The organism is Sporosarcina jeotgali (genome assembly GCF_033304595.1).
GTDB classification, from domain to species: domain Bacteria; phylum Bacillota; class Bacilli; order Bacillales_A; family Planococcaceae; genus Sporosarcina; species Sporosarcina jeotgali.
Map to the genome: position 1 here is coordinate 1833564 of NZ_CP116341.1, position 57671 is coordinate 1891234.

At 41.0% G+C, this 57671-nt stretch carries 55 protein-coding genes and 1 tRNA gene (2 of these 56 cut by a window edge); 11 read left to right on the forward strand and 45 right to left on the reverse strand.

The window, feature by feature from the left end:
• From PGH26_RS09055 to PGH26_RS09065, 3 genes are all read right to left on the reverse strand, one after another.
• On the reverse strand, positions 1-1702 hold the 5' portion of the coding sequence (locus PGH26_RS09055; protein ID WP_323690759.1) for a sensor domain-containing diguanylate cyclase. It extends 110 nt beyond the left edge of the window; 1702 of the gene's 1812 nt are visible here — the first part of the coding sequence; its start codon is at positions 1700-1702; the stop codon falls past the left edge of the window.
• Between the two features lie 233 nt (positions 1703-1935).
• On the reverse strand, positions 1936-3108 hold the full coding sequence (locus tag PGH26_RS09060; RefSeq protein WP_323693497.1) for a CynX/NimT family MFS transporter: 1173 nt from the start codon (positions 3106-3108) through the stop codon (positions 1936-1938).
• 62 nt (positions 3109-3170) lie between these two features.
• Complete coding sequence (locus PGH26_RS09065) at positions 3171-3860, reverse strand: FadR/GntR family transcriptional regulator (protein WP_323690760.1); 690 nt, start codon at positions 3858-3860, stop codon at positions 3171-3173.
• Between the two features lie 399 nt (positions 3861-4259).
• On the opposite strand from PGH26_RS09065, the gene PGH26_RS09070 reads away from it, so the two are divergent.
• Positions 4260-4895, forward strand: coding sequence for a 2OG-Fe(II) oxygenase (locus PGH26_RS09070; RefSeq protein WP_323690761.1), 636 nt, complete (start codon positions 4260-4262; stop codon positions 4893-4895).
• Between the two features lie 266 nt (positions 4896-5161).
• Here PGH26_RS09070 and PGH26_RS09075 read toward each other — a convergent pair whose 3' ends face one another.
• From PGH26_RS09075 to PGH26_RS09105, 7 genes are all read right to left on the reverse strand, one after another.
• Positions 5162-6823 carry an ABC transporter ATP-binding protein gene (locus PGH26_RS09075; protein ID WP_323690762.1) on the reverse strand — a complete coding sequence of 554 codons (1662 nt, stop codon included), beginning with the start codon at positions 6821-6823 and terminating at the stop codon, positions 5162-5164.
• A complete protein-coding gene (locus PGH26_RS09080) occupies positions 6820-7587 on the reverse strand; it encodes an energy-coupling factor transporter transmembrane component T family protein (RefSeq protein ID WP_323690763.1) in 768 nt (255 codons plus the stop codon). The genes PGH26_RS09075 and PGH26_RS09080 overlap by 4 nt, the downstream gene beginning before the upstream one ends.
• A 15-nt stretch (positions 7588-7602) precedes the next feature.
• Entirely contained in the window at positions 7603-8205 is a 603-nt protein-coding gene (locus PGH26_RS09085; protein WP_323690764.1) for an ECF transporter S component, read from the reverse strand.
• 428 nt (positions 8206-8633) lie between these two features.
• Entirely contained in the window at positions 8634-9566 is a 933-nt protein-coding gene (locus PGH26_RS09090; protein ID WP_323690765.1) for an NADP-dependent oxidoreductase, read from the reverse strand.
• A gap of 209 nt (positions 9567-9775) precedes the next feature.
• Positions 9776-10114 carry a hypothetical protein gene (locus PGH26_RS09095; protein ID WP_323690766.1) on the reverse strand — a complete coding sequence of 113 codons (339 nt, stop codon included), beginning with the start codon at positions 10112-10114 and terminating at the stop codon, positions 9776-9778.
• 16 nt (positions 10115-10130) lie between these two features.
• Positions 10131-10892, reverse strand: coding sequence for an AAA family ATPase (locus tag PGH26_RS09100; RefSeq protein WP_431312488.1), 762 nt, complete (start codon positions 10890-10892; stop codon positions 10131-10133).
• A gap of 148 nt (positions 10893-11040) precedes the next feature.
• Positions 11041-11481, reverse strand: a complete 441-nt coding sequence (locus tag PGH26_RS09105) for an Lrp/AsnC family transcriptional regulator (protein WP_323690767.1) — start codon at positions 11479-11481, stop codon at positions 11041-11043.
• Positions 11482-11601: 120 nt separating this feature from the next.
• On the opposite strand from PGH26_RS09105, the gene PGH26_RS09110 reads away from it, so the two are divergent.
• Positions 11602-12147 (forward strand): cysteine hydrolase family protein, encoded by a 546-nt coding sequence (locus PGH26_RS09110; protein WP_323690768.1) that lies wholly within the window; start codon positions 11602-11604, stop codon positions 12145-12147.
• A gap of 163 nt (positions 12148-12310) precedes the next feature.
• Here PGH26_RS09110 and deoC read toward each other — a convergent pair whose 3' ends face one another.
• The 7 genes from deoC to PGH26_RS09145 all read right to left on the reverse strand — a co-directional run bounded on the left by deoC (position 12311) and on the right by PGH26_RS09145 (position 20257).
• Positions 12311-12973, reverse strand: coding sequence for a deoxyribose-phosphate aldolase (deoC, locus tag PGH26_RS09115; RefSeq protein ID WP_323690769.1), 663 nt, complete (start codon positions 12971-12973; stop codon positions 12311-12313).
• Positions 12974-12991: 18 nt separating this feature from the next.
• Positions 12992-14296 carry a pyrimidine-nucleoside phosphorylase gene (locus PGH26_RS09120; RefSeq protein WP_323690770.1) on the reverse strand — a complete coding sequence of 435 codons (1305 nt, stop codon included), beginning with the start codon at positions 14294-14296 and terminating at the stop codon, positions 12992-12994.
• A gap of 42 nt (positions 14297-14338) precedes the next feature.
• Complete coding sequence (locus PGH26_RS09125) at positions 14339-15520, reverse strand: NupC/NupG family nucleoside CNT transporter (protein ID WP_323690771.1); 1182 nt, start codon at positions 15518-15520, stop codon at positions 14339-14341.
• 204 nt (positions 15521-15724) lie between these two features.
• A complete protein-coding gene (gene deoR / locus PGH26_RS09130; RefSeq protein WP_323690772.1) occupies positions 15725-16666 on the reverse strand; it encodes a DNA-binding transcriptional repressor DeoR in 942 nt (313 codons plus the stop codon).
• Between the two features lie 188 nt (positions 16667-16854).
• Positions 16855-17472, reverse strand: a complete 618-nt coding sequence (locus tag PGH26_RS09135; protein ID WP_323690773.1) for a hypothetical protein — start codon at positions 17470-17472, stop codon at positions 16855-16857.
• Positions 17450-17965 (reverse strand): RNA polymerase sigma factor, encoded by a 516-nt coding sequence (locus PGH26_RS09140; RefSeq protein WP_323690774.1) that lies wholly within the window; start codon positions 17963-17965, stop codon positions 17450-17452. The genes PGH26_RS09135 and PGH26_RS09140 overlap by 23 nt, the downstream gene beginning before the upstream one ends.
• Positions 17966-18208: 243 nt before the next feature.
• Positions 18209-20257, reverse strand: a complete 2049-nt coding sequence (locus tag PGH26_RS09145; protein WP_323690775.1) for a transglycosylase domain-containing protein — start codon at positions 20255-20257, stop codon at positions 18209-18211.
• A 333-nt stretch (positions 20258-20590) separates the two neighbouring features.
• On the opposite strand from PGH26_RS09145, the gene PGH26_RS09150 reads away from it, so the two are divergent.
• On the forward strand, positions 20591-20941 hold the full coding sequence (locus PGH26_RS09150) for a transposase (RefSeq protein ID WP_323690776.1): 351 nt from the start codon (positions 20591-20593) through the stop codon (positions 20939-20941).
• Positions 20938-21795, forward strand: a complete 858-nt coding sequence (locus tag PGH26_RS09155) for an IS3 family transposase (RefSeq protein ID WP_323693499.1) — start codon at positions 20938-20940, stop codon at positions 21793-21795. The genes PGH26_RS09150 and PGH26_RS09155 overlap by 4 nt, the downstream gene beginning before the upstream one ends.
• Positions 21796-21943: 148 nt before the next feature.
• On the opposite strand, the gene PGH26_RS09160 is transcribed toward PGH26_RS09155, so the two are convergent.
• The 5 genes from PGH26_RS09160 to PGH26_RS09180 form a co-directional block, all read right to left on the reverse strand.
• Complete coding sequence (locus PGH26_RS09160) at positions 21944-22918, reverse strand: DNA/RNA non-specific endonuclease (protein WP_323690777.1); 975 nt, start codon at positions 22916-22918, stop codon at positions 21944-21946.
• A gap of 330 nt (positions 22919-23248) precedes the next feature.
• The gene (locus PGH26_RS09165) at positions 23249-23908 is read right to left on the reverse strand and encodes a hypothetical protein (RefSeq protein WP_323690778.1); all 660 of its coding nucleotides are present in this window, start codon (positions 23906-23908) and stop codon (positions 23249-23251) included.
• A gap of 156 nt (positions 23909-24064) precedes the next feature.
• Positions 24065-24466, reverse strand: coding sequence for a DUF4362 domain-containing protein (locus tag PGH26_RS09170; RefSeq protein ID WP_323690779.1), 402 nt, complete (start codon positions 24464-24466; stop codon positions 24065-24067).
• 64 nt (positions 24467-24530) lie between these two features.
• A complete protein-coding gene (locus PGH26_RS09175) occupies positions 24531-24812 on the reverse strand; it encodes an AIM24 family protein (protein ID WP_323693500.1) in 282 nt (93 codons plus the stop codon).
• Positions 24697-25077, reverse strand: a complete 381-nt coding sequence (locus PGH26_RS09180; RefSeq protein ID WP_488803653.1) for an AIM24 family protein — start codon at positions 25075-25077, stop codon at positions 24697-24699. The genes PGH26_RS09175 and PGH26_RS09180 overlap by 116 nt, the downstream gene beginning before the upstream one ends.
• 586 nt (positions 25078-25663) lie before the next feature.
• On the opposite strand from PGH26_RS09180, the gene PGH26_RS09185 reads away from it, so the two are divergent.
• Positions 25664-26515 (forward strand): DegV family protein, encoded by an 852-nt coding sequence (locus PGH26_RS09185; protein WP_323690781.1) that lies wholly within the window; start codon positions 25664-25666, stop codon positions 26513-26515.
• 192 nt (positions 26516-26707) lie between these two features.
• On the opposite strand, the gene PGH26_RS09190 is transcribed toward PGH26_RS09185, so the two are convergent.
• The 10 genes from PGH26_RS09190 to PGH26_RS09235 form a co-directional block, all read right to left on the reverse strand.
• On the reverse strand, positions 26708-27514 hold the full coding sequence (locus tag PGH26_RS09190; protein WP_323690782.1) for an aldo/keto reductase family protein: 807 nt from the start codon (positions 27512-27514) through the stop codon (positions 26708-26710).
• A 58-nt stretch (positions 27515-27572) separates the two neighbouring features.
• The gene (locus tag PGH26_RS09195; RefSeq protein WP_323690783.1) at positions 27573-27995 is read right to left on the reverse strand and encodes a hypothetical protein; all 423 of its coding nucleotides are present in this window, start codon (positions 27993-27995) and stop codon (positions 27573-27575) included.
• A 134-nt stretch (positions 27996-28129) separates the two neighbouring features.
• Positions 28130-28999 carry a hypothetical protein gene (locus tag PGH26_RS09200; protein ID WP_323690784.1) on the reverse strand — a complete coding sequence of 290 codons (870 nt, stop codon included), beginning with the start codon at positions 28997-28999 and terminating at the stop codon, positions 28130-28132.
• Positions 29000-29062: 63 nt separating this feature from the next.
• Positions 29063-30988: a DUF2075 domain-containing protein gene (locus tag PGH26_RS09205; protein WP_323690785.1), complete on the reverse strand. Its 1926-nt coding sequence runs from the start codon at positions 30986-30988 to the stop codon at positions 29063-29065.
• 324 nt (positions 30989-31312) lie between these two features.
• Positions 31313-32020 carry a Crp/Fnr family transcriptional regulator gene (locus tag PGH26_RS09210; protein WP_323690786.1) on the reverse strand — a complete coding sequence of 236 codons (708 nt, stop codon included), beginning with the start codon at positions 32018-32020 and terminating at the stop codon, positions 31313-31315.
• 13 nt (positions 32021-32033) lie between these two features.
• Positions 32034-33920, reverse strand: coding sequence for a heavy metal translocating P-type ATPase (locus PGH26_RS09215; RefSeq protein ID WP_323690787.1), 1887 nt, complete (start codon positions 33918-33920; stop codon positions 32034-32036).
• Positions 33921-33948: 28 nt separating this feature from the next.
• Positions 33949-34170: a heavy-metal-associated domain-containing protein gene (locus PGH26_RS09220; protein WP_323690788.1), complete on the reverse strand. Its 222-nt coding sequence runs from the start codon at positions 34168-34170 to the stop codon at positions 33949-33951.
• A gap of 185 nt (positions 34171-34355) precedes the next feature.
• On the reverse strand, positions 34356-35594 hold the full coding sequence (gene sstT / locus PGH26_RS09225) for a serine/threonine transporter SstT (RefSeq protein ID WP_323690789.1): 1239 nt from the start codon (positions 35592-35594) through the stop codon (positions 34356-34358).
• A gap of 325 nt (positions 35595-35919) precedes the next feature.
• Positions 35920-36840, reverse strand: a complete 921-nt coding sequence (locus PGH26_RS09230; RefSeq protein ID WP_323690790.1) for an HNH endonuclease — start codon at positions 36838-36840, stop codon at positions 35920-35922.
• A gap of 174 nt (positions 36841-37014) precedes the next feature.
• On the reverse strand, positions 37015-37623 hold the full coding sequence (locus PGH26_RS09235; RefSeq protein ID WP_323690791.1) for a protein kinase family protein: 609 nt from the start codon (positions 37621-37623) through the stop codon (positions 37015-37017).
• A 359-nt stretch (positions 37624-37982) separates the two neighbouring features.
• Between PGH26_RS09235 and PGH26_RS09240 the strand changes: the two genes are divergently transcribed.
• The gene (locus PGH26_RS09240) at positions 37983-38963 is read left to right on the forward strand and encodes a polysaccharide deacetylase family protein (RefSeq protein ID WP_323690792.1); all 981 of its coding nucleotides are present in this window, start codon (positions 37983-37985) and stop codon (positions 38961-38963) included.
• 51 nt (positions 38964-39014) lie between these two features.
• Here the strand turns inward: PGH26_RS09240 and PGH26_RS09245 are convergent, their stop codons facing one another.
• From PGH26_RS09245 to PGH26_RS09255, 3 genes are all read right to left on the reverse strand, one after another.
• Positions 39015-39461: a pyridoxamine 5'-phosphate oxidase family protein gene (locus PGH26_RS09245; protein ID WP_323690793.1), complete on the reverse strand. Its 447-nt coding sequence runs from the start codon at positions 39459-39461 to the stop codon at positions 39015-39017.
• Between the two features lie 111 nt (positions 39462-39572).
• Positions 39573-39746 carry a hypothetical protein gene (locus PGH26_RS09250; protein ID WP_323690795.1) on the reverse strand — a complete coding sequence of 58 codons (174 nt, stop codon included), beginning with the start codon at positions 39744-39746 and terminating at the stop codon, positions 39573-39575.
• Between the two features lie 65 nt (positions 39747-39811).
• Positions 39812-40744: an HD-GYP domain-containing protein gene (locus PGH26_RS09255; RefSeq protein ID WP_323690796.1), complete on the reverse strand. Its 933-nt coding sequence runs from the start codon at positions 40742-40744 to the stop codon at positions 39812-39814.
• A 586-nt stretch (positions 40745-41330) separates the two neighbouring features.
• Between PGH26_RS09255 and PGH26_RS09260 the strand changes: the two genes are divergently transcribed.
• From PGH26_RS09260 to PGH26_RS09270, 3 genes are all read left to right on the forward strand, one after another.
• Positions 41331-41465, forward strand: a complete 135-nt coding sequence (locus PGH26_RS09260; RefSeq protein WP_323693501.1) for an aspartyl-phosphate phosphatase Spo0E family protein — start codon at positions 41331-41333, stop codon at positions 41463-41465.
• A gap of 189 nt (positions 41466-41654) precedes the next feature.
• Positions 41655-42359, forward strand: a complete 705-nt coding sequence (locus PGH26_RS09265) for a pseudouridine synthase (protein ID WP_323690797.1) — start codon at positions 41655-41657, stop codon at positions 42357-42359.
• A gap of 424 nt (positions 42360-42783) precedes the next feature.
• Positions 42784-43989 carry an MFS transporter gene (locus PGH26_RS09270; protein WP_323690798.1) on the forward strand — a complete coding sequence of 402 codons (1206 nt, stop codon included), beginning with the start codon at positions 42784-42786 and terminating at the stop codon, positions 43987-43989.
• 63 nt (positions 43990-44052) lie between these two features.
• On the opposite strand, the gene PGH26_RS09275 is transcribed toward PGH26_RS09270, so the two are convergent.
• A complete protein-coding gene (locus tag PGH26_RS09275) occupies positions 44053-45675 on the reverse strand; it encodes an S-layer homology domain-containing protein (RefSeq protein ID WP_323690799.1) in 1623 nt (540 codons plus the stop codon).
• A gap of 274 nt (positions 45676-45949) precedes the next feature.
• Here PGH26_RS09275 and PGH26_RS09280 point away from each other — a divergent pair, with 274 nt between their 5' ends.
• The gene (locus PGH26_RS09280; protein ID WP_323690800.1) at positions 45950-47866 is read left to right on the forward strand and encodes a 3'-5' exonuclease; all 1917 of its coding nucleotides are present in this window, start codon (positions 45950-45952) and stop codon (positions 47864-47866) included.
• A gap of 109 nt (positions 47867-47975) precedes the next feature.
• On the opposite strand, the gene PGH26_RS09285 is transcribed toward PGH26_RS09280, so the two are convergent.
• Together PGH26_RS09285 and PGH26_RS09290 are read right to left on the reverse strand one after the other, a co-directional pair.
• Positions 47976-49406: an S-layer homology domain-containing protein gene (locus tag PGH26_RS09285; protein WP_323690801.1), complete on the reverse strand. Its 1431-nt coding sequence runs from the start codon at positions 49404-49406 to the stop codon at positions 47976-47978.
• Between the two features lie 697 nt (positions 49407-50103).
• Complete coding sequence (locus PGH26_RS09290) at positions 50104-50907, reverse strand: RDD family protein (RefSeq protein WP_323690802.1); 804 nt, start codon at positions 50905-50907, stop codon at positions 50104-50106.
• Between the two features lie 115 nt (positions 50908-51022).
• Here PGH26_RS09290 and PGH26_RS09295 point away from each other — a divergent pair, with 115 nt between their 5' ends.
• Positions 51023-52003 (forward strand): stage II sporulation protein M, encoded by a 981-nt coding sequence (locus tag PGH26_RS09295; protein WP_323690803.1) that lies wholly within the window; start codon positions 51023-51025, stop codon positions 52001-52003.
• Here PGH26_RS09295 and PGH26_RS09300 read toward each other — a convergent pair.
• From PGH26_RS09300 to PGH26_RS09330, 7 genes are all read right to left on the reverse strand, one after another.
• Positions 51981-53288 carry a DUF58 domain-containing protein gene (locus PGH26_RS09300; RefSeq protein WP_431312540.1) on the reverse strand — a complete coding sequence of 436 codons (1308 nt, stop codon included), beginning with the start codon at positions 53286-53288 and terminating at the stop codon, positions 51981-51983. The genes PGH26_RS09295 and PGH26_RS09300 overlap by 23 nt on opposite strands.
• A gap of 4 nt (positions 53289-53292) precedes the next feature.
• On the reverse strand, positions 53293-54222 hold the full coding sequence (locus PGH26_RS09305) for an AAA family ATPase (RefSeq protein WP_323690805.1): 930 nt from the start codon (positions 54220-54222) through the stop codon (positions 53293-53295).
• On the reverse strand, positions 54219-55346 hold the full coding sequence (locus tag PGH26_RS09310) for a DUF4350 domain-containing protein (RefSeq protein ID WP_323690806.1): 1128 nt from the start codon (positions 55344-55346) through the stop codon (positions 54219-54221). The genes PGH26_RS09305 and PGH26_RS09310 overlap by 4 nt, the downstream gene beginning before the upstream one ends.
• Positions 55347-55378: 32 nt before the next feature.
• On the reverse strand, positions 55379-56008 hold the full coding sequence (locus PGH26_RS09315; protein WP_323690807.1) for a DUF4129 domain-containing protein: 630 nt from the start codon (positions 56006-56008) through the stop codon (positions 55379-55381).
• A gap of 21 nt (positions 56009-56029) precedes the next feature.
• On the reverse strand, positions 56030-56938 hold the full coding sequence (locus tag PGH26_RS09320) for a hypothetical protein (protein WP_323690808.1): 909 nt from the start codon (positions 56936-56938) through the stop codon (positions 56030-56032).
• Between the two features lie 567 nt (positions 56939-57505).
• Positions 57506-57579, reverse strand: a tRNA-Arg gene (locus PGH26_RS09325).
• A gap of 76 nt (positions 57580-57655) precedes the next feature.
• A protein-coding gene (locus PGH26_RS09330; protein WP_323690809.1) for a metallophosphoesterase crosses the window boundary here: on the reverse strand, positions 57656-57671 show its 3' portion. The gene runs 488 nt beyond the window's last position; only the last 16 of its 504 coding nucleotides appear in the window; its start codon lies off the right edge, out of view — the gene reads right to left on this strand; its stop codon occupies positions 57656-57658.

Below are 57671 nucleotides of genomic sequence, written 5' to 3' on the forward strand. Positions count from 1 at the left end.
CTCCTGGCATCTGGAAAGCGACTCCAAAGCTGGCGGTTTTCTTACCTGCCGCATTGAAAGTGAAGTCAGCAAATACTGCCCGTATTTTTTCGCTTAGTTCCAATGCCTCTCCCAAAGTAGTCGAAGGGCTTATGATTAGAAATTCTTCGCCTCCCCAGCGTCCAACGGTGTCGGAATCGCGAACGGATGATTTAAAAAGCTGAGCAGCTTCCACTAATACATCATCGCCGACCTGATGACCGAATGTATCGTTGACATGTTTAAAATAATCGATATCGATTAATATAATCGACAGCGGAGTATGTTCAATTTGAGCGCGTGAGAATTCATTTTCTAATACATGATCGAGAAGAATGCGGTTTGGAATTTGAGTAAGACGATCTGTATTAGCCAAATGTTCAAGCTCCACTTGAATTTTTTCGAGTTCTTGAGTTCGCTCCACGACTTTCTTTTCAAGCGTTTCATTCAACTCTTCTTGAGTGCGCCGGTTGTCTTTCATAATTAAGGTAATCTTATCGGCTAAAGCCAGTGACAATATTAAAGCTTCAAACATTGCACTATATGCAGGAATCTCTTCGAAGACAGCCAATGAGAGCGGCACGAAGCCCAGCATAACCAATGCTTGAATAATCATGGAGCCTAACAGAAAGCTCCAACCTACTATATAGAATCGGGCTGATTTATGGCCTTTCAATAAGAGCCTTACGCCTGAAACCCAAAGGAAAATCAGGACAACAAGACCCATCGCTGTAATGAATAGATCGGTATAATATTGAGGAACACCTGCAATTACGGCGATTGTCGATAGTACAGCCAATCCAATTGCCACATTTAAAAGACGATTGCTATTAGGCAGATGTCGTTTAAGTTCCAGAAATTCTTTTCCGAATAAAACCATGAAAACAATCATCAAATTGCAGCTAAGGCCAAGTGTTTTTGTCAATAACCAAGGCGATGCAATATGTCCGAACAGCTCGACGTCAAAAGAATTCATAGTGCCCTGAAATAGCATAAAGCTGAACATGTAGAGGGTGTAGTATAAATAAGAACGTTCCCTGAACGAAAAATACAGGAAGAGATTATATAAAGCCAAAGCTAGTAAAAACCCATAAAAACTGCCCGAATAAAATTTATAGGCTGTGACCTTCTCCAAGAAGCTATTATTTGTATAAAACTTAGTGAAAATTGTCAAAGGCAGTTGACCGTTTAATTGCAGATAGATTTCTTGAACATCTGAAGTATCTATAGGGAAAAGCATGGACGGGTAAGCAAACGGCTGATTTTCCAAGTTGTATAGTCCACTTTTATACAATTCATAAGAACCATCTTTTCTCACAACATAAACATTTAAATTCTCGATTTTGTCATTGTACTCCAGCCAATGCAACTGTTCGCGATTTGGAATACTATCCGCTGCATTTAATTTCAGCCAAATCGTATCCTTAGTATGCAGGAATGATATGTATTTCTCCGTGCTGGGGGCAAAGGAAGAATTATACGACCCTTCGATCAGCTCGTCAATCGTAATAGAGTTTGTAGGATCCTGCAAAATTTCGTAATGCATGCCCAAATCTATTGTATCGTCCGCTGCATCTTGACTATCTGCGGCGGCTGCAGGTGCAGGATGAACGAAAAAAAATAGGATCCAAGGTAAAAGCATTAGAAACAAAGAATATCCAAATCGTTTCGAAAGCAAAGTCATATTTCACCAACTTTCAATGTTTTAGCATTTGTAGAATATATCATACCATAAAATTATTAAATCAGGACTATCAACTTAGTTATTTTATCCTACATATTCCTTTTTTTATCACACTAGTTTCAGCTATACATGCGTATAATTGAAAAAGCTAGATGGCAGCTGTACATAGCTGCCACCTAGCTTTTCTTATCCAATTTATACAGCAAAGTTCACTGCTTTTTAAAAAACGACATTCAGTTCTGTGACTCTTCTAAAACAGCATTGCTAATTACCCGATCTTTACCAGCTATTATACCGACGATTAAGATGACTGCAGCTAAAGCAATTAACATGATTAGAGGCACTGTCCAATTGCCTGTCAGATCGTGTAAACCACCAAATGCAATTGGACCAGCAGCTGCGAGTAAATAACCGAATGACTGTGCCATACCCGACATATCAGAAGCTTCCACAGCTGTACTTGTTCTCATGCTGAAAAACATCATTGCTAAGCTGAATGCGCTTCCTGCTCCAATACCAATTAGAATGACTGCTAGTGGCATCAAAGCCGCATTTCCAATTAAAACGCCTGTTATACCAAGTATAAACAGAACTGCAGTGGCTACACCTAGAAAGACTTGATTTTTCATGCGTTCAGCAAGTATAGGAATTATAAATGTAAATGGAATAATCGCAAATTGCATTAAAAACAACATCCATCCAGCTGCCCCCATACTATACCCCATGCCTTGCAGAATTTCTGGAAGCCATGTCACTAATGTATAAAAAATCAGAGACTGTAATCCCATAAATATCGTAATCGACCACGCAAGCGGAGAACGGGCTAACGATAACTTCTCTTTTGATGTGGCTTTGGAATATTCAGTCGGATCTTTCCCCTTTTTCATTTGCGGAGCCCAAACTGCTATCGCTATAAAAACAGGAATTGCCCAAAATGCGAGGGATCCTTCCCAGCCAATCTCACCAATCGTTGTTAACGGTACACTTAAGCCGGACCCAAGCGCTGCAAAGACGTTCATAAATACGCCGTACAACCCGGTCATAATCCCTACTTTCAATGGAAAGTTCATTTTAATAAATCCTGGCAGCAATACGTTGCCAAACGCGATCGCAACCCCGATTAGAATCGTTCCTGCGAATAATGCGCCTGTTCCAAATAGTGATCGCAAGACAATCCCAACTGCCAAGACGACTAATGAAAGGAAAATCGTTCTTTCCATGGTTATCTTATGTGCTATTTTAGGTGCAAATGGTGAGAGCAAAGCAAATGCGAGTAAGGGAAGCGTCGTAATCGTTCCCGCCAGCGCATGGCTGATGCCTAAGTCTGTTCGAATGGATGTAATTAACGAACCAATCGATGTGAGCGGTGCTCGTAAATTGGCGGCAATTAGAATGACGCCAATCATTAAGAGCCATTTTTTCTTCGAATCTGTTTTTGCGTTGTGTAATGATATTTCTTTTTGCAAGTTTAGTCCTCCTGAATACGTTTAATCTTCTCTCTGAAATCGTTTATGTATTGATTTACATAACTTATTGCTGCCTGAACATCTTGCTCCTTAATGGCTTCCAGCAATTCATAATGAATCTCTTCACTATAGTTAAAGCAGTCACCTGCTACCATCACTTCTTCGATCGAAGACTGCAGAGGCTCCGTTATATTTTCATAAAGCCGTTCTAACATCTTATTATGAGATGCTTTAACCATGGCTTTATGAAATACAATGTCTGCCTGTAAAAATTCTTGTACATTTCCTTTTTCAGATGCCGCTTTGCACAACTGAATAGACTCCGTCATCGCTTCTACATCAAGGTCATCCCGCCGAGCGGCTGCAAGCTGTGCTGCTTCTCTTTCTAAAGCGAGACGCACTTCTAAGGTTTCCATAACGCTCGACTTTTCCACTTGTCTATGAAGTGCTGCACCAAAAGCACTTATCGACTTCACAATCGTCCCGCTGCCTTGTTTGGTCTCAAGTAAACCTGCATGAACAAGAGCACGGATCGCTTCTCTTAATGTATTCCGACTCACGCCAAATTCTTGCATCAATTGCATCTCCGCAGGCAAATGATCGCCAATTTGCCAATGGCCGCTTTCGATTAGATGTTCAATTTGAATCACCACTTGCTCAACCAATGATAAACGTTCTGTCTTTTTCAGCATGAGTGCACCTCCAAAGGTTCTTTCTGAAAAGTTGTAGGATGATTGGACTTAGTCAATATATCACTTTATTAAATAGAAGTAAATATGAGTACTCGCTGCAGATGCCGGTGCAAGAAATCATCGATTTTGCTTGGAAGATGAAATATGTTTCACCATAACTATTGGTTAAGTCTAGTTAGATATGACTAAATGGCAAACACATTCCTAAAAACAGGAATATATAACTACCTTTTTGACTACATTCCTAATTTACGATAGCTATTCCCGCATGCTAAAATAAATTAACTTTACATCCAAAGAGGAAGTGTGAACCGTACAAGAAGTCCGAGATTAGCTGTACACTCATAGCCCCAGGGCATATTTGATTTGAAAATCAAACTATTGAAGAGGTGTTTGAAGTTGATAGCGGAGAATAGAGAGCAAACGATATTTAACCACGTCGGTAAGAAAATACTGACGGATAGAGAGATTGACATCGTCGCAAAAATTGAAGAACCAATGGTCGTCGTATTAGGCAATATGTTAAGTGATGAAGAGTGCGATGAACTCATCAGGTTATCAACAGACAAGATGAAACGTTCAAAAATCGGCACGACACGCGCTGAAAACGCGTTACGAACAAGCAGCAGTATGTTTATTGAAGAAACTGAAAACCTAATTGTTGCGAGAATCGAAAAACGGATTGAAGCAGTTATGAATATCCCCATTGAACATGGAGAAGGACTGCAAATTCTTCAGTATAAGCCAGGACAAGAATACAGAGCACATCATGATTTCTTCTCGTCAGCCAGCAAGGTGACAAATAACCGAATTAGTACGCTGGTCATGTACTTGAATGATGTAGAACAAGGTGGCGAGACATTCTTCCCCCACTTAAACTTCTCAGTTTCACCGAGAAAAGGGATGGCCGTCTACTTTGAGTATTTCTATAACGATCCAGCGTTAAATGATATAACGCTGCATGGCGGAGCACCTGTGGAAGTTGGAGAAAAATGGGTAGCGACGCAATGGATGAGGAAACAGCGGGTACGGTGAGTGTATGGTTTTGCTAAATTCATTTGCTCTTTAATTTATCTGAATAGCGTTAATTATTTTTTCATAAGATGACTGCGAAATGAATAAAAAACTGCTCCTTACAACTTGTAAAGGGCAGTTTTTGTCTTATTTCTTACTATCCGAAGGTACCTATGCATAAAACGATCGTAAATGTTTGTACAATTGTGGTTATACAGATAGTTTCCCTTCCAGGTAACTATCCCTAGTATCTATCTTATAGTCTGTACAGGCACCTTAGCAGCCGATTAATGCAATTCACTTTTCTTTAATAAAATCCCCGGGTATCCCATTCGACGGGCAAGTTGCGTAACATGTGGCTGCACAAGTCCGGCTTTCTTCAATAGTTCCTCCTGGCTGAACGCTGTGCGTGTTTCCCCATTGAACAGCACACGGCCATCCCCCAGAATGACGGTGTGTTCGAAAGTCTCCGCTACAAAATCCATATCGTGTAAAATACACACAACTAACTTTCCTTGTGCATATAACTCATTGATGATTAAAGACAATGTCATCTTTCCTTTGGCATCCTGACCGATAGTCGGTTCATCGAAAATGACGACTTTCGTGTCCATCGCTAGAATCGAAGCCACAGCCACCCGTTTCCGTTCAGCCAGACTCAAGTCATATGGATTTTCATCTTTTTTACACGCCAAGCCGACTCTTTTCAGCATTTTCAATGCATTGGCTTTCGCAGTTTCAGGGGATTGACCAATGTTTAACGGACCGAACATCACTTCATCCAGCACGTTGCTTTTAAAGATCTGATCGTTCGGATTTTGGAAGATAAGCCCGACGACAGCTGCCAGTTTTGCAGCGGTAGTGTCTGTCGTTTTCACCCCATCAACAGTGATCTTTCCTTTAAGAGGTTTTAATAACGCCTTCAGTAACTTTACGAACGTTGTTTTACCCGCACCGTTCTGTCCGATAATTGCAAGAGGTTTACCGCTCAGTTCCAAATCGATTCCTCTAATAATTTCTGCATCTTTTTCATAACCAAAACGAAGATCTGAAACAGCAATTTCGGCAGTTTTCACATCAACGGCTTCCACTTGCCGGATAGGCAAAGAGAAGTTTTCCAAACCAGATGTCGGCATTTCTTCTAACACAACAGGAAGAGTTGCTGCACTGTCTTGTCTAATTTTCAGTGACCTGGCTGCTGATGTATACACGGGAGGCTCTACTCCATAGTCATCCAAATCGTTTCGCGAAAAAATCTCTGCTGGTGTCCCTTCACAAATCAGTTTTCCTTTGTTCATCAATAAGATCCGATCTGAATACGCAGCCAATTTTTCGATTTTCTGTTCAGCCATTATAATAGTAACGCCTTGCGCAGAAAGTTGCTCTACTGCTTGAAAGACTTCTTCAGCGCCTTGAGGGTCAAGCTGCGACGTCGGTTCATCCAAAATAAGGATATCAGGCTTCATAGCCATCACACTCGCAATCGCGACACGCTGCAATTGACCGCCTGAAAGGGAAAATGGATTTACATCCCGTAACTCTTCAATCTTCAATTGCTGCATGCACTTTTGTATCCGACGATGCATTTCCTCACGCGGCACACCTAAGTTTTCAAGCCCGAATGCGATTTCGTCATAGACTGTAAATTTGGCTCCCGTCATTTGTGAAAACGGATTTTCAAACACGAGGCCCACCCTCGCTGTGATTTCGTTCATTGAATGGGTATACACTTCCAAGTCTCCGATAAAAACATTCCCGCCATAGCTTCCTTTAAAAAAATGAGGAACTAAGCCGCTGAGGGCATAGCAAAGCGTTGTTTTTCCTGCCCCATTCTCACCCGCAATCCCGATGAAGTCCCCTCTTTCGACTGTGAATGAGATATCATCCAATACGAAATGTTCACTCCCGGGGTATTTGTATTTCAGCTGCTCCACTCGGATGCTTTTCATAGGAAGATCCTCCAGGTAATTACTGCGGCCAAAGATGCCGCCAATAGAATTTTTATAACGAACCCATATTTAAAGTGATTGGTCTCATGAAGAAAGGTCCGTTCGCTTGTCGAGTTGAATCCTCTGATTTCAAGAGCTATTGAACGATCCCGGGTATCATTGATGGAATTCAAGACAACGGGAGTAAGTAATGGGATGAATGATTTTACACGTGTTATTAATCCTCCCTCAGTTTCCATTCCGCGAGAGCGCTGTGCATCGGTGATTTTGCCAGTCACAGCCAGCATCTGAGGAAGGATTTGCAGTACGGATAAAAGGACGTAACCTATTTTTGGAGACATTCCTTTTCGAATCAGCGATTGGACTAAATCATCCGGCTTCGTTGTCAGAATCAGAACGCCAAACGCACAGACCATATTCAGAACACGGAGTGTCAGTAAAAGTGCATAAGAAAAACCTTCCTTATAGATAGGGACGGAAACGATCGTAAACCAAAGAGTGGAGCGATCGGGATGAAAAAATCCTTGGACGATAATAATCGAAAAAATGAGAACGATACTAAGCCCGATAATCGGAAGGATATACCGCAGGACTTTTCCAAGCAGCAACAGCAACAGTGTGAAGGCAAAGACGCCAAGAACAAATGAATGATCAGATACTATATACGTAACCCCAACTGAAACAAAAACGAATAGCAATTTGGATAAAGGATCGACGTCATGGACAATCGAATCTTTTTCTAAATAGAACGTCCCATTCTTCATGGTACTCCTCCTAGATTACAGCCGGTCAATCTCTGAACGGCTATCATACATTCGAGTTAAGTTTTTAGGCAGATTTTTAAATATCAAGAATCCGACTAGGACTGTTGCAATTTTGTCAGGCACATCTACAACGAGACTGTCAGCAAACGAAGCCAGCCACTGAGGCATGTCATGTGCAATCATAGTTGCAAATAAAGCATCTCCCCAGATGTTACCCGTTTGTCCGCCCCAAAACAGGATATTCAGCGGTGTAGAAACTGTGGCCGCTATCACGCCAACTACGAGACCTAAAACAAGCGCCTTTCCAATGGAAGCTATCCATCCTTTATAAGCCATGATCCCAACAACCAGGCCGATAACTCCTGATGTAATTGCATAGACAAACGATACCGGACTAGCGGTAAAGCCATAGATGATATTATTGATGATTCCTGTGAGTGCGCCAATTATAGGACCTGCTAACATACTGGAGAGCACTGTTCCAATCGAGTCCAGCCATAACGGCAGTCTTAATAGTTCAGCGAATAACTTTCCAAGATAGTTAATGCCGATCGCAGCTGGAATTAGGACCAGTGCGGCTGTTGAAAACTTTAAAGACCACATACTTTGTTTCCTCATCAAGTAAATCCCCCATTCAATTTGTGAACCTTTTTTTCGTTGTGGAACAAATTATCTTTACCACTGTCATTACACAAGACATGACTATTATAGACTATTGAATTTCAAATACATAGCTTTTATTTCAGTAGGTTTCCAGGGCGGTCATAAAATATGTCTGATAGCTGCTGACAAAGGTGAAAGGGATTCTGCGCTTTACACATCAAATTTTTGCACACACCAAAAAGACCACCTCTATTGAGACATCAGAGGCAGCCTTGTCGATTCTATTATTTGTCACTGAGTATGGATGCAGTTTAAGGATTTGTTTAACCGCTTGCGATTGTACCTAAGACTAAATGTCTGCACGAAAAAAGCCTTCTTCAGATAGCAGTATCTAAAGAAGGCCGACAGCACAATTGACCGGTAAAAGACTCCAGCAGGGAATCTTATTGGATTTTAATCACAATCTTTCCCTTCGCATGATGCGTTGCACTTAAATCATGCGCATCCCGCAATCCTTTTTCTGTTAACGGAAATGTATGACCAATATGTGCTTTTACTTTTCCCTGTTCCATCAGTTCTCCAAGTTCAGCGAGTTGTTTCCCATTCGGATTCAGCCATAGGGATTCCGCAGTAATACCTTTGTCTTTCGCTTTTTCAGCATCGGGCTGTCCAGCGATAGAGACGAGACGGCCGCCTTTTTTCACAACGTCTAAACTTTTTTCTAAAATGTCACCGCCCATTGTGTCTACAACTAAATCGACGTCCTTTGCAACATCTGCAAAATCCGTTGTTTTATAATCAATGAACTCATCAACCCCGAGCTCTTTCAAGAAGGCTTCATTTTTACCGCTCGCTGTAGACAAAACGTATGCTCCGAAACTTTTAGCAATCTGAATAGCAAAGCTTCCCACACCGCCAGAACCTGCGTGAATCAGCACTCTATCTCCTTTTTTAACTTTCCCGAAGTCTACCAGGCACTGCCACGCCGTCAAACCTGCAAGCGGAACAGACGCTGCTTCTTCAAAACTCAAGTGATCAGGCTTTAACGCCACTAATTCTTCATCAACCGCGACATATTCACTGTATGTGCCATTTTCCATGGCAGGACGTGCAAATACCTGATCTCCTTTTTTGAATGTAGTCACCTTACTTCCCACTTCACTGATGACTCCTGCAGCATCCCAACCTAAAATTAACGGAAATTCAAACGGCATCCCGTCTTTCATATAGCCTTCTCTAACTTTCCAATCTATCGGATTAATAGACGTCGCATGCATTTCAATTAACACTTGGTCATCTTTTATATCCGGTTTTGGGAGGTCTTTCTCAACTAACTGATCCGAGCCGCCATACTGCTCAATTACAATTGCTTTCATATCAATACACACTCCTTCTAGTAATTACGCTCACACGATTCTTTCAATGTGCTTCCAGTTAGCTATACCCTGGATTGCACGCCGCTACACGAAATGAATCTAACAGTGGCAGAAATCTGTGGATATAAAAATCAAATGTCTACACAAAATACACAAATCACACAGGTGGCTTTGGTACTAGTCTCTTCCACAGCACTTATTTTAATACATCATCTTTCCAGCTCTTTGGCGTCCCGCTCTTTTAGATACCGTTCATACGCATCTTGGACTTTGTCCTGCACTTTCTCTTTGCTTCTCTTTGGCACAGTCTGGGTGTGGATTTCTTTTACTAAAAGACAGGCACGCAAAAGGATAGCAACAATAATTACGCCGGCTACAAAAGCACCGATCGGTCCCGAAGCCGCCAAGATGCCCAAAAGACAGGCTGCTGCTACAGATAAAAACAGTTTCATCGGCACTTCCCCCTTATCCTGTGTTACTTTCACAGAAACTGAACTCGTATGAATGTTTCGCGCTCTTCTTTTTTCTATATTTAAGATTTCATCCATACATACAATTCGCCTTTCATCTCTTGAAGAGATGATGCAGAAGCCGGTCCCGGTCGCTGAAAAACTGATTCATGATCGAATAGTGCGGGGTGTCCTCCAATTCGACTTCCCTCATCCCTTCGTCTTCCAACTGATAGATAAAAGATTTTGGATACGCCATCAGAATCGGCGAATGAGTGGAGATGATGAACTGTGAACCTTCTGCCACGAGTTCATGGATCCTTGAAAGCATCGCAAGCTGCCGAGTTGGCGAAAGTGCTGCTTCCGGCTCGTCCAGTATGTACAGACCATTTCCCTGAAACCGCTCGATAAACGCCGCGAAAAATGATTCTCCATGGGATTGCTCATGAAGAGACTTGCCACCGAAGGAATCAATGATTCTTCGTCCTCCCAAAGGTTCTGAATCCAGTTCCTCTATGTGGGTGGCGACATTGTAAAATGTTTCCGCACGAAAGAAAAACGAATCATTCGCCCGATGTACACCTTTAACGATTCGAAGATACTTATCCAGATCGGAATGTGAGTCATAGCTCGAAAAATTGAAATTCCGCGTGCCCCCTTCCGGATTAAACCCAAGGCTGATGGCAATCGCCTCCAGCAGCGTGGATTTCCCCATCCCATTCTCCCCGATGATATAGGTAACATTCGGATGGAATGCCAACTCCTCCAATCCATGGATGAAAGGAAGATTGAGCGGATAGCGTGCAAAGGACTGGATTTGGTCTCTCTTCAAATAAAGACTTCGTATGTATTGTGTTTCCTTTGTCAGCATGACCATTTGCAAAGCTGCCCCCTTTCTATATTCGCTGGCGGATGACTAATCGGTACCTGGACCGCATACAATTCAGACACTATTCAGAATTACATGTGGTCCAGGTACGTTGTTTAAAAGTTTATTACAGTGCAATCCGAGTTAAATGACCAACTTATATAGCATTAATTGGACACGTTTGCTTGATTTCATTAATTGAGAGATATAGCTTATAGTTCCCAAATTCTAAAATTTTATCTAAAAATGTATTTAACGTTTCTTGTAAATCTACTTTTACTTTTAAATGGTAACAGCCTTCTCCCGATACTCGATGAGCTTCAACCACCTCATTTTGATTATTAATGAAACGTATAAATGAATCATGGTTTGCTGTTTTCATAAAAATAATGATAAATCCTGTATAAGAAAACCCTAATTTCATTTCATCAACTATTAGAGAGTAAGCTTTAATTACACCACTTTCCTCAAGTTTTTTTATCCGATTCCCAACCGCTTGTCCTGTCATATGAATTTGTTCACCTAAGTCTTTCCATTGTATACGTGAATTTCCGGTTAGTAACCGGAGGATCTGAAAATCAATGTTATCAAGCTCCATCATAAACTCCTTTCACCATGAAATCATTTAATATAAAAGCGTTTCACCAAGTCATCGATAGAAATTTACATATGTCTTATGATTATAGTGTAACAAAATATTATAGATGAGGTGGATAAAATGAGCACAGCGTTAATTATTGTTGATATTCAAAATGACTATTTCGCGAATGGAAAGATGGAATTAGTCAATCCAGATAAAGCGGCTGCGAATGCGGCTAAAGTTCTTGAATCGTTTAGAAAGAACAATAAAGAAAATATTTTTCATGTCCAGCACATCGCAGCTGATCCAGCATTAGGATTCTTCCTTCCAGATACGGAGGGTGCAGAAATACACGAAACCGTTCAACCATTGGAAAACGAAAATATCATCATTAAACATTTCCCTAACAGCTTTTTAAAGACCGATTTGGAAAGCAAGTTAAGAGAAAACAACGTAACTAAAGTGATTGTTATTGGTATGATGACACATATGTGTATCGATGCAACTGTAAGAGCCGCAGTGGATCTAGGTTTTGAAACGACACTCATTGAAGATGCATGTGCAACACGTGACCTATCTTATGAAGGTACGGACGTAACAGCTGAACAGGTCCACTATGCATTTGTCGGAGCACTTAACGGTATGTATGCCAAAGTAACTTCTACCGAAGATTTCCTTAAATGACTAATGGGTACCTGGACCACATACAATTCAGACACTATTCAGAATCATAAGTGGTCCAGGTACGTTACTTTGAATTTAATTCATATCGCCAATAGATGAAAATAGTTGTAACCATAGAAATAGGGCTGGTCTATCCATAGATAGACCAGCCCTGCTTCACATATTAATACTTCGAGTCTGACACTTCACCTTTAACAATGCTGATACCAGAACTTGCCCCAATACGTGTTGCTCCTGCTTCAACGAATGCATCGAAATCCTCACCGCTGCGCACACCGCCAGAAGCTTTCACGCCGATGTCTGGTCCGACTGTCTTGCGCATTAACGCAACGTCTTCTACTTTAGCGCCGCCTGTGGAGAATCCAGTGGAAGTCTTGACAAAGTCAGCTCCCGCTTTCACAGAAAGCTCACATGCACGGACAATTTCTTCATCCGTCAATAGACAAGTCTCAATGATGACTTTTACTAATGTTTCATTAGCCGCTTCCACGACTGCACGAATATCCTTTTCTACCAATTCGTTATCCTTACCTTTTAATGCACCGATATTTACGACCATATCAATTTCGCCGGCACCATTAGTGATGGCATCTTGTGTTTCGAATGCTTTTACAGCAGATGTGCTCGCTCCAAGCGGGAATCCAATGACCGTACATACTAGAACCTCAGTTTCCTTCAGTTGTTCAGCAGCGTATGTGACCCATGTAGGATTTAAACAAACGGATTTAAACTTGTATTCTTTTGCTTCTTCGATAAGTGCTGTTACCTTCTCTTTTGTTGCATCTGCTTTCAATAATGTGTGATCGATTAGTTGTGCTTTGTTCAATGGATCCATCCCCTTTAGTTAGTTTGTAATTTCATCATGTACTAATGTGACAGGGCCTACTTCAGTTGCAGACAAGTCATATGCATGATAAATTTTTTCTTTTACTGCCTCGACATCTTCAGTATTACTGTGAATGGTTACTATAGATTCTCCGGCTTTAACTGGATCGCCGATCTTTTTGTGTAACACTAATCCGACAGCTAAATCGATTTCCGATTCTTTTGTAGCACGTCCCGCGCCTAAGAGCATCGCCGCTGTGCCGATTTCATCAGCAGTTATCGCTGATACGAAACCTGATTCTTTTGCTGGCACATCGATTTGGTATTGTGCTGTTGGCAATTTAGACAAATCGTCAATCACTGACGTATCGCCGCCTTGAGAACGCAAGAATAGCTTAAACACTTCAAGCGCTTTCCCGTTTTGAATGACTTCTTCCAGCATTTTACGCGCTTCTTCTGTGGAGTCCGCTTTTCCAGCTAGGCGAACCATATGACTGCCGAGTGTTAAACAGAGCTCATGCAAATCTTCGGGTCCATTTCCCTGCAGCGTTTCCACTGCTTCTTTTACTTCAAGCGCGTTTCCAATTGCATATCCAAGTGGCTGATTCATATCCGAGATCACAGCCATCGTCTGACGGCCAATCTGATTACCGATTTGCACCATTTCTCCCGCTAACTCCCGGGCCATTGCTAAATCCTTCATGAACGCGCCAGTGCCGACTTTTACATCCAGCACGATTGCATCAGATCCAGCAGCAATTTTTTTACTCATGATGGAACTCGCAATCAGTGGAATCGAGCTAACGGTAGCTGTTACATCGCGTAAACTGTAAATCTTCTTATCTGCTGGTGTGATGTTACCAGATTGACCAATAACCGCAATTTTGTTTGTGTTCACTAAGTCGAAGAATTCCTTGTCTGTAATTTCGATATGGAAGCCAGGAACCGCTTCTAACTTATCCAGTGTTCCGCCTGTATGACCCAATCCGCGTCCTGACATTTTAGCCACAGGGATATCCAGTGCTGCGACGAGAGGAGCGAGTACAAGCGTTGTCGTATCGCCGACTCCTCCTGTTGAATGCTTATCCACTTTTACACCGTCAATAGCAGTTAAATCCACCTGATCGCCAGATTCCACTATCGCCATCGTGAATTCAGCTGTTTCTTCCACTGTCATTCCTTGGAAGTACACTGCCATCTGGAAAGCTGACATCTGGTAATCGGGAATTGAACCTTCAGTATATCCGGTAATAACAAACTGGATCTCTTCTTTTGTTAAAGCATGTCCGTCACGTTTTTTCTCAATCATATCGACCATACGCATCGCATCCAACACTCCTAGTTAATATATTTTGTACTCTACTTCTTATAAAAACAGCCCAATGACAGTTGCTGATAGCACTGAAGCTAATGTAGAACCCAAAAGTAATTTCAACCCATTCCTCGCTACTTCGTCCCCTTGCTTAGGACTTAACGCCTTGACTGATCCTGTAATAATTCCGATTGAACTAAAGTTTGCAAAACTTACAAGGAAAACAGAAATCATACCTGATGCTTTAGCAGACAAGCCCGCTGAAATATCTGTGAAACTAATCATCGCAACAAATTCGTTTGTGACAAGTTTCGTCGCCATGATACTTCCCGCTTGAACACTATCTGCCCAAGGTACGCCCATTATGAAAGCAATCGGTGCGAACAAATAGCCTAAAATAGTTTGGAATGAAACATTGAATACTAATTCAAAGAGGTAGTCAATCCCATTCATAAGCGCAATGAATCCAATTAGCATGGCAGCTACGATAATTGCGACTTTAAAGCCATCCATTATACTTTCACTAATCATTTGGAAGAACGATAATTTTTTCTGCGACTCGATTGCTAACGTATCTTCTTCCTCAGATAATTTATACGGATTAATAATACTTGCAACAATTAACGCAGAGAGTATATTCAGCGCAATTGCAATGACGACAAAACGAGGTTCGATAATTTCCATATACGCCCCGACTATTGCAACACTCACCGCACTCATTGCTGATGTGCAAAATGTATACAAACGCCTTTTAGAAATGGCATCCATTTGGTCTTTCACAGTCAAAAACACTTCAGACTGTCCGAGAACCGCAGAGGACACCGCTATGTAGTTTTCCATTTTTCCCATACCATTCAACTTACTGAGCACGAGCCCTACGTATTTAATGATGAAAGGCAAAATCTTAAATTGATTCAGAATGCCAATTAATACGGATATGAAAACAATCGGCAGCAAAACATTCAAGAAAAATACAGATCCTTTTTCATTTTCCAATCCGCCGAAAACAAAATCGACACCCGTTACGCCTAAGTCAATCAGCTTTGAAAATAACATGGAGAAGAAGCCAATCGAGACCACTCCGAGTTTTGTATTCATCAAAATAAAGGTTAAAATCAGCTGAGTTCCAAGCATGATGGCAATCGGTTTGTACTGTATCTTTTTACGATCCCTACTGCTTATAAAACCAACTATGAATACTAGAGCCAGTCCAGTTATGTAAAATACAATGTTCATCTTACTTCCTCCCTTACATGGACATGATGGTTACGCTTACAAATTACGTTTATAACTAATAACCTTTCAAGAGGTCAGACATACTACTTTCATTTCCATACTAACACATATGGAGAACAAATGTGCAATGATCATGAAATATTGTTCATTCGCAATAAAAAAAAGAATCGCACTTATTAATAAGTGGATTCATCATCATTATGATTAACGGTGAAGCAGTAATTTTTGAGCTGTATATTGGTCCGTTATGAAAACATTCGCATATTGACCAAGAAGTGCGCCGTGGATTGCTTCTAGTTTACGATTTCCTCCTGCAACAAGGATTGACTTCTCTTTTTGCTTCAACTCTTCCAATTGAATGCCAATCGTTCTGTTTTTAATAGCAGATTCACATACTTCGCCAGTGCTTTTAAAAAAGCGGGAACAAATATCACCAACCGCTTCTTTATGAAGCAGCTCTTTTTCATCATTCGTTAAATAGCCTAACCGAAACAGCATAGAGTCAGTGTCTACTGTACCGACAGTAAACACAGCAATATTGGCTTGTTTTCCCAGTTCAATCAGCCGATGCATATAGCGATCCGATTCAATAACCGCTTTGACGTCAGGACTGTCAACTAATACAGGAAGAGGTAAGTAGCGGGGAACGGTGTGGAAAGCCTCAGCAAATTTGTAAACCGTTTCTGAATCATAGGTATTCACGTCGGATAGACCTATGCCGCCTTTTAACTGAATGACTTCCACACCTTTTACGTCTTTCTTCCGCAATGCATTTGCCACCCGGTACATAGTTCTTCCCCAGGTGACACCAAGTACGTCACCATCCTCAACAACATCGTGAATATATTCTGCAGCCTTGTCACTCATTGCCTGCAGCATCACCTGATCATCTTCTTCTCCAGCATAAGCAATTTTCACTTCTTCAATTTGATATTTATGCTGTAAGGATTTCTCAAGTTCATTGTTATTACTAAAGGGATCGACAATCTCGATTTTCACGTATCCATGTTTTTTTGCTTGCTGCAGCAGTCTTGAAACAGTTGGTCTTGAAATCCCTAGCTTCTCGGCAATGGCGAGCTGGGTGTAGTCGAACTGATAATACAGTTTGGCTGCTTCTATAATTAGCAGCTTTTTGTCGATGTCCAATGCAAGTTCCTCCTTCAAATCATTAAGCAATCGCCTGCCTGATGGGTACATCCCACCTGTGTTCAAGTAGATTCAACTTTAATAGGCCGATTATATCACACCAGAAACTAAAACGATTATTCTTATCGGAGGATTCAAGATGTCATCCTATCTCATTTATCTCTTCGCCTTCGTTTTATTTAACAAATTCAGTCGATGTAGGTATTCACGCTATATCGAATGCCGTCTTCTCCAACGTATTGGCGAGGAGCCGTTTTTTCCAATGTGTAGGTGAAGTTATTTTCACCGGTAACCGTGATTGTGTAAAAGTCTTTCTTCTTTTTAACAGTATAGTTTTCATAGTCTCCCTCTTGCAGCGTCATTTTAGCCAGCTTAGCTTGATAGTCTTCGGAAGCAACCCTGATTTCCAATTCGCTCTGATCCGTCCCCATCAAGGACTCACCCATATAATTGTTTTGGATATGCATTGTTTTTCCATCAAAAGCAATGGAATAATTCGTCACTTCAAACGAATCTTGCTGTGTCATAAGGGTACCTTCCCATGAATCGGTTACATCTTTAGCGAAAAGTCCAGAACTGAGCGAGTTCGGTTTGCCGATTAGAATTGTCACGATGAAGGCGATTGAGACGAGCATCATCATCGAAACGAATGCTGGTTTCCATTGTAAACTGCGTCGTTTGGTCCGCACGTTTTTCCCTTGGAAGACCGATTGATGCATAGTTCCTTTTTGTTCTTGCGTCGGCTTGAACGGCTCACTGAGAGCTCCGAGTTTTTGAGTCAGTTCATCGTCGGTATAAGGTTTCATGTGACATGCCTCCTTTCTCGAGTTCTTTTTTGAATGCGTCCAGTGCGCGTTTCAGGCTCATCTTCACTTTGCCTTCCGTGCTGCCAAGAATGGCGGACGTATCTTTCGTTGAGAACCCCTGGATATGACGCAGCAAAATGACTTGCTGCTGGCTCTTCTTTAAGCGGCGTAGCGCTTCATAAAATTCGGACTCCTGCGCGTTGAGTTCAGCCATCTCTTCGGAAGACGGATGGCTGCCGAACAGGTGGAAGTCCTTATCGAAATAATGTGTCAGGGGATGCTTTTTCCTGAAGTGGTTCAATGTTGTCGTGTAAGCAATTCGGAAGATCCACGTCTTCACTGCGGCACGACCGTCGAACTGATGCGCTTTTTCCACAACTTTCACGAATGTTTCCTGTGTCAGTTCCTCTGCAGTATGCCGGTTCCGCACTTGCATGAGAATATAGCTGTAAACTGCACTGGCATGATCCTCAAACCATTGTTCTGCGGACATCATGTCACCTCTCTTCTATATACTTAGACACCGATTTTTGAATTTGGTAACGCTGGTATAGATAATTATTTCATATGCTCTCGGAATCGGATAGTTCTAAACGTAAAAATGCCCCGATATTCCAGATTTTGAGTCCGGATTATCCAGGCATTCGAAGTACTATATTTGAGAAGTGAGCGATGCACGAAACTAAACATGATTGTTCAAACTAACACGATAGTTCCTCACACAGATACCTTTTTTTTAATCGTTAAACCACTTCTGTCCCCACTTTTCGATACTCTCCCAAAACTCTTTTCTCTTCTCGTCCTTTTCTTTTTTCTTCTCTTTGTTTTCTCTTTCTTCCTTCGTCTTTTTCTTCTGCTTCTTCAAGTCTTTTATGTCATCTTCAATTAACGATAAATCAAAGTTCTTCGTAGAGTATTCACTAGCTGATTGTGAAACAACCTGCGCAAATATCGGCGCTGCGGTCAAGCTGCTTGTAGAAGTTAAATAGTGGTCGGCGTCTGTTTTGTCATATCCGAGCCAGACCGCACCGGCGATGTCAGGTGTATAGCCGACGAACCAGTGATCTTTGGAACCGTTCACTCCTTCAAACGGGAGCTGTGTCGTACCCGTCTTTCCCGCTACGTCGATACCAGGAATTTGTGCTTTCTTCCCAGTCCCTTCCTCTACAACCCCTTGCAACATATGAGTCATTTGCTCGGCAACTTCCGCATCCGTCACCTGTACGGACTCTCCCTGCCACTTCCCGAGCACGTTTCCTTCCGAATCTTTAATTTCTGTAATCGCGTGAGCTTCCTCCATCACGCCATCATTCGCAAACGCAGAAAACGCTTGCGCCATCCGTAAAGGAGAGGTTCCTTTGTCCATCCCTCCAAGCGCCAAGCCGAGTGTACGATCCTTTTTTGTCAATGAAATCCCAAACCGTTCGACCGCACTCACGCCCTCTTGGACCCCCATCTGATTCAACAGCCAAACAGGAGGGACATTATACGAGTTGGCAAGTGCCTCGTACATTGTCACTTCCCCTCTATAGTGCTGATCAATATTTTTCGGAGAGTACCCATGGATATCGATCGGTTCATCTTCAAGCAAATCCGACATATGGTATCCGTTCTCGAGTGCAGGAGTATAGACGGCAAGCGGTTTTAGCGCAGATCCGGGCTGTCGGATAAGATCTGTCGCATTGTTGAAGCGTCCTTGCGTATACTCTCCTCTTCCCCCAACTAATGCGAGAATTCCGCCCGTTTTAGGGTTTACGAAAACAGAGGCACTCTGCAACAGCTGATCCGGCGTGCTCTCTGGGAAATTTCTGTTGTCTGCATACACGTCTTCGAGCGCATTCTGGACGACTGGATTGATTTCTGTCGTAATATGCAACCCGCCGGACAGGACTTCATCCTTCGTCAACTGGTACGTATTTACCGCCTCGGCTACTACACGATCTATATAATACGGATAGTTCTTTTCATTATGAGGAACTGTCGAATCGGCCAGTATAAGATCCTTGCCAATCGCTTCATCATATTCTTCTTGACGAATATACTGTTCTCTCAGCATCAGCGACAATACCAGATTGCGCCGCTTCATCGACTTTTCCTTATCTTTCCTGGGCGATAAATTCGACGGTGCTTTGATGATTCCGGCGAGTGTCGCAGATTCGCTTAACGTCAATTCGCTGACATCCTTACCGAAATACGTCTGAGCCGCACGTTGCACTCCCCACGCGCCATCGCCGAAATAGATTTGGTTCAAGTACTGTTCCAGAATTTCCTCTTTTGAATACTCGCGTTCAATCTTCTTAGCGAGGATAAGTTCCTTCAATTTACGAGAATACGTGCGCTCCTGCGTCAAAAACACATTTTTCGCAAGCTGCTGCGTAATCGTACTGCCACCTGAGGCAATTTTTCCTTTGAACGCATTCTCGACTAAGGCGCGGCCCATCCTCAAATAATTAAGACCGTGATGTTTGTAGAACCGCTGATCTTCCACAGAAACGACAGCTTCAATCAGCGCATCCGGAATCTGGTCGATCGAAACACCTTCTATTTTCGAGTTCGAAACCTTGCTGATCACTTCTCCATTCGGATCGTAAATAACCGTCGTTCGTGGGGCAGGCTTGTCGAGTTTACTGACATCGCTGAATGTGATGAAGAGATTCAGGACAAGCAGTACGCTGAGGACAGCAAGCACTGCACCGATAAATGAGAAACGAATGATTTTTTTCTTCAAGCTGCTTTTCTTTTTCATTTTTTTATTCTGTTGTTTTTTATATTCGGATCTTTTCATATAGGTTCTCCTGCTTTTTGACTGCGTAGTTTGATTAGTAGTGGATAGCATACTATTGACGAAAGGTAGGTTTTGAAAGTTGCGAGTTTCAACTTTCACTGAGATTTTCGTACGAGAGTACGAATAAAAATACCTGCGCGAGAAACAAACAGGGTTGTTTGTTTTTCACACAGGTATCTTTAGTTGTTCTGGTTTCTTAAGCTGTGTACCACACCACTAGAACACTATTCAGAATCGTTCCGGAGTTGTATCGTGCACAGTAGTCGACCCCCTTAAAATGGACACAAGAGATGTTATAGTTGTGGGAACATACTGTTGCGGGAGGGGTTCATTTTGGAATTCATAAAAAAAGGCAGAAAAAGAATATTATCTTTTGAACAGAAGTGCACAATCGTTAAAGAAGTTTTAGAAGAGAATCGACCAAAAACAGATATCGCCACTGAGCATCAAATTCATGTCAATTCTATTACTAATTGGATTCGTATCTATAAAGAAAAGGGTGTGGAGGGCTTACGCCCTTTCGTAAAAACCCCGAAAGTTCCGAGAGACCAATTGAGAGATGAGCTCAAAAGGCTTCAAGAAATTGAAAAGAAATACAATGAACAGCTAACGGAGATTGAAATCTTAAAAAAGTTCCAGGCCTTTCTCAAGGAGAAGGAAAACAAAAGGCATACGAAGCGATAACAGCCTTGAGAAAGGTGTACACAGTAAAGCAATTATGCAGTGCATTAGGCGTATCCAGAAGTGGATATTACGCTTATTTAAAGCGTCCGAGAAAGATAGTGACTTTGCGAGACCAGGAAGATATTAGAGCGATTAAAAAGATAGTTAAAGAGAATCGTGGTACCTGTGGTGCGAAGCGCATTTCAGGAGTCCTCCGTACGGTAAATCACATAATTAATCATAAACGTGTGGCTCGTCTTATGAAGGAATTGAATATACAATCCAAGATCAGACGGAAAAAGTATACGAAGGAAATTAGAACTAAAGCAGCTGGATATATTTATCCCAATCTACTTGCCCGTGATTTTAATGCCCTGCTTCCGAATCGCAAATGGGTAATGGACGTCACTGAATTCGTAAGAGGTGATGAAAAGGTTTTTGTATCGGCGATAATGGATTTATATGATCGGAATCCAATCGGGGTCGTAATAGGACGTACTTCCAATAACGATATGATGGAAGAGTCGATTCGCAAGGCAATGAAAGAGCGAAATCTAAAAGACCTCTCCCAAGTAATTCTTCATACGGATCAAGGGAATTCTTACCGATCTTATCGCTATAACCAGTTATCTAAAGAGCTAAGCTTTATACCGAGTATGTCCCGAAAAGCAAACTGTTGGGATAACGCCGTGATTGAAAGCTTTTTTTCCCATTTCAAAACGGAGTTACCTTATCACTATTCAATTGAAACGCCAACACTTCTTGAAAAAGCCATTCCGAAATTCATTAAATACTACAAAGAAATACGTAGCCAAAAACGCTTGGGGTATTTGTCTCCAACAGCATTTCTGACTCGGTATTTGGAAAGCGCATAACACACAATTGTACATAAACTTTGGTGTCCATTTTTAAGGGGCTTGACTACACATAATATACAGCAGCAAATTTAAAAAGCAGCAAAGACAAGCCATTGGCTCTCTTTGCTGCTTTTTACTAACAAATACATGACACAAGTCTCTCTATTTATTCTCCCACCATGCCATCATGATCTCGATCCTGCATATATTGGTACAGCCAGTGATCCTGAGTGATTGGTATACTGAAGCCCGCAGCTTTTGCTTCTCCGATCGTCACGATACCATTTCCATTTGTGTCAATACTGGATAACTCACCTTCGTTTGTTGAAACACTTTCTGATTTTGCTTCGGACTCATTATTGCCAGTTAGTCCAAGAGATTCGTTCACCTCATCCGGATTCACATTTTCAAAGGAATCCGAAATAACATTTCCGTTAATTGTATAGGTATATTGATAACTTGAAGGAATTTGCGTTTCCTCATTCGGATACGTAATAATTGCTTCAAAGTCACTAGCTCCACCTGCTCTACGAATCTCATTTTCCACATATGCTTGATCACCATGTCGGTTGAGCGTACTATCTTGTGGGGTAATATTATAAGCATTAGAAACCCCACCGAGAGAGTCGGCAATTATATGGCCTTCATCTAAAACAGCACTTTCAACGCCAGGAACCTTTGCTTCGTCAGAATAATATCTGCCCGTCGACAAAACCGGTTCATTATTGTCATCTTGTAGAGTGATTTCGTCCGCTACGACACGGACCAGTTGCCCGTTATCGTTAGTGAACCCCCAATATTCACGGTCTCCATAACCGATGTTAACAACAACGTTAGGTTCACGATAACCAGACAAATCCCCACCATCCACTTCAATAGGGGTATATCCGGAAAACTGCTCTTTCTTTGGTTGAGGTTGTTCCTCCTCGACTTTAGGTTCTTCTAGTGGCTCTTCTACTTTCTGCTCCTCAACGTCCGTAGTGATCGTTTCTTCTTTTTCATTGTTTTTGCTCGGTTCCTCTGTTGTGACTATCTGTGTATCTGTGTCCTCTTCTGTAATGGCTGCATCTTCTGCGTTGGTACAACCAACCAGTAAGACGATCGTTAACATTAAAATTAAATAACTCAATTTACTTTTCATTCTTTAAACCTTACCTTTCTACGATGTCAAGGTTTCACGTTAGAATTATAGCATAAATATTTTTGAGTTCCACCATTTTCCATTATTTTTTCGTACAAGTGAATTAAAACCATTAGAAAGAATCACCACTGCGGCGGTACAATTCGAACACTGTTGGAATTTTTTAGATTCATCTTGTCTAGCAAAGAATTTCATCCACGCAAAAACGTCAACTTCATTTTTCGAAGTTGACGTTTTATTCTTCAATTAGTGATTCCTGTTCACTAAACTATTGTGTTTGTTCAACCATTCAGGATTGCTTCTTACGCAGGCACCAAATTCACAACTGAATTAAAGATTTCTGCTCTTCCCCTTGGATGAAATCTTGATATTCACTCCCATGGCTTCACCATAATCAATATGGGAATCCATTTCCGATACGTCAATATCCGCCTCAAAGATCACACGCTGCTGTTCTTTTCCGTTCAGTTTGACTTCATAAGAATGTTCCTGATTCATAAGCGTGACCATGGGTAAATCATCAGCAAATATACGGTCTTCACGGAACTCTACTACGAAATGAGAAGCGGTACCGCTGTGGTTTTCAAATGTAAGACCACATCTTCCATGATGCGTGGTCTCGTCGGTCATCTCGAAATGGCACGTGCCCGTATCTTCAGAATAAGAGATTGCATTTATTCCTTTCGCGAAACTCTCTTGATAGACACCAACTAACATACCAGGCGCAAAAAGAACGATGGCGATTGCGAAGACGGCACAGCGCCCTTGAAGCATCTCTAACGATTTTACAAGCATCGACACACCGACAATTAGGAACACCAGAATGAGAATGCCTATCATCTGGAAGCCGCCTTCCAATCGAATCGGAATGCCTACTGAAACTAACAGCGTCTCACCCAATGACCATCGGTTCGGAAACGGAAGATTTAGGAAGATCACCAGCAATAGAAGCGCTATTGAAGTTATGAACAATTTTTTGTCTTTTATCATGGCATCTTCCTCCTAAAATATATTGACCATACTCGCATCGATTCTATTTTTTGCGCTGCCTGTGCACGAAACTTTCATGTTTGTTCAAACATTCATGATTGTTTTTTACACAGGCAGAGAATTTTAGACTGCTTAACATTATGGAAATTATCCGCATTAATCAGTGGGGATTATAGTTATAGGAAGTCCATCTTTGTAAACTTCACATCCTCTTAATCGATAAATCGTTCGATCGCTTTTTTCTATTATTTCAATACTCTTACATGTATCTTCTATAACTCCGTGATCTCCGAACTCATCAAATCTTGTATCAAGTTTAGAACTCAACTTTTCATCTGAATACTTCAAGTCGTGGATAATTGGATCGCCTTCATCCGTGTAGTTTACCACACGAACTTCACTGTCCTTATTGTTTGATACATCTTCCGAGAATTTTTCAAGTAGATCAAGATTCTTTATGGTTCCAAGTGTATTGACCACATCATGTTTAGAAGGTGAATAGTCACCACACCCAAAAAGAGAGAGTGATAGTAAAATAAGAATAGAAACTTTTTTCACCAAATCCACTCCCTATATAATGGTACCTGGTCCAGGTACGTTATTTGGTATCACACACCCGATTTTACTGAAGGAACGGCGCCATTAATACTTTGCCTGTTCCGCGGTAGACATTTACTAATCCTTCGCCTGAAGCCGCCGAACCCATAATTGTTTTTCCAGAGCGCTCGACAGTAAATTCTAAACCGCCGGACCAAGCAATCGCCATATTTCCATCGATTTTCAACTCATCATTTTCTAACTCGATTTCTATAAGTTCCTCTCTCGATACGGAAGATTCCAGTGCAATCGTTCCTCGTCCGGTCAGTCCAAGATTGAAAAGACCTTCCCCCCCCCAATGCAGCAGAAGAAAGATTCGTGCGCATCACGGCCTTATGTTTTAATCCTGAATCACAAGCCAAAAAGAGTCCATCTTCAATGACGAGTGACTGATTCCACTCGTCAATATCCAATAGCAATATATGCTTGAACGTCGGTTCCAAAACAAGTGTACCGGTTCCCGTGTATTCAGGTTTGATGCCCGATTCTTTGGTCATTTTGCCTCGAATCGTTTTTCCAATAAAGTCTCCTACACCCTTAATGCCAGTGGTCGCTCTCACATCTCCTGCCATCCATTGCATAGCTCCTGCCTGAATCGTTATGTTCGACTGACTAACATCGCATACTAGCTGTCTTCTTCGTACATTCATTTCAGAAGCATAATATGCCGATTGAGCACTAGCACGATCGATACTTAATTCTCTTTGAAACTCTACTACTTTAAAAGGGCCCAGCTCTTCCCTGACTTTTACATTCTCATTGTCTTCAAAGTTTCTGATCGTAAACAGAATAATCGCCCGCTTTCTGATTTTCTAATTGATATCCAAGGTTATGGCAATTATAACATGATTCAGACTAGTAAAATTCACATTTCTTATGTATTGATGAAAGGTAGTGTTTAAGTGACGCCTTAGTATGATTTTGAAGTACCTGTGCAATAACCAAGATAGTCGCTACCTATGTAACGCATTAATTGAAAGCTATTCAGTATTATTCCAGAGTTACCTCGTGCACAGGCAAGATATTTAAGTCTTTTTCAGCTTTACACTCGAGAGAACACTTCATATATTTCATTAATCCAACATCCCCCACCCACATATCCTGTATAGTGAAACTACAAACACTCATCCACACAACACAAACTGGAGGCGACACATCATGGCAAGAATCATCCTAACAACCGAAAGCGGTGCCGACCTGCCGAAATCTCTAGCAAAGAAGCACAATATACATGTAGTACCGATGCACGTCATCATGGACGGCAAAGACTATTTGGACGGTCATCTGCCTGTAGCAGATATCTTTGATTTTTATAACCGCACGAAAAAAATCCCTTCCACTGCTGCGACGAATACGCATGAGTACCAGGAGTTTTTCAAAACTATCCGAGCGGAGTTTCCTGACAGCGTCATCGTTCATGTAGGCTATACATCAAAAGCGTCTGTTTCCTATCAGAATGCGTTGACGGCTGCGGAAGATGTAAAGGATATTTATTTACTGGATGCGTTAAACGTCACGGGCGGATTGACTGCAGTCGTGATGTATGCGGCTGCCTTGCTCGAAGAAGATCCTGACATCGATCCTGTACGTCTGGTGGAGATGATTGAGGGAAAGGTTCCGAAGTCACGACTGGCCTTCCTTCCCGGCAGTCTGGACTTTCTGCGAGCTGGCGGACGGGTCAGCAATATGGCGTATCTTGGCGGCGCGTTGCTGAAGATCAAGCCGTGTATTGAATTAGTGGAAGGTAAGCTTATGTCGACTAGAAAATACCGTGGTAAGATGGAGAAGGTCGCTGAAAGTCTGTTTCACGATTATCTACAGCAATACAACATCGACAGACAGCAGATCTATTTCATTTATTCGATTGGACTCAGTGTGACGATCAAACAACGGATCGATGAAATTGCGATGAAACAAGGATTCGAGAATAGTATGTGGATTGAGGCTGGAGCGATGATCTCGACGCATTCCGGTCCTGGAGGATTTGGTATTGCGGGGCTGGAAGTGTAACTAGCTTCTTCAGTATCATTTTTAAGGATTGCTTGTGTACCGAACAATTCGAACACTGTTCAGAATTGCTCCGGAGTGGATCATACACAAGCAGTTAATACTTATATCTTTGCTCGACACTAACATATATATATGAAAAACCCACAGCTGGCGTTGCCACTGTGGTGTTTTTCATCAAATGTAACGAAACTCTTATAATTTACTAATTCGTTCACGGTCGTTTGCAGTGAGTTCGAAGTCAAAAATCGCTAAACTTTGTGCATGACGCTCTTTATTATGAGACTTAGGAATAACAGTCACATTCCGCTCAATGTTGTAACGCAACACAACTTGTGCGTATGTTTTCCCATATTGATTACCAATCTTTTCTAAAATCCGTTTAGCTGGTTCATCGATACCACCGAGCGGCGACCAGGCAACAGTTTCAATCGTATTCTTTTTGTTATACGCAATCAACGCGTCATTCCAAGTACCGACTTGGGACTTTATTTGGTTTACCGCGGGTCGCACAGTCCCATTTTCAAGAAGTACATCGAGGTCCGCTTCTTTAAAGTTCGAAACGCCAATTGCCTTAAACACACCGCGCTTATAATAGTCTTCTAAAATCCCCCACGCTTCCAACATTTCTTCAGGTTGATCCCAAGGGCTGTGGAGAAGAAAAAGATCAATGGTATCTGTTTGCAGTTTCTTTAAACTCTTTTCAATTTCAGCATGAGCCCAGTCCGCACCAGCAAAACCTTCGAATGTATTCAGCTTTGTCGTAATAAAGAAATCCTTACGCGGCAGAGATGACTTCGTAATCCCTTGTCCAAGTACTTCTTCATTATTGTACACTTGAGCAGTGTCAAAATGACGGTAGCCATTGTCAATCGCCCAGTCCACTTCTTGCGTGTCTCCTCTTAAAGCACCTACATACTCGTTTCCTTCTTTCCCGTACGTATTGGTGCCACTGCCAATGATTGGCATAACGATGCCATTATTCAATGTGATATTCTTCACGATAAACCCTCCCTATACTTTTTTTCTAACTTTACGCATCCTAAATTTCAGAAGCAATCTATTTGTTCTGATAATCAAGAAGGGATGATTTAAAATCAAGCAAGCTAAAGGAGCTCATATTTAAAGAACCGCTGCCTGTGTACCGCACTAATCGAACACTATTCAGAATTGCTTTAGAGTTGTGTGTATAGGCTATGGCAGCTATCATCCTCATTTGCACATAAATTACAGAAGCTATATTAGCTGGAATTGCCACTGGCATTGTTATGACGCCCCCTAAGCCCGTTACAAATCCAGAAGTTGCACACTTGGATGTTTGCCAATTAATTAAGCTATTTATCGCTTCATCTGTATCAGAACTTTTCGATAGATAGTTATCTGCTAACTCGTAGGCAGAATCAGTTCCAGGTATACCTTGAATAACCTTGTTGTAAGACCACTCAAGTACCTTACCGACGTTTTCTTCACTCAATGCTCCCATTTAAGTCCTCCTAGTATATCTATCTATTATTTGTTGTTACATGCCTGCTCACAAACTAAAAGCGTTAAATGTCTGCACGAGAAAATTTCATACTTGTTTCCCACTACCCATTTATATCAACATTAGTTACCGACCTACAAATCTGCCCTTGAATAATCCGCGGCCAGAACAGACATATCCTTGTTGTTCACTCTAAAATCATCTCCACGGTAGATAACGAGTTCTATACGACTCCTATCTGTTTTCTTACGGACATCTCCTATTCCCGCAAACAGCACGATCTTTGAATCGTTTAACAATCTCTCAATAGCCCAAAATTTACTCAAATAGCTAGAGTTCAGTCTATCTGCAGTGAACGCTTCTTCAAACACTATCGAAAGTTTCCTGTCGTTGTTTTCTATGGTTATTTCAGCCGTTTGTCCTTCTTCTTTTACCTCAATCACTTGTCCCATAATCAGACGAATTGTCCCTATATCCTGTGATTTAATTTCATCTACTGCGCGTTTTAAAATATAGGATTGTCGCTTTATAAGTTCTTCGTCATATTTTTCACCTTCAAAGAGAACCATTTGTATACCAGTGACACTCCTTTTTGTTCCAGCGATTGCTCTTTCTTTTTCTCGCGGTCGTAACGGAGATTGCCTTCCAAGTGATTCTTCTTTTTCTTCGTCACTTAAATTCATAATTCTAAATGCTTCTTGCAAAGCACTTTGCCTTCTGGAGTAAGGGATTTCAACGTTTATTGATTCAGTTGACGACCTTCCTTTAAGTACTGGTATTCTGTCAAATTGATAGATGCAGTCATTTGCGTGCTTATCCATCCTCCATGTTCTGAAATGAGCTTTTCTGCCACTGCTAAAACTTATTCTGGCGGGACAATTTTCTGAGGGACAAAACATGTTACCTTTAAGCTTATCTTCATAAAGACTGAAAGTAACATCCCTTAATTCTATGGTGGTTTTTGTTCCGTTTTCAGCTAGGTAGATCGCGTTTAAAATTCTCATTAAAAACCTCTCCTCGCCAACCATGATTTTTATAAATCTCCTATCACTTCGTACTCTGACTAACTAGTACTCCGCACTTCCATCCACCAAGTACAAATCCTGCTCCCTCTTCCTCTGATACATCGTCACCATCTCCAACCGCTCTTTCAAATACTCCTGCAGCTCAGGATTCGTGCAATAAACAAAGCACTCCTTCTGCCCTCTAGTCATTAGCGTCCGATAGGTATTCCGAATAATCGGATCCGCCATTCCGTGAGCCTTCTCCGGATCTTCTTTCGCAAGCTTTTTAATTCCCTTTAGAGATCGATCGGTTTTAGCTCTTTTGGTGAAGTCCGTGACTAGCTGTCCATTTTCCATTCTTAAATCATCACCTATAATCACGCCTACATAATCGAATTCGAGTCCTTGTGCTGTATGGATGCAGCCTGCTTCACGAACGGAGGAATTTTCGATTGCCCATGTGTTTTCTATGTTCCAACTGATGCCAAAATCATGCTCCGGTAAAGTGATGTCAAAGTGCTCGACGTCGAGTCGGTTTGACTTCGGCCATTCCCAACAGTAGCCCGCCATCATACGAGATTTATTATTGTGTTCATTCCGCCTCTCAATTTCATCTAGCATGGCGTTCGGATTGTCAAAAATCCGAAAATCGTAGTCCATCCCCATATCGTTCGTATTGGCAGTATCTCTAATTTCCAACACATCATCAAGCCATGAAATATAGCCATCTGATCCATCACATCTAAACTGAGAAACGAGTTTTCTAGTAATAACTTCTGCACCGAATTCTGCAGCGTATTTTTCGATTGTTTCCGTGCTGCCGATATCACTCAGTGTTACTTTTTGGTGTTCATCGATGAAAAAGATAGTAAAATGAGAGCCTTTGATCAATTCTTTGACTTGATTTTCTCCTTTGTTCTTGAACATCCCCGATTTCTCGTTCAATCGATGAGCTTCATCAACAATTAAGATATCGAATTCGTTGAATTCAGCTTCTGTAAAGCTGCCAGAGCCTTTGAATAGGTTATCGATATGGGACTTCTTGAAATCCTTTTTCAACTTAGTTGAATAGATATTTCGAGGAGCTGCATTTTTAGTGACATACATCGCCACTAATTCCTGATCAATCAATTTGACGAGAAGATTGATGGCCAGCACGGATTTCCCAGTTCCTGGACCGCCTTCTACAATCATGACCTGTTTCGTGTTAGTACGAACACTGTTGAGGGCTAAGTGGAACGCCTCTTCATAGAAAACTTTCTGCTCGTCAATCATGATGAATTCTTCGTTCCCTTTCAGCATGTTGTTCAGTGTGTCCTGCAGTGATTTGGAAGGACGGATTCTGCCGTTTTCAATTTGATAGATTAAACGGTTTTGATCACCTAAACGAATGTACTTTTTAATGAATGCCCGAAGCTTTTGAATTTCCCCTTTTGCAAAAACAGGCGCTTTTTCAAGGTGAGGTGCATAGTGAACATCTGTTAACGGATCGTTTTCTGTTTTTCTGTAATTATGTAAGTAAGCACAAGGCTTCAATTGAATTTCCTGTTGCTGGACGTTTTCGTTAAAATCCTCGATTAATGCAGCATACGACCACGCCTGATAAGATGGATGGACGAGTTCACGCATTCCTTTTCCTACATAAGACCGGACGACTCCATCGCGAGTCGGAACCATCTCGACCTCATCCCATTGCTTTAACTCGACTATTACAACATGATCCTGAGCACCGTCATTTCCTGCAATCAGGAAATCCACTCGTTTCGATGTATTGGGAATGTTAAACTCGATTGCAACCGCTGCATCTTTTGGTATCTCATCATCCTGCATAACGTTAGACATCTTTTGAAGAGAGTTTTCCCAAGATCGAATTTCCGCTTTACTAGTACGGCCGATTTTCTGCTGATAGGAGCTGTAAAGACGATCCACAAGGAGCTCATTGACGACATCTCCTACGAATTGTTCTTTCGTCGATTCATAAATGATCATATATACACCAACTTACTGAAGTTTTCTAGCTCTATCCACATCTTACCAGTAATCCATAATTGTCACAATACTTGATAAACCGACAAAACTATGTAGCGCATGTCTCCCGTTTATGTAACCAAAAGAGACCCAGGCCTGCTTGAAATTCAACAGACCTGGATTTTCATATTTAGCCTAACTCTTTATACAGCGAACAAATGTGATGAAAGTATTTATTTTACTCACCAACATCTATACTAAAAAGCTACAATCACCAAAGTATCTCCGGGGATTGTAACCTCTTTTATTCCTATAATTGTATATGGTCCAGGCACCTAGAAAATCTCAAGCCAACAACAAAGCATCCAAATCCAACACCCGAATTTTCCGCTGCGCTTCTTGCTCAATCCACCCAGCCTCTTCAAACTCCGTCAACTTACGGCTCACCGTTTCAGGTGTCGTCCCTAAATGCGACGCCAAGTCTTTGCGCGTCATAGGCAATGTGATCAATTGAGTGCGTTGCTCTTCAGTTTGATCCGCCAAATACATCGCAATTCGTGTTTCAACGGTTTCCATTGCGATACTGGCTGATTGCTGTTCGGATTTTAAGAGTCGTGAGGAAAACTCGGTTAACATTTTCAGTGAGATGGCTGGGTACTTCAATAGAAACTGTTGAAGGGTTTCGCGATTCATGGCACATATTTCGACAGGCTCTAAGGCTTCTGCGTATGCTTCGTTCACGGATTCGCTGAAGAGCGACAGTTCCCCTGTGAAGTCTCCTGGACCGAGTATGCGAACCAGTTGTTCTTTTCCTGTTTCCGATAATCGATAGATTTTGAGGCGACCTTTGTGCACGATTTGCAGTCCGATAGAAGGTTCACCTGCGTGATAGATGGTTTCTCCTTTTGCATACGCGACAGAGTTGGTCGTTTTTACAATTTCATTCATTTCCTCTGCGGTTAAGTGGTTAAAAATCGGTACAGTCGCGATACAGGAATGACGCATCTCGACGTTGCTTGCCGTTTCATGGCCACAGGAATTGTGTTCAGTCATTGGAATTCTCCCCTCACTCCGGTTGTAGTACTCTATTCGGTACATTTCGCTTCCTTTCCTTCTTCGTATACCGCATTAATCGAACTGCGTTGAGGATGACGAGCAATACACTCACTTCGTGGATGAGCATGCCTGACGCAAGAAATACTTTTCCGAAAAGGACACCCGCAAGTAGGATGAACACCGTTGTGACTGCGAAATAAGTGTTTTGTTTCATATTTAGGATGGTTACTTTCGCTAATGCATGTGCGTGAGAGAACTGATCGAGTCGGTCTGCCATTAGGACGACGTCAGCTGTTTCCATGGAGATGTCGGTTCCGCCTTCTCCCATCGCAAGCCCGATGTCAGCAGTTGCGATAGCCGGTGCGTCGTTTATGCCGTCACCTGCCATTGCGACGACATGGCCTTCTGCTTGTAACTGCTTAATCCACGCTACTTTGTCTTCCGGTAATAACTCTGCGTGAACGTGATCGAGTCCGAGCTGTTTGCCAACCAAATCTGCTGTATGCCGATTGTCCCCCGTTAGCATGATGATTTGTTTGACTCCATTGGCTCTCAACTCTTGAATTGCTTCCTTTGCTTCCGGACGAATCTGATCTGCAATGGAGATGATACCGTGCACGACTCCGTCAATGGCTGCGAAGATGGCTGTACTTCCTGCTTTTTCTCGTTGAACTGCGTACGATTCCATGGATTCTTCTATGACAATGTCTTTAGCCGCCATCAGTTTGCGATTGCCGACTGTAAGGGTTTTGTTTTCAACTGTCACGCGAACACCGTTGCCTTCGATGATTTCAGCGTCTTTGGGTTGATTGACCAAAGTGATACCTCGCTTTTGAGCTTCTTTCACAATCGTTTGCCCGAGATGGTGTTCAGATATCACTTCGGCTTCTGCGACAAGACGCAGTAATTCGTTTTCATCGCCTGAAATAGTGTGGATGTCCATCACTTCAGGACGTCCTTTTGTGAGTGTTCCTGTTTTATCGAACACAACGGTGTCGACTTTAGCTAGATTCTCCATGATTTCGCCCCCTTTGACGAGCACACCATGTCGAGCTCCGTTCCCAATGCCAGCGACGATGGATACAGGAGCCGAGATGACGAGTGCACCTGGACAGGCGACGACTAAGAACGTCAGTGTCATTTCAATATTTCGTGTAAAGATGTAAACAAGTATGGATAATAGAACGATGGCTGGGGTGTACACTGTTGCAAAACGATCGAGAAACTTTTGTGTTTTCGATTTCGATTCTTGTGCTTCTTCAACAAGTTCAATGATCCGTGCGAAAGTAGTGTCGTCTCCCACTCGGTCTGCGATGACTTCAATGAACCCATTATCGACGATACTTCCACTAAATACCCGGTCATCAATCGCTTTACGCGCTGGCACAGATTCTCCAGTAATTGCTGATTCATTCACTGTGGCGTTCCCGGTGACGATGACGCCATCCGTTGCGACTTTTTCTCCCGAGCGGATGATTACGCGGTCACCTTCTAGGACGTCATCGATTGAAATCGTCATTGTTTCGCCTTCACGGATGACCGTTGCGTCACTAGGCGCCATGTCAATGAGTGATTTGAGCGACGAGCGCGTTTTTTCGAGTGTTCGAACTTCGAGAAAGGCACCGAACAGAAAGAGAAATGTAACCGCCGCGGATTCAACGTATTCTCCAATGAATAAGGCACCGATAACTGCGATGGTTACAAGCAGTTCAATACTGAACGCTTTCATACGCAGAGCTTGAATTGCTTTCCATGTGATTGGTGTTCCTGCGATTGCTGTCGCTGTAATCAGCGTCCATTGTTTCGCGTCTGACAAGCCTGTAAAATGAAGTACTATCGCCAAGACGAGCAGTATCGCTGATACAGCAGTGATTTGGGATGTTCTTTTTGCATTCATGATTCTACCTCCTTTCCTGAGTAGTCGTTCAAGATACTTTTTGCGTGACAACTGGATAACCTAGCTTTGAAATCGTTTCTTGGATTTCATCCGCAGTGACTTGGTCTTCATTAAACTGAGCACGCACTTTACTCGAGTTAAATAGGACGTTCACTTCCCGGATCCCTTCCATTTTTCCTAATGCACGTTCAATCTTCTTAATACACGACGGGCAGCTAAGCGGTTCTAACGTAAATACACCTTTTCTCATGATTTTCATCCTCCTATGTGTTGGTTACTGATCTTCTACCTGCAGTATAAGAGGGTTTCTGATTTGAAACCTTGACGCTCCTCAAGATTCAAGGTTGGATATACATTTTTATAAAAAAAGACTATCCAACCAGGTGATGGCACCCATTGGATAGTCTGTTACAGCTTATTTTATTCTTCTAAACCTTAAGACTTCAAAGCAGCAGCGTTGCCTACTTTACTTTCCTTATACTCTTTCGCATACTCCGCTGTTGCCGTGAACAAGACGTCCGTTGATGAGTTCAATGCTGTTTCACAAGAGTCTTGAACAACCCCGATGATAAAGCCTACACCTACGACTTGCATTGCTATCTCATTCGGTACACCGAACAAACTGCATGCCAGCGGGATCAATAGAAGGGATCCGCCCGCCACTCCTGAAGCACCCGCTGCAGAAACAGCAGCAATGACAGATAGCAAAAGCGCTGTCATGAAGTCCACTTGAATATCTAGTGTGTTGACTGCTGCAAGTGTGAGTACAGCGATTGTAACAGCTGCACCTGCCATATTAATTGTTGCCCCTAAAGGAATGGAGACTGCGTACGTATCTTCATCCAAGCCAAGTTCTTCACATAATTTCATATTTACAGGGATGTTTGCAGCTGAACTGCGTGTAAAGAAGGCTGTGAGACCGCTTTCTTTTAGAACTTTGAAAACTAATGGATATGGATTTCTGCGTATATAGACATAGACGATCAGCGGATTTACAACAAGTGCAATGAACAGCATACATCCCACTAGAATTAAAACGAGTTTCCCATATACGAGTAAAGCAGACAGGCCCGTTGTGACAATCGCATCAAAGACAAGTCCCATAATTCCAATCGGTGCTAGGTTGATGACCCATTGTACAACTTTAGTGATGGCATCTGAAAAGCTGCCTAACATGTCTTTCGTGTTTTGATTTGCACTTTTTAGTGCAAGACCCAGAATTACTGCCCACATTAAAATACCTAGATAGTTCGCATTCAGTAACGCATCGACTGGATTGGTTACCATATTAAAGAGGACTGTTTGTAGTACCTCAACAATACCTTCAGGAGGAGTGAGTCCTTCTGCTCCTTCAGTCAGCGTTAGTGTAACCGGGAATATAAAACTTACAGCGACAGCAACAACACCTGCGAGGAGTGTACCAATCGCATAAAGTGCAAGAACCGTTTTCATATTTGTTTTTGTACCGCGTTTATGCGCAGCAAGTGCGTACATGACTAAAAATAATACGAGCACGGGCGCTACTGCTTTTAATGCTCCTACGAATAATGAACCAAAAATAGTAATCCCGCTTGCACCAGGCACCGTAAGGGCTAAAATAACACCAAGAATAATACCAATAAAAATTCTTTTAACTAGACTGATCCGATTCCATTTAGAAAATAAATTCTTCATAGCTATCCCCCCTTGAGCAAAATATTCAATCACCAATAAAGAAAGCAATGATGCCTGCTAAATTATCGTGAACTGAAAACTTATTTTACCACATGATTTTAGAATTGGGCAATAGTTTTTTAATATCAGAATACTAGAGAGTTTAAGCTGTCAGCCAGTCCACTAGCACGAATAAAGATTTAAACAAGAACTCAAATGGCTAAAATTACTATTTATTTATTAGTAATTCGCATCCTTTAATGACTTTTGTATGTCTATGAATAACTGTAAAATGCTTAAATTATTCTATTCCTAATGCGATCACTCTAGCTGTTAGCGACTGCCTTTACTCTTTAAATATATGCTTCTTATGCCACTTCAAATAAGGTTTATTCTCCTTTGTTCTATTCACTTTCATCTTTCCATGAAGACCATACTTGGTGTAATCCTCTTCCGGGATGCCCGCTGCTATATGAATCTTCCCTTGCCCATCAAACGCAATGAGACCGTTGTTATACAAAGCATCATGGTTGCGGCAAAGCAGGAGTCCGTTGTTCGGATCAATCCGCTCCTTATTGCTGCTGTCTTTCCATGGTTTTGCATAGCTTGCTTGAAGCAGTTCAGGCAACCCGATGTCGCAGAGTGCGCATTTATCATTCCAAAGCGGCATGAGGTCGTTTCGGAATCGCTGGCGGCCAAGCCGGAGTTTCGTTTTCGCTTCCGTCTCGGTTTCAGCAAGAATGGGTGTCAGGAAATCGTGTTCCGTTTTTCGAACAGTTCCCAGTACGAATTCCAATTGTTCTTCATCGATTTCGTAAATGTTCAAGTCGCTGATCAGCTCGATTAGTTTAATAGCGAGTTCATCATTGCATGGATATAGATAGCCCTGATTGCCATTCGCATTCTCTTGAAACGGTGAATATTTTATCGGCAGAAGCGGACGTATTTCATCGAAAACATTTAGGATTGTTAAGGGCTTATCAAGTTCATAGTAATCCGCTTCGACTAAATAGCCTTTATCGTTTTCATTGCCTGGCAGTTGAATTTGGGATGGCTTTTGTTCTTCCCTGTATCCGGTTTTCGCTATGCTGATTGCGACAATATCTCCTTTTACATAATGGAAAATACGATCTCCCTCATTGACTTCTTTCATCCGTTCCCAGAAATGCTGGACATTTCCGGCGCTGTCTTGCTGCAGCGACCAAAGGATGCCTGATTCTTTTTCTTCGTGATAGGTACGACCCTGCATCACTATGTAACTTTGCATATGGTGTCACTCCTTTACGAACTGGTGCGAGTTCTTATACGTTAATCATAGCTGTTTCGGAGGGAAGTTGCATCTTTAGTTATTGAGACAACCCTGCTAATTCACGAATGAAAATCGCGAGAAAAACGTTCCTGAACTGCATGAGTCGATGGCACTTAAAGAAGCTCAATTATTTTATAATCGATAAGTTGGGATAAGTCCTTTTTTGTAAATGAAAGCCAACATATTCAAAAACGGCTTTGGGATTTTCTTTACAAAGTAACGTTTCCTATAGAGTTGGAGATGCGCTTTTTTAAGGTTGGACCATTGTTTGCAGTCTTTCGTTTGTCGATAACGCGCAACATCAATAAGTTTTATCTCCCCATTAGAAGCGATCAAGAGATTACGTAAATGAATATCGGAGGGATTTAATCCCAAATCTGAAGCCAATGATAGAGCGTCATCGATTTCTTGGATATGTCCTGATGTAATCACTGTTCCATTTGTCAGGCACTCAAAAAGCGTATCCCCTTCAATGTAATCCATTACGATATAATTCCGCCCCTGTTCATAGACAGAGGGAAACTGTGTAATATCTTTCAGGACGTGATAAATTTCGGTTTCTTCTTTCGCAATATGTTCAAAACCAGGAAAGAACACTTTAATGGCTTTGGTCGTTGACTCGATTCTAAATACAAATGCACTTCTCCCGGTTCCGATAAGTGTTAACGATTTGTCGCAGCTCTTTACACGATTATTGTTTTTCACAATGATTGAATTGGCAAGTTCTAGATAAGTGCTCAAATGATAGCCTCCAATAAAAGTTTAAAATAAAAAAGAGACCTTATAACCACTATCTGGTCATAAGGTCTCTAACAAAATAAAAGACCTCACCAAATAAATGGTAAGGTCTCGCTAACAACGATTGTTGCCAGTAAAGCCGAGGAATTATCTCCTGTATTGACGGCTTGACTGTAGCAGCTACTCCCCTTAACGGAAGTTCACGGTATTAAATTATAGACTAACTATAAGTTTAACGATTTTAGATGTCAATTATAAAGAGCACGTGTTTCGGACTGCCATGGACGCTCGTTTCAGTATTGAACAAGTAAAGTAGGGCATACCAGAAGTGATTCTCTACAACTTTGGTACAGGAGGCTATTATGAAACAATTTATTTTACTGGTTTTGGTACTCGCAGTCTGCGTCGCAATCATAATTTTAGGCAATGAAAAGAAACCTGATTCGAACGAACTCATGGTACCCGCATCCAATTCCTCAACGACAGTCGGTGCAGCAAGCGGCACAGGAACTGATGTGTCTTACGAAGCGATTCAATCTTATGCAAAGGAGTATGAAATAAAGCCCATCGATGCAAAGATTGACCGGGTTTGGATGGCCATCCCAGGGTACAACGGGTTGACCGTCGACATCGAGAAGTCTTATCAAAAAATGTTAGATGCAAACAATTTCAATACGGATCATCTCGTTTTTAAAGAAGTTCCTCCTAAAATCCATTTAAAAGATCTTCCCCCCTCGCCTATTTATAAAGGCAATCCGGAAAAACCGATGGCGGCGTTATTAATCAATGTGGCATGGGGGGAAGAACACATTCCAGCTATGTTGAAAACGTTAAAAGATTCACAAGTAATGGCTACGTTTTTCTTTGACGGCAGCTGGGTGAAACGAAACCCTGACATTATTACCATGATCAGTCTAGAAGGCCATGAGATCGGCAACCACGCTTACAGTCATCCGGATCTTGCCAATCGTTCCCGCGCAGAAACAATCGGTGAATTAGAGAAAACAAATGAGGTCATTGAAGCAGCTCTGGGTGTAAAACCGAAGTGGTTTGCACCGCCAAGCGGGAGTTATAATCAGGTTACCATTGACGCGGCACATGAACTTAATATGAAAACGATTCTATGGACGGTGGACACGGTGGACTGGAAAAAACCAGATACAGCTGAGATGGTCGCACGTGTCGTATCGGGTGTTGAAAATGGCTCCATGATACTCATGCATCCAACGAAACCCACTGCTGAAGGACTGGCTGCAATAATAGAAGGAATTAAAAAGAAAGAGATTCAACTCGGGACAGTGGGTGATTTATTGAGTGAAAAGCGCGCAGATAAACACGAGTAATTCTTGGAACCATAACGTGGAGAACCTTTTAAATCATCTTCTTGCATCCCTTTAGAAACTCGGGATATAAGATTGGTCTCGAACCACCACTGTTTCTGGGACAAAGCGAATTAAAACATTACTATCGTCTAAGAACCGCTTGAACATTGGATCCCAATTGTTTTCTTCACTACCGAGATACCGGATGAATAGGCGTACTGCTAATCCTTTATCAAAAGGCTCAACTGCAGCACGCCCCCTAAACCCTGCATGCCACACTTTCCCTGTAGCTGGGTCAAAGTCAACAATTCCAATTGCACATTCAGAGTTTTCTTCAATTCTCCCCGGAAAGCTATTTGTGGAAGGATTGCCAGTAATCCAGATACAGTCGTTTTCCCAGTGGAACCAGACAGGCGATTCCCTGGGACCCTCTTTAGACGAAGTCGATAGATGTGCAAATAATGGCTTCTTTAAAAACTGATCTAAGTCAAAACTTTTCGTTCCTTTTATAATTTCCAACGGAACTGCCTCCTTAAAATACTTTCAACTACCTATTAACCCTTAACTGAACCATTAATTTTCATCTGATTAAATCGGTAACACATTACCAAAGTAAACCTTCGGAAATGATTAATGGGCGTCATTCATATATCGGTTATAAAGAATACGAGCGCCGTCCATACAATCCGTGCAGAGCTTTCTGATTTCCGAATTGGTAGATAACTCGATGTAAATGTCATCCTTTACCATTTGAATTGTCGGTTTCATTTCATTCTGCTGCGTTCTCAAATTCATGGTTTCCATGCTTGCCCTCCGCGTTGTATGGAATGACTCTGTTTCAATGAACCGTTCTTTCTTTCAGATAGCAGTTACTTCCAAGGATTTTTTCTTTTCGCTAGAACCGATAGGAATGCATCCACAGCTTTCGGGTTGAACTGTGTTCCTCTGCCCTCAACCAGTTCTTGAAGGGCATCTTTGATCGGTAATGCTTTTTTGTAAGCACGGTCCGTAGTCATCGCGTCAAACGAATCGACCACACTCACAATCGATGCTTCGAGTGATATCTCTTCGCCCTTCAGTCCGTATGGATACCCTTTCCCGTCATATCTTTCGTGATGCTGTTCGACAATGAAAGCTGATTTACTAAGCATGTCCACTTTGTGATTGCGAATCATTTTAGCACCTTCCGTTGTATGCGCTTTCATGATTTGCCATTCTTCTGCAGTTAACGGCCCTGGCTTGTTAAGGATTTCCAAAGGAACTGAAAGTTTACCAATGTCATGAAAATAAGCTCCCCATCTTAGTGTCTGTAGGAATCTTTTCGGCATATCGAGTTCCGTCCACACTTCTATAGAATAGTTCTTGATTCGATTGCAATGCATATATGTATAGCCATCTAATTTTTCAATGGCATCTGCTTCTTCTTGTAAAACTTGCGATTCAAAAAAACCAGGTTCAAATATTTCCACTGTGGTTTTAATGAGGATTTCCGCATCAGATTCCGCGTGAAATGAAATCGTCTTTTCATATTGTGATGCATCAATGGTTTCACCAAGGTGGAAATTGCGGCGTTTTCCTTCATATTGAATTTCAACAGTCCCTTTTAAAAGCGTATACGTTTCCACAATTTCAGCATCTGCATCCAAGTTAAATTGAACCCATAAGTTTTCCCCTTCGTGCAACGAATACAACGCATTGGAAAGTCCATCCCATTGCCCGAGTAAAATCACATCCGCATACCCCAGATGCAGTTCGGGATATCCATTTTCATCATAATTGCTGTACGATCGATTGTTCGACATGGTTTATCCACCCCCAGGTTATAGTTTGTACGAAGTTTACTTAACCCTGCACTGCAAGTATAACAAAGCTATTAAACGCTGCATAACGATCCGTAAACAATGATAAGATTGTTGGTAACTGAATGATTCAAGTATTTGTACTTTAAGAGCCTTTCCAACAGTATATTATAAATAATGCATTCTAGGATGTCGGCATGGGGGTATCGAATTGGACATCGATATTGGAGTAGGAAGTTTGAAAGTGGACCTTGCGGAGTAGTGTGTTTCAGCTGCCAGAGGGTGAAACGATTTTAATTGTTTCACGCCCTGGCACTTTTTAAGTTATACAAACGAGAGAATTAGATTCACGATTAGAGAAACACATCGTTTCGTTCGAATTGATAATTGAATAGTTAAACATTGTACACACCTTCGCCACAATTGAGTGAAAAATTTTTTGCCCCTCAAAATACGACATACTTTTCATTTCTCTTTTAATATGATGAACAAGTTGCTTCTATACCTACTAGAAATTACTGCATGATTGAAGCTTAATATATAGTATGGAGGAATAGAATTGTATAAAAGTGTCAGAAAGAATCTTCTTTTGTTTAGAATCAGAGTAAAAAGAGTCAATATGTATAAAAAAGCGGATCAATTCGGATTCACACATCCGCGTGTTGTAAAATGCAGCAGTGAATTGGATATCTTATTGAACAGAGTACAAGGAATTTGTACGTAACTATAGCAATTGACTCTCGTTTTCTAATAAGACATCCCAAGAAAGAGACGGCTCCAACCTTTTGGAACTGTCTCTTTCTTATTTTTAATACAAATGATCGTTTACAGCATCCCGTTCAGCACGATCATTCAGCAAAACTGCAAACATGTTATTATATAGCAAGCTGCAGATAGATAAGGAGCGAAAACGTTGAGGTTGAATCAATATATCAGTTCTTCCGGTTTCTGTTCCCGAAGACAGGCGGAGCGGTTGATTACCGCTGAAAAAGTGTTAGTCAATGGCGAGATTGCACCACATGTTTATTTTGTTGAAGAGAACGATCTGGTCGAAGTAGAGGGTCACAGAATTAAGCACGCATCCCAGAAAGTTTACATGATCCTCAATAAACCGAGCGGGATTATTTGTACTGCCTCCCCTGCCGTTGCTAATAATATTATTGACTATGTCTCCTGCCCTGAACGAATTTTTCCAGTGGGGCGTCTAGATAAAGAAACAGAAGGTCTAATTCTATTAACTAATGACGGAAGCGTTGTAAATGAGTTAATGAAAGAAGAAAACCATCAAGAAAAAGAATACATTGTAACCGTCGATAAAAAAATCACAGAACCTTTTATAGATGATTTATCAAACGGCGTTACGATTTACAATCCAAGAAAAAAGAGCTATACAACAACAAATGCCTGCCCTGTAATTCAGTTGGATGAGTATACGTTTCGCATAACGCTTTCCCAAGGATTGAATCGTCAAATCCGCAGAATGTGCAGACATTTTCAATATACGGTCACACACTTGAAGAGAGTTCGAATCAGGCATATTCAACTCGGTTCATTAGAGATCGGCCAATGGCGCCACTTGACTGAAGAGGAAATAGCCGGTCTAAACAGGCAGCAATAAATGCGATTGCTGTCATTCCCCCTTGTCGTTGGTTGGCCTGCCAGCAGTAAACGTTTCGTGAATCCACTCATTTATTCCGCTGACAACTTTTTCTGGTGCGTCTCGATAGATATCATGGCTGCCTTTGATGGACACACATTCTATCCTAGGCTCGTTTCCATGTCTTTGTAACAAATAATATAGGATTCGGGTACAACTAGAAAGAGTTGACAAAAGTATAGTAAACCAATTGACTTGTTGTTATAATTTAACTTATGTGAAAAGCCTTTCATTCTTACTGCTCTTCCTTTTTGTCAGCAATCCTTTAGATAAAGATTCTAGTGTGTTATGTATGAAGTTGTTTTTAATTTTAAGAAGGAATAATACGAGTGTAAAACTACCCTGAGAAATCAAATTTAAATTTGAGAGTAAAGGGGCAGTAAGAATGAAAAATCAATCGTTTCGTTTTCTTTGGCTTGGCCAATCAATGGCTAATCTAGGTGATGTTTTTTATATTGTCGGGATCATTTCTTTATTATATACACTCACTGAGTCGCCTTTTGCCTTAGCGCTGGTGCCTTTTATCAATATGTTCGGTCGATTTATAAGCGGGATGATCTCTCCATGGCTGATCAATCGTTTTCCTTTAAAAACGTTGCTTGTTTATTTACAAGTAAGTAAGACCGTTCTGTTGGCTGTTCTATCACTTTTATTGAGTTCAGATGCGACGACCAATCTATTCATCATTCTGACCTTTGTTGGCTGTATTGCCTTTTTGGACGGCTGGGCATCGCCGGCAAGCCATGCAATGCTGCCGCGGCTTGTACCAAAGGAACAACTTGTGAAAGCGAACAGTTTCTTCTCCATCGTCTCTGAAACAGTGAATTTAGGAGGCTGGGCACTTGGAGGAGCAGCGGTCGCACTGACGAGTGGACAGTTTGTTATTTTCGGCACAGTCGGGTTATATATACTGGCAACGCTGATGATGGCCGGCATTTATGATCCCACTCCATTTCAGAAAAAAGTATTTGAAGGTAAACGGAGCCGTGAGCTGACTGAGGGCTGGCAAATCATATGGAAGAATCCGCTTTTCAGAAGTCTGCATGTGATTATTATTTTCGAAGCAATTGCCGATGTTGTATGGATCGCCTCTATTCTTTATATCTTTGTGTCACAAGTTCTCGGACAGACAGAAGCCTGGTGGGGTTACATTAATACTGCTTTCTTCTTTGGTATGATAATTGGCGGAGTCCTCTGCTCTCGATTTGTAATTGGGATTGAAAACAACCTAAAACGCTTGCTAATCCTGTTTTCCTTCGGCCTTAGCGCCGTAACTCTTCTTTTTGGAGTAACAACCATACCCTGGATTTCCATTTTACTTGTTATAGTGAATGGGATTGTCCAGCAATTAAAAGGGATTGTAAGTGAGACATTGCTTCAAAAATCTGCAACGCCTGACGAGCTTCCTAAAATATATGCCGTTCAAGGCGCTTTAATATCGCTGTTATTCGGGTTTTCTTCGTTAAGCTTCGGAGCGATTGCAGAGCTTTGGGATGTCAGGATCACATTTATCCTTGCAGCAGCTTTGTTAGGACTTGGTGCTCTATATGCATTCATTCGCCGTCGCGATTTCGATATTACGACTGACTGATGCGCTATTGAGTGAACTAAAAAAACCGATGTTGGATGAAATCCATCAACATCGGTCTTTTTGTTATCTTGCTGCGTCCACACGATATAGGAATATAGCCAATTCTCCTCGGGTGATGGAAGAACCTGTTCCAAATTTTGTCGAAGTTTTCCCTTGTGTTACGTTATGTTTCAATAATGCTTTTACCGCTTCTTCATATCTCGGAGATACATCTTTAAATGACAGTTCTACCCCATCGCTTGATAATGTATAAGCTCTTTGAATGAGGAGAGCCATCTCCCCTCGTGTTGTTGTGTCATTTGCACCGAAATAAGTGGATGATTTACCAGTTGCGATTCCTGCTGACCTTAACGCATTGACGGCACCCCAGGCTCTTTTCGGCACATCTCCATATTGAGGAGTACTTGTGTCAGATGTATCAAGGTTCAGAATGTTTGCCAGCCAAATCGCTGCATCGACTCTTTTGATATCATTTTTCATCCCGAACTCGGTTTTACTAATTCCTTTGGCAACTTTCTTGTCCGCAAGATAAGTGACTGCAGCGGAATAACGATCCGTCATATCCATAAATGCAGGTTCTGCGCTAAACGACATCGTATAAACGCCACTTTGCCAGTCAACTTGTTTGAAAGGGCTGAAATAATAAATTCCTTTTTCAAGTTTTAATTTTTGAGTGGAGGTCACAGGCTTCCCTATCGCTCCGAAGTTCGTATCGGAACCATAAGAAATATGAACTTCCCTCATAAGATTATACATGCTGAACTCCGAGGTAAAGTTAATGGTCATATAGCCATCGTAATTCATTTCAAGTGCATAATAGTCAATTTTGTCGGAATCACTTAGAAATCCAGTGTGCGTTTTTCCATCATTCAGCTGCAGCGGAATTGCAGTTTCCCGAGTATTATTCGGTTCCTTCTCTTCATTGTTGGCAGGTTGTAAATCGACACCCATTTCATACACACCGCGATATGATCCTTGACCCGTCACTAATATGTAGTAAATGCCGGCTTCCAGATCTATCTGGTGTTTCCAATAGACCGGATCATCCTTTTTAAATCCGAAACTCTCGTACGCTATCATTTTTTGTCGTTCGTCAAACAACCGGATATTCGCGTTTGGCATATAGGAAATGGCATTCATCTGAAATCTGCCCGGTTCGGTGAGCTCGACTTTATAATAATCATCCTGATCACCCAGACTGATAAAACCTCTTACTTTATCTCCTCCAACTGTCAGCAGCATTGCTTCGTTGAAAGATTGGTTCGGTTCTATTTCATTATTGTTAGCGGGATCGAATGCAGCACGAATTTCATAATCGCCGAAACTTCTTTTTTCATGGTCTTTAATGATTAAAGTATATTCTCCCGATTCCAAAACGTATTCCTTACTATAGGTTGATGGCTTATCCGAGCGCCCATTGTAAGTGACCTCATAGCCGTCTACCCTATTACCATCTGGTGTTTGAAGGTCTACTATTACAGCTGAGAAGTAGGCGTCCAAAGTGACTGAGAGAGTGCCTGGCTGCTCGAGTACAATGGTATATTCATCCGCCGGCTTTTGTTCAGTGATCGTACCTGAAACCTGTGTATCGAATGGTAATCCGGATTCCGCTTTCGCAACGGAAACCGTTAAAAACCCTGTAAAGAATAGAACAAACAAAATAACGAACATGCTTTTTCTGTTCAAGCTTTTTACCTCTTCCTCTTAGATAATCTCTAAACAAATATTTTCTTTTTATAGTATATAGTATTTATCAATTGAGCAACAACATTTTTTGAGAAGAATGCCTTAACAGATTCAAATCCACTAGTTACATTTTATTGTACTGATAGTATTTAATGCTAATTAAAAGAAATACGATGTATGGCAAACTTTCGTATTTACAATATTCTCTATATTTTTACCATGTTTCCCCTTTTTATAGTATACTCGACATATGATTGACGAAGGGGGTTATCATATGGCCTTTACAATTCCTGAAACGATACGAACAACATCCACTGCAGGTGAACGACAGTTGTTCCACACATTGAAAACGTACTTGCCTGATGATTATATTGTCTACTACGAACCTGAAATACGCGGTAAACGTCCTGTTTTTGTTATTATCGGACCAGACCTTGGGTTAGTCGTTCTGGAAGTGAAAGATTATACGAAAAATACATTGTTTCAACTAAACTCTGATGAATGGACCATTGTCAATACCGCTGGGGAACAAGTCAAGGTTAAAAGCCCTCACCTCCAGGCCAGGGAAAATGCCTTTCATATTGTGAATGCATTAAAAAAAGACCGTAATCTTGTTCAACTAGAAGGTAAATATCAATTCCAATTGAAATTCCCTTACGGATTTGGAAGTGTGTATACAAGATTGTACCAAAAGGACTTCATCCAACACGACTTATACAGCGTCGTTGCACCTGATCTATGTCTGACACGTGATGAAATCGATCCTGAACATGAAGCGTTTTCTGAAGAGAATCTAATCGAGAAAATTGTAAATATGTTCGTAGTGCCATATCGGTTGCGCGAACCTTTGTCGCAAGAAGATATCGATACCATTCGCTATCATCTATTTCCTGAAGTACGAATCAGTGCTGAATTCAGGCAGCCATCACCTTATCAAGATCAATTACTGCTATCTCTTCATGATATTAAAGCGATGGATTTGCATCAGGAAAAACTTGCTAAGCAAATCGGGGACAAAAACCGACTCATCCGCGGCGTTGCAGGCAGCGGTAAAACATTAATACTTGCGAGCCGTGCGAAACTGCTTGCAAAACAGCATCCGAACTGGAAAATCCTGATTCTATGTTACAACATCTCGCTGTCTCGTTCCATTGGTCACTTAGTGAATCAAATGATGCAGGAGCCGGATTCGTTGTTTGACTTCGACTTCACAAGTGATGAGGGACCGCCTGCCGCTGATCATCCTATCATAGTGAGAAACTTCCATGAATGGCTGAAAAATGATTTGCGTATCTCCGAAACTCAGTTACCTGTCATCTTGCAAAAACTTGAAAAAGGTGAAGGGATCTTACCTATGTACGACGCTATCTTAATCGATGAAGGACAAGATTTTGAAGCTGATTGGTTCAAGTTGGTGAGCCATCTGCTGAATCCTGACACTAAATCGCTGCTGCTCGTTGAAGATCGTGCACAATCGATATATAAACGGGCACGTTCCTATGTCCAGGATACTGGTCTCGATTTCCGAGGGCGCTCCAAAGTGTTGAGTATCAACTACCGCAACACAGCACAAATCGTGGAATTCGCTTGGAAGTTTTATCAGGAGAATTCCGCCCTGCGCAACAAAGTTGTCAGTAAGGACTTTGAGAATGAAATTATCTCACCGCAGAGTACGCGCAGAAAAGGATACCAGCCCGCCATCTATAAAGCGAAGACATTTTCACAGGAAGCTGAGATGGTGGCCAAACAAATTGTCAAGCTCCACAACGATTTCAACGTTCCATTCTCTGAAATGGTTATTTTATATCGCGTACGAAAAACGTTCAAAGCCGATTATGTCGCCACACTGATCCGAGCCATGGAGAAAGCTGGCATTCCTTATTACTGGCTAACCAAAGATACGAACGCCAAACGTACATTCACGAAAGACAGCGATCAGGTTATCATCAGTACAATTGACAGCAGCAAAGGGTTGGATTTCCAAGCCGTCTTCGTTGTTAACCTGGACAACCTGCCGTTCTCGCTAGAAGAAGACACGGAACGCGAAGCCTCCCTGCTCTATATCGCAATGACCCGTGCGAAGGATTTCCTCTGTTTATCCTATTCTGGAGAATCAGCGTACACCCGTTACTTCGAAAAAATCATGCAACACCGAATAGAAGCAAGCATCACGATGAAGGATGTAAGATGAAGACTGATTAGAACGGATGTGCTGTGCAGAGAACTTTCATGATTCTATATACTCTCATGATTGTTTCGTGCACAGACATCTGCTTTTCAAGATACTACATCATCGTTAATTACTCAGTAATTGTAAAATAAGCAGCTAACGTAAATTGATTTTCTTCCTCATTACTTTCCTCTGCAAGCTTCTGAACTAATCGATAGTCACCTTTTTCAAACTTTGCTGACTTGTTATATGCAAATGCGCTGACATTCGTTTCATATACACCCTTGGGATCTAATAAGTGAACATCTAGCGGATACTGCAATTCTGAATCAAATGGGACTTCATACCACGTGCCATTCTTTTTCACTTCTAGATCATATTGATAACGAAAATATCCATAAGTCACTTCACTTGAATTGGTAAATTTGAGTTTTAAGTAATCCGTTGAATTGTTATAACTTTCCTTTTTTAATTCCATCGTTACACCTTCTGCAGCAGATGGCAGCTCGCCATGAGGCGACTTCACTGCTTCATGGATTTGAAACGGTGCTGCTAATTTAATACGGTTTCCGTCAGCGTCAAAAATAGTTTGGATCACTCGATATCGACCAGCCGCAAGCGGGGATTCAAACATTGTGTCGTTAAGTGAAATCCGCTCTTGGTGCTTCTCACCAGTTTGCAGCGTATACATGATGTCTGGAAAAGCAATCTCTTTGTTGAATGGAACCTTCATCCAAGCACCGTTTTTCATTACTTGTAGTTCAAAGACTGCCCCAAACATCTGTTCAAGCGGGTTATTGTTGGTGATTGTTAGTTGAGGTGTATCTAATTGGGTGTAGCTGTCTTTGTCCAAATTCATAGCTATATCTTTAGCCAATGACGGAAGTGAGCCAGATGGATCTTGAACGGGTGGCGTTTTGCTCGACTCAAAGACTCTATGAATCATCATGGCCAGTTCCCCTCTAGTTATTGGATCTGCTGTGCCGAAGAGAGTATCTGTCTTTCCCTTCACAATGCCATGGGCAACTAGAATTTGAACAGCCTCTTTGTATCGATTTCCTACATCGATAAACGCAATGGGCACTTTTTTATCGGATGGAAGCATTCTAGATACAATTATAGCCGCTTCGCCTCTTTTTAACGTGTCGTCAGAACCAAACAGGGTTTTAGTTTTGCCTTGAATGATTCCAGACTCATAAAGGGCGGATACAGTGTGAACGGCACGCTGGGGAAGGTCGGTAAAGGGTGCTTTCTTCGGTTTTGGATTGAGACCTTCGATGCCGTAGTTTCCAACGATCATCGTTGCATCTACTCGTTTAATTGGCTGAGAGACACCAAACTGAGTCTCATTCATGCCTTTAGCAATGCCATTCGTCCACATAAACCAAACAGCATTTGCATACCTCGTACCGTTTGCATCATTAAATGGGGAAAATCCTATCCCTAAATCTAATGGCGGCAACTCTGAAGATGGCTCATCCGCGAACGCCGATGGAATCGATGAAGTGAATAGAGCTCCAGTAAGTGCTGCAGCAGTTATAAAACGTTTAAGATTTTTCAATGTTTTTTTCTCCTCTTTCCTGAACTGCTCAGTATGTAATAAAATATTTCACAATGATGAAATAATGGAATTCTATGTATTTTAATTAGAGTAAACAAGAATCCATTTTTTGTCTTACTGTAAAAACTTTCATAGAGTTGATTCTTTTTCTTAATGAGATTGATAGATAGGTGCATGTGCAATGGAATTCCATAATATTTTAAACATTCACAACTCTACCGCGCACAGATGCACGCTTTTATAGTAAATGTTCCCTATTTCAGTGCAACGTATTATTTCATACGGACCACAAAGAAAACACTCACACTGAAATAATAAAGAGCTAGAATCGATAAGGAGTCTGTAAATACAATCGATAAGTCAATACTCCGAAAGATAAATCGCCATAAGAAAGAGCTGATTACGAAAATTGTCGGGAATAATAAAAAATATGCCAGAAAATACAGCTTTCCTTTTGACACTATCATCACTCCCTATGCTATAGAATTCATCAATTGCAAAGTAAATATTTATTATGAATTTACCCGATGATTAGCGAATTCGACATTCCCATTTCCGGATAATATATGTGTTTAACATTAATTGTCCTGAAGCTATGAAGCGTTAGAGGTTTTATCATCACCCATGCATCTACGCCAACTGACGGTAAAAAAGATATCACTAACAATACATTTCATTAGCTGCATTATAATTCAATTCAAAGTTCATACGCCCATTCTTCACTCAAAGTCAAGTAAATAACAAGCAGCGTATTTTCTAATTCTAAATTACTTTTCCCCGAGACTTCTAATCCTAATTTCGGTAGTAAGAGATTTGCTACTTTTTCCGTAAGCTCCGAGCGTTCGTTTTCGGACAATTGAGTGAGTCGATTGCTATACGTCTCAATAAGTTTCCAATCTTTTTGTCCAATTGACCTTAAAGCCCAATCTTCAATAATAAGATCCTCTTTTGCAAGTTGCTTCATAGCAATTTCTTTTTCAATAGGAGTTTGTTTGTTTTGTTTTTTTGTTTGTCGTTCATGTACAACAATCGTTCCTGCAACTAAATCTCCAATTCTTTTATGTTTCGAATGAAAGAAAATGAGCACAATCCCCAAAAAATATCCAGCAGGTAAAGAGTCAATAACTCTAAGGAAATTGCGGATAAAGCTTGATAGTAATGTTAAGCTATGCCCATTTTCTTGGATTGCTCGAATGCCGAGCATTCTTTTACCAATAGTTTTTCCTCCTGAAAAGTACTCCATAATTACAAAATACCCTGTGTTGACGATAAAAAGACCAAGAATTGCAAGACCCAATATAAGCGAGTCCATTCCCGCAAAGGCAAAAAAATCTATATCTCTCGTGTAAAAAATGGCCAAAACAATGAGAACTGAAATATTAACAACCGTTAAAATAAGCTGATCAATAATAAATGCCGCGCTTCTGCTACCGAGTCCTGCGAGCTGAAACTGAAGAGATACGAATTCCGGTGTCTTGATACCAATTTGTTCGTCATTCATAGTACTTCACCACTTTCAATATGTAGTTTCATCCATAAATTTCTAAGTATCTGCTATACTGTATATTCGGAACACATGTAAAATTGTACTCATACCACAAGAAGAAGGTGTAAAAATGAACATCAATCAATTTGTGAAATCGCATCGTGAAGATTGGAGTAAACTGGAAAAATTAGCGTCTGAATTGCATAAAGGTAAATCTAATTTAACAGGTGAAAGAATTGATCAGTTTTACGAATTCTATCAAAAGTCTGCTCAAAATCTTTCCTACGCTCAAACGTACTTTCCAAATGAAGAAGTAACGGTTTACTTAAATGAACTTGTATCAAAATCACATAATGTGTTATATAAAGATCAAATATCGAGTATAAAACAAGTTGGTAACTTTTTAAGCACAACATTTATTCGTTTGTTTTTAGAACAATGGAAGTTTATTTTTGTCGCATTTCTTTTGTTTACACTTGGTGCTTTAGGTAGCTTCTTTGCTGTTCTCAACGACCCTCAATCGATGTATGCCATACTGCCTGCAGAAGTGGCTCAAGGAGTAAATCCCGATCAGCTTGGTAGCGATGAAATGGAAGTAAATTCTTCGGTAATGTCTTCCACTATTATGACAAACAATATTCAAGTAGGGATACTCGCTTTTGCCGGAGGTATCACATTCGGGTTATTAACTGTATATGTCCTCATTTATAATGGTATTTTGGTTGGAGCCTTGGCTGCTTTATTCTTTCACTACGATAAATCGTATGAGTTTTGGGCATTTATCGTACCACATGGAATGATTGAGCTTTCAGCCATATTTATAGCAGGTGGAGCAGGTCTATTAATGGGTTATAAGCTCTTTGTCCCAGGCAAGTTCTCAAGAGGCTACCAATTGAAAACTCAGGCAAAGCGATCTGTTCAGTTACTAATTGGTACGATTCCATTATTCATCATTGCTGGATTAATTGAAGGCTTCATCACTCCAGCATCAATACCATTAGGAGCAAAATATGCAGTTGCATTCATTACTGTGATTGGTTTACTTGTGTACGTGTTGATTGGAAAAGTTTTTCTAGACAGAAGAGAATCTAAATTAAGTTCCGATTCATAATATCAATATAATGGGAAACAGCTGCTACTGCTAAGTTTTCTTCACGGGCCTCAATCATTTGAAGGCCTTTTTTTTCCCATTTCAATTTCCTTTTTTTCTTAAGAAGCAGTTGTTGTTGAGCAATACTTTTTACCATTGCGGTTTGTACATCCACTGGTTCTTCATTGATGCGATTATAAAGGGCAGTGTCCTCAATGCCAATCATCAAAAACATATGGCGTCTTCTAAGTCTTTGCAAATAGGCAAGCGCACTTTCCTCATGAAGAAATGAGCGAACATCACTAAAGAGTAATAGTAGACTTCTTTTCTTTTGCATGGTTTCTAAATAAGTGAGAACAGCAGCATAATTCGACTCGGCAGCACCCACTTCAAGAGAGTAAATTGCGTGGAGAATTGTTTGCAAATGAGCGATTCCTTTTGCGGGTGGTACAACTACTTGTACTTCTTTTGAAAAGGCTAGAACAGAAACGTAATCCCCTTTTTGTAAAGCTGCCGCCGCAACAGTTAGAGAGGCTTCCATTACTTTTTCAAGGCGATTTCCATTCTTTAATTCCGCACCCATCATTCTCCCACAATCGATTAAAATGGTTACATATTTTCCATGTTCAGGTTCATATTCATTGGTCATCACTTCTTGTAGTTTCGCAGTTTGCCGCCAGTTAATCATCCGTGGGTCATCGCCGACTCCGTAGTTTCTAATCTGGGCAAATTCTCCTATGCCGCGTTGTTGTTTACGAATCTTTGAACCCTCATATAACAGAAACCGTTGAGCATTGCCCAAATAGCTTTTCGTTTCAGTTAAGTCTGGAATAACTTTAACGGAATCCACCAACGAAACTGATTTTTGCTTTGCCCAAAGACCTAACTTGCTTGTATAACGGCAGTGGAGTTGCTCTATCTCATAGTTTCCTCGTACAGAAGCGTTTGTTTCATAACGTACTTGTACTGCAGTCTCTTTTGCTATTTCTCCTTTAATTGGAAAAGAGCTTTTAAAAGATTGTGGAATTCCATCTACAAGAAGAAAATTGAAGGCATGCTCCGAAGTATTTTCCACTTCAATATCGACTGTATAGGAAAGGTTTCTTTCCAGTTCTTTCACAATTGTTCGTTTGAAATGAATTTGGTTTTTCTTTGGCGAATACAACAAGTCCAACAAACTTCCAAATAGAATAAGAAGATTCACGACAATGAGAAAGCCCCAATCCAATTCCAAGAGACTTCCGAGCGTGATTAAAGCAACAGATAGTACGAGAAAAATAATGAGTAATCGTTTCGTTGGTACGATTCCGCTACCTTGGAATAGGAATCGCCCCCACAAGTTCTTCGATGATTTGGTCAACAGCCGTTCCCTCCAATTCTACATGTGGAGATAATTGAATTCTATGTCTTAAAGATGGTTTGGCAACGATTTTAACGTCGTCAGGTGTTACGTAATCACGACCTTCTAAGTAAGCCCATGATTGCGCAGCTTTACCAATTGAAATACCTGCACGAGTACTTGCTCCAAAACGAATGGATTCTGTTTCTCTCGTTTTTCGTACTATCTGCATCACATAATCGAGCACACCCTCACCGAGTGTTACTTGTTCAATTTCACGTTGGATTGTTAAAAATGTTTCCATGTCGAGAATTGAAGAGACCGATGTGCTGTGAAAACTTTTTTCAATTATTTGTTTTAATATGTCTTTTTCCTCGTTGAACGAAGGAAAGTCAATCAGAAGTTTAAACAAGAACCGATCTTGTTGTGCTTCTGGTAATGGGTAAGTACCTTCAAATTCAATTGGGTTTTGTGTGGCTACTACGAAAAAAACATCGGGTAACGGATACGTTTTCCCTTGGATGGTAACTTGTTTTTCTTCCATTGCTTCTAGAAGTGCCGCTTGAGTTTTTGCGGGTGTCCGGTTAATTTCATCAGCTAAAAGGACATTCGTGAAAATCGGTCCTTTTAACGTTTCAAAAGAACCTTCTTTCATGTTGTAAATCATGCTTCCTGTAATGTCACTTGGTAATAAGTCTGGGGTGAATTGTATTCGTCTAAAATCACCACCGAGTAAACTTGCCAATGTTTTAACCATTTGCGTTTTTCCAGTTCCCGGCACCCCTTCTAGTAATACATGCCCACCTGACAAAACAGCAGATAATAGAAGTCTAAGAGTAGTACTTTGGCCCAAGACTCGTTCTTCATACTTTTCCAATAAGGTTAATAAATGCATTCTCATCTCATCTCTACCTCTTTCCGAATGGTCTCTAGCTTTTTCGACCAATATAAATAGTCTTGTTTGCTTACTTTTTCTTTACTTAGCATTGGAGTTAACCCCATGAGCATCTCCCGTATTTCATCTTTGTGCAGATGAGGGCATTTTTGCTTGAAGTGATCCGTCAGGTTTTCCCATTCCATTGTATACGGAATCCGCCAACGCTCTTGTAATAACGTTTTAACATAATCAGCTTGAATGACCAATGAGTCATGATAACGACGCCCCTTGAGGTACCAAGCAGCTAATGCTCGAAGACCTTCATCACTGAAACGAACTGTTTCTTCTCTAGGAATAAAAATCGGTCCGAATCGTTTTCCAAGAATCCATAACCATAGGAGGGTAAACAATGTTCCTTGTACCAGTAAAAGTAAAAACCATCGAGGAAAGATTGTGAAAAAAGTCGATGCACTATCGCTACTATGTATATATTCGTCAAACAAAATCGTTTTAGAATCCACTTCACTTACAAGTGTTAGAATAAGTGCTAGGTGGTCATCCGTTAAAAGTTCACTATTCATCATCCAGCTTGGCGAATTTGCAACAATTAAATTTCCCTTACCGTAAGAACGCTGCAGTGCAATAGTTCCCAAGTCGTCTGAAAGTAAAACTTCATCATCCGTTTGTTCAAGAAGTCGAAAGGATTCAAGGAGTTCGGCTGAATAGGCATGGTCTGCTTTATCGACTATAAGACCTTCGTTTGTTTCGACAGGCTCGGTTTCCAATTCGAACATTCCTTTTGGGTTTTGTTTAAATAAAAGAATGGTATTTCCAGAATTCATGAATTCTTTGTATGCACCAAGTTCTTCAGTAGTTGGAATGAAGTAAGGCTCCAACATAATAAGTAACTGGTTTTCAGATGTTGTAGATAAATCACTTGGAGATTCTGTCCATCTTTTGACGACTTCATTACCCTTCTCTAAGTACGTATAGAATGCTTTTACTCCTGTGGGAGAAGGAGAGTCAGAAGCGAAAATTGGATACTCTTTTAGTTGGTCTTGCACTAGAAGGTATCGAGAGAAGAGCAGGACAATTAAAAAAAGTGACAGTCCGATCCAAGTTTTTGGGGTCAATCTTTTTTTCTGCAAACTAATTTCCCCTCCTTTCTCATAAACAATTTTTATTCAACGGATTCGCCTAAAGCCTCCATTACCTTTATCCGAAATTCTTGATATTCATCGATTTGAACTTCTCGTTCTCCATACGTAACTTCATCAAAGAATCGAGCGATATGATGGAATTGATTGGCAGATTGCCGATTTACTTTTTTGAGCTCTTCATAATACTCCCAGTTGGTCTTCCAAATACGTGCTTCCACCCATTGTTTTCCATGAAAATAAAGAAGAATTGCTAAAAACATATGGCGAGTTGCAGGCGTTAGCCTATTCAGCTCTTCTTGTTTATTAGCTTCAGATAAATGCATCTGAAAAGACCAATCGATCTCCTTCATAGATTGTAGAGGTTTTTTAGATTGATGTATTTGTCTGCGCTTTTGTTTACGAACAAAATAAACCAAGGCAATGGCAATAAGAATAAGCATGACGGTAATAACAATCGCCAAAATGGGTCCAGCAAGCATGCTCGTCTTCTCCATAGACGGAAAAAGGCGCTCCAAAAATTCAACAATCCAAGCTTTAATCTTCTCCCATAAAGCCGTGAAGAAATTCGTTTCCTGGTCTGTATAAACTGTATACTCTTTCTTACTTAAAATGTTTTCCAGTTCGTCTTTTACGTTCTGTACATTAGCCATAGAAAATCATCCTTATAGAGTTCATGATTGAACCACTGCATACTCATCAATCAGTTCTTTTAAATCCTCTGCATCATGTCTTACTTTTAAATCGAAGTACATCACTGCAAAACCAACAGCAAATATTAATGTTGTGACAATATTTACGAGCGATAGGATCATAGAAAGCAAAACACTATTACCTAAGAACAACCCAAATGTAAGTTCAAAAGCACTGCTGACAATTGAGATGAGTAGAAAGAAGATTATGTACAGTCCTACTAACTTCCAACCCTGCGTGCGGGTCAGTCTCCAACTTCTTGTAAATCCTGGAGTCCCTTCTCCAAGTACTGCAGATCCAAAATAAAAGCTCCAACGGGTAAGTAAATATCCAATAACGATAGCAAAAGCTAAGAATAGTAGTACTCCTACAATAATACCAACTACAGGAAGCGTTGCTATACCAAGTACGAAAACTATTGCGATAAACATGATAGGCAATAGTATTAATCCCGTAACCATGAGTGTAAATAAAAGCGTACTCCCAATGATTGCACCATATCTAGCAAAAGCTTTCTTAACGACCGAGCCAACTGTATATGTTTCATTTTTCCGCAAATGATCGACCACGAATAAAGTAGCTGCTGTAGCAACAGGAAATATGAACAAGCTAACAAAACCTAAGAGGACAACACCTAGGTCGGCACCTAGACTGGTCGTTTCTTCCACTTCGAAACTCGCAGCAATATTTTCATACCAAGCTCCGCCTACAGAAACCTCTCTGAAAAAATTTACGCCAGACACAAGTTTTATCAATGCCTCAATCAAATAGACGGGCCCCATAAATATCAGAGAAATAAAGAAAAAGATTTTAAAATGTTTTTTACTTAAGCTAAAAGTCAAATCGAGTATTTCCCCAAATCTCTTTGGTCTGTTGAGTCGCTCATTCATACCATTCATCTCCTAATTAATAATCATATAAGTCATTCTAACACTATTCAAATAATTGGTGTACACCTGAAAGAAAAAAGCGTAGTCCACTTCCCATCTAAAGGCTGGAAAAGTGACTTCGCTTTCTATGATTTCGGAATCATTTAATTTAATAATTTTAAATAAACTGATAATTTGTTAGTCGTATTTCTCCAAGTTGGCTACCAAGAGAAATACGCTCAGCTTAATTATGAAAAAGGTGATAAGAGAGCATTTCTGTAGGAAGCTTTTCTGTAGTGCCTGGATTTCTGTACGCTAAGCTTTACTGTTTGTTTGAATATCCATGATTGTTTTGCGCATAGGCAGCTACTTTTAAATTTTCCTAACAACATCAGTAATTGTTCTTAACGACACTGACCAATTAATATCCAAGTAAATACTTTCCTGAAACAGAACAATGATGTAAAAATCATTTTCATTTCTTTCATATTTCTGCTCCACTGTATAATAAAAAAACACGTCAATCCTCAAGTTTAAAGGTTTTGACGTGTTTTTGTAATATGGACTTGTTCCGTCTGAACATTAATACGTCCCAGGAGGGATTCGAACCCCCGACCGATGCCTTAGAAGGGCATTGCTCTATCCGGCTGAGCTACTGAGACAACTGCGTCAAATACATAAATGATTTGAACGACAGGTTTTATTATAGGCAAAGAATGAAAATAAGTCAACAGCTTTTTAATTTGTTGTGAAA

Bases quoted from the DNA above. Each gene is read 5' to 3' on its own strand.
- PGH26_RS09060 (WP_323693497.1), bottom strand. From the start codon at position 3,108: ATGATTGGCGTCATTCTAATTGCCGCCAATTTACGAGCACCGCTCACA.
- PGH26_RS09065 (WP_323690760.1), bottom strand. From the start codon at position 3,860: ATGCTGAAAAAGACAGAACGTTTATCATTGGTTGAGCAAGTGGTGATT.
- PGH26_RS09075 (WP_323690762.1), bottom strand. From the start codon at position 6,823: ATGAAAAGCATCCGAGTGGAGCAGCTGAAATACAAATACCCCGGGAGT.
- PGH26_RS09080 (WP_323690763.1), bottom strand. From the start codon at position 7,587: ATGAAGAATGGGACGTTCTATTTAGAAAAAGATTCGATTGTCCATGAC.
- PGH26_RS09085 (WP_323690764.1), bottom strand. From the start codon at position 8,205: ATGAGGAAACAAAGTATGTGGTCTTTAAAGTTTTCAACAGCCGCACTG.
- PGH26_RS09090 (WP_323690765.1), bottom strand. From the start codon at position 9,566: ATGAAAGCAATTGTAATTGAGCAGTATGGCGGCTCGGATCAGTTAGTT.
- PGH26_RS09095 (WP_323690766.1), bottom strand. From the start codon at position 10,114: ATGGATGAAATCTTAAATATAGAAAAAAGAAGAGCGCGAAACATTCAT.
- PGH26_RS09100 (WP_431312488.1), bottom strand. From the start codon at position 10,892: ATGGTCATGCTGACAAAGGAAACACAATACATACGAAGTCTTTATTTG.
- PGH26_RS09105 (WP_323690767.1), bottom strand. From the start codon at position 11,481: ATGGAGCTTGATAACATTGATTTTCAGATCCTCCGGTTACTAACCGGA.
- PGH26_RS09110 (WP_323690768.1), top strand. From the start codon at position 11,602: ATGAGCACAGCGTTAATTATTGTTGATATTCAAAATGACTATTTCGCG.
- PGH26_RS09120 (WP_323690770.1), bottom strand. From the start codon at position 14,296: ATGCGTATGGTCGATATGATTGAGAAAAAACGTGACGGACATGCTTTA.
- PGH26_RS09125 (WP_323690771.1), bottom strand. From the start codon at position 15,520: ATGAACATTGTATTTTACATAACTGGACTGGCTCTAGTATTCATAGTT.
- PGH26_RS09135 (WP_323690773.1), bottom strand. From the start codon at position 17,472: ATGAAACCTTATACCGACGATGAACTGACTCAAAAACTCGGAGCTCTC.
- PGH26_RS09140 (WP_323690774.1), bottom strand. From the start codon at position 17,965: ATGTCCGCAGAACAATGGTTTGAGGATCATGCCAGTGCAGTTTACAGC.
- PGH26_RS09145 (WP_323690775.1), bottom strand. From the start codon at position 20,257: ATGAAAAGATCCGAATATAAAAAACAACAGAATAAAAAAATGAAAAAG.
- PGH26_RS09160 (WP_323690777.1), bottom strand. From the start codon at position 22,918: ATGAAAAGTAAATTGAGTTATTTAATTTTAATGTTAACGATCGTCTTA.
- PGH26_RS09165 (WP_323690778.1), bottom strand. From the start codon at position 23,908: ATGATAAAAGACAAAAAATTGTTCATAACTTCAATAGCGCTTCTATTG.
- PGH26_RS09180 (WP_488803653.1), bottom strand. From the start codon at position 25,077: ATGGCAGGAGATGTGAGAGCGACCACTGGCATTAAGGGTGTAGGAGAC.
- PGH26_RS09185 (WP_323690781.1), top strand. From the start codon at position 25,664: ATGGCAAGAATCATCCTAACAACCGAAAGCGGTGCCGACCTGCCGAAA.
- PGH26_RS09195 (WP_323690783.1), bottom strand. From the start codon at position 27,995: ATGGGAGCATTGAGTGAAGAAAACGTCGGTAAGGTACTTGAGTGGTCT.
- PGH26_RS09200 (WP_323690784.1), bottom strand. From the start codon at position 28,999: ATGAGAATTTTAAACGCGATCTACCTAGCTGAAAACGGAACAAAAACC.
- PGH26_RS09205 (WP_323690785.1), bottom strand. From the start codon at position 30,988: ATGATCATTTATGAATCGACGAAAGAACAATTCGTAGGAGATGTCGTC.
- PGH26_RS09210 (WP_323690786.1), bottom strand. From the start codon at position 32,020: ATGACTGAACACAATTCCTGTGGCCATGAAACGGCAAGCAACGTCGAG.
- PGH26_RS09215 (WP_323690787.1), bottom strand. From the start codon at position 33,920: ATGAATGCAAAAAGAACATCCCAAATCACTGCTGTATCAGCGATACTG.
- PGH26_RS09220 (WP_323690788.1), bottom strand. From the start codon at position 34,170: ATGAGAAAAGGTGTATTTACGTTAGAACCGCTTAGCTGCCCGTCGTGT.
- sstT (WP_323690789.1), bottom strand. From the start codon at position 35,594: ATGAAGAATTTATTTTCTAAATGGAATCGGATCAGTCTAGTTAAAAGA.
- PGH26_RS09230 (WP_323690790.1), bottom strand. From the start codon at position 36,840: ATGCAAAGTTACATAGTGATGCAGGGTCGTACCTATCACGAAGAAAAA.
- PGH26_RS09240 (WP_323690792.1), top strand. From the start codon at position 37,983: ATGAAACAATTTATTTTACTGGTTTTGGTACTCGCAGTCTGCGTCGCA.
- PGH26_RS09250 (WP_323690795.1), bottom strand. From the start codon at position 39,746: ATGGAAACCATGAATTTGAGAACGCAGCAGAATGAAATGAAACCGACA.
- PGH26_RS09255 (WP_323690796.1), bottom strand. From the start codon at position 40,744: ATGTCGAACAATCGATCGTACAGCAATTATGATGAAAATGGATATCCC.
- PGH26_RS09270 (WP_323690798.1), top strand. From the start codon at position 42,784: ATGAAAAATCAATCGTTTCGTTTTCTTTGGCTTGGCCAATCAATGGCT.
- PGH26_RS09280 (WP_323690800.1), top strand. From the start codon at position 45,950: ATGGCCTTTACAATTCCTGAAACGATACGAACAACATCCACTGCAGGT.
- PGH26_RS09290 (WP_323690802.1), bottom strand. From the start codon at position 50,907: ATGAATGACGAACAAATTGGTATCAAGACACCGGAATTCGTATCTCTT.
- PGH26_RS09295 (WP_323690803.1), top strand. From the start codon at position 51,023: ATGAACATCAATCAATTTGTGAAATCGCATCGTGAAGATTGGAGTAAA.
- PGH26_RS09305 (WP_323690805.1), bottom strand. From the start codon at position 54,222: ATGAGAATGCATTTATTAACCTTATTGGAAAAGTATGAAGAACGAGTC.
- PGH26_RS09315 (WP_323690807.1), bottom strand. From the start codon at position 56,008: ATGGCTAATGTACAGAACGTAAAAGACGAACTGGAAAACATTTTAAGT.
- PGH26_RS09320 (WP_323690808.1), bottom strand. From the start codon at position 56,938: ATGAATGAGCGACTCAACAGACCAAAGAGATTTGGGGAAATACTCGAT.